At 70.0% G+C, this 55,787-nt stretch carries 55 protein-coding genes (2 of these 55 cut by a window edge); 14 read left to right on the forward strand and 41 right to left on the reverse strand.

From position 1 onward, the window contains the following. The 6 genes from AB0L91_RS23170 to AB0L91_RS23195 all read right to left on the reverse strand — a co-directional run. On the reverse strand, nt 1-928 hold the 5' end (the start) of the coding sequence (locus AB0L91_RS23170) for an RNA helicase (RefSeq protein WP_365013100.1). 1,769 nt of this gene lie to the left of the window's left edge; only the first 928 of its 2,697 coding nucleotides appear in the window; the start codon lies at nt 926-928; its stop codon lies off the left edge, out of view. A 3-nt stretch (nt 929-931) separates the two neighbouring features. Then, on the reverse strand, nt 932-1,885 hold the full coding sequence (gene tatC, locus AB0L91_RS23175; RefSeq protein ID WP_365013102.1) for a twin-arginine translocase subunit TatC: 954 nt from the start codon (nt 1,883-1,885) through the stop codon (nt 932-934). Between the two features lie 95 nt (nt 1,886-1,980). Continuing rightward, complete coding sequence (gene tatA / locus AB0L91_RS23180) at nt 1,981-2,247, reverse strand: Sec-independent protein translocase subunit TatA (protein ID WP_355275478.1); 267 nt, start codon at nt 2,245-2,247, stop codon at nt 1,981-1,983. 92 nt (nt 2,248-2,339) lie between these two features. After that, entirely contained in the window at nt 2,340-3,368 is a 1,029-nt protein-coding gene (locus AB0L91_RS23185; RefSeq protein ID WP_365013106.1) for a 2-dehydropantoate 2-reductase, read from the reverse strand. Continuing rightward, a complete protein-coding gene (locus AB0L91_RS23190) occupies nt 3,365-4,342 on the reverse strand; it encodes a YafY family protein (RefSeq protein ID WP_365013108.1) in 978 nt (325 codons plus the stop codon). Before AB0L91_RS23190 ends, AB0L91_RS23185 begins: the two co-directional genes overlap by 4 nt. Then, the gene (locus AB0L91_RS23195) at nt 4,339-5,334 is read right to left on the reverse strand and encodes a YafY family protein (protein WP_365013111.1); all 996 of its coding nucleotides are present in this window, start codon (nt 5,332-5,334) and stop codon (nt 4,339-4,341) included. The genes AB0L91_RS23190 and AB0L91_RS23195 overlap by 4 nt, the downstream gene beginning before the upstream one ends. A 105-nt stretch (nt 5,335-5,439) precedes the next feature. On the opposite strand from AB0L91_RS23195, the gene AB0L91_RS23200 reads away from it, so the two are divergent. Then, entirely contained in the window at nt 5,440-5,754 is a 315-nt protein-coding gene (locus AB0L91_RS23200; RefSeq protein WP_355275485.1) for a thiamine-binding protein, read from the forward strand. Nucleotides 5,755-5,771: 17 nt separating this feature from the next. Here the strand turns inward: AB0L91_RS23200 and AB0L91_RS23205 are convergent, their stop codons facing one another. From AB0L91_RS23205 to AB0L91_RS23230, 6 genes are all read right to left on the reverse strand, one after another. Continuing rightward, nucleotides 5,772-6,227 carry a MaoC family dehydratase gene (locus AB0L91_RS23205; protein WP_365013114.1) on the reverse strand — a complete coding sequence of 152 codons (456 nt, stop codon included), beginning with the start codon at nt 6,225-6,227 and terminating at the stop codon, nt 5,772-5,774. Beyond that, nucleotides 6,224-7,717, reverse strand: a complete 1,494-nt coding sequence (locus AB0L91_RS23210) for a long-chain fatty acid--CoA ligase (RefSeq protein ID WP_365013115.1) — start codon at nt 7,715-7,717, stop codon at nt 6,224-6,226. The genes AB0L91_RS23205 and AB0L91_RS23210 overlap by 4 nt, the downstream gene beginning before the upstream one ends. A gap of 170 nt (nt 7,718-7,887) precedes the next feature. Continuing rightward, the gene (gene pcaF, locus AB0L91_RS23215; protein WP_365013118.1) at nt 7,888-9,087 is read right to left on the reverse strand and encodes a 3-oxoadipyl-CoA thiolase; all 1,200 of its coding nucleotides are present in this window, start codon (nt 9,085-9,087) and stop codon (nt 7,888-7,890) included. Beyond that, nucleotides 9,084-10,241 (reverse strand): acyl-CoA dehydrogenase family protein, encoded by a 1,158-nt coding sequence (locus tag AB0L91_RS23220; protein WP_355275493.1) that lies wholly within the window; start codon nt 10,239-10,241, stop codon nt 9,084-9,086. The genes pcaF and AB0L91_RS23220 overlap by 4 nt, the downstream gene beginning before the upstream one ends. A gap of 16 nt (nt 10,242-10,257) precedes the next feature. After that, entirely contained in the window at nt 10,258-11,010 is a 753-nt protein-coding gene (gene fabG, locus AB0L91_RS23225) for a 3-oxoacyl-ACP reductase FabG (RefSeq protein WP_365013121.1), read from the reverse strand. A 16-nt stretch (nt 11,011-11,026) separates the two neighbouring features. Then, nucleotides 11,027-12,178 (reverse strand): acyl-CoA dehydrogenase family protein, encoded by a 1,152-nt coding sequence (locus AB0L91_RS23230; protein ID WP_365013124.1) that lies wholly within the window; start codon nt 12,176-12,178, stop codon nt 11,027-11,029. Between the two features lie 138 nt (nt 12,179-12,316). Here AB0L91_RS23230 and AB0L91_RS23235 point away from each other — a divergent pair, with 138 nt between their 5' ends. Then, nucleotides 12,317-12,952 carry a TetR family transcriptional regulator gene (locus tag AB0L91_RS23235; protein ID WP_365013127.1) on the forward strand — a complete coding sequence of 212 codons (636 nt, stop codon included), beginning with the start codon at nt 12,317-12,319 and terminating at the stop codon, nt 12,950-12,952. A gap of 92 nt (nt 12,953-13,044) precedes the next feature. On the opposite strand, the gene pafA is transcribed toward AB0L91_RS23235, so the two are convergent. The 5 genes from pafA to dop form a co-directional block, all read right to left on the reverse strand. Next, nucleotides 13,045-14,403 (reverse strand): Pup--protein ligase, encoded by a 1,359-nt coding sequence (gene pafA / locus AB0L91_RS23240; protein ID WP_355275500.1) that lies wholly within the window; start codon nt 14,401-14,403, stop codon nt 13,045-13,047. A 167-nt stretch (nt 14,404-14,570) separates the two neighbouring features. Further along, nucleotides 14,571-15,338, reverse strand: a complete 768-nt coding sequence (gene prcA / locus AB0L91_RS23245; RefSeq protein ID WP_365013130.1) for a proteasome subunit alpha — start codon at nt 15,336-15,338, stop codon at nt 14,571-14,573. Beyond that, a complete protein-coding gene (gene prcB / locus AB0L91_RS23250; protein ID WP_355275503.1) occupies nt 15,335-16,111 on the reverse strand; it encodes a proteasome subunit beta in 777 nt (258 codons plus the stop codon). The genes prcA and prcB overlap by 4 nt, the downstream gene beginning before the upstream one ends. 65 nt (nt 16,112-16,176) lie before the next feature. Continuing rightward, the gene (locus AB0L91_RS23255; RefSeq protein ID WP_019047503.1) at nt 16,177-16,371 is read right to left on the reverse strand and encodes a ubiquitin-like protein Pup; all 195 of its coding nucleotides are present in this window, start codon (nt 16,369-16,371) and stop codon (nt 16,177-16,179) included. 162 nt (nt 16,372-16,533) lie between these two features. Continuing rightward, nucleotides 16,534-18,033, reverse strand: coding sequence for a depupylase/deamidase Dop (gene dop, locus AB0L91_RS23260; protein WP_355275505.1), 1,500 nt, complete (start codon nt 18,031-18,033; stop codon nt 16,534-16,536). Nucleotides 18,034-18,231: 198 nt separating this feature from the next. Between dop and AB0L91_RS23265 the strand changes: the two genes are divergently transcribed. Further along, a complete protein-coding gene (locus tag AB0L91_RS23265) occupies nt 18,232-19,413 on the forward strand; it encodes a DUF418 domain-containing protein (protein WP_365013134.1) in 1,182 nt (393 codons plus the stop codon). Nucleotide 19,414: 1 nt separating this feature from the next. On the opposite strand, the gene AB0L91_RS23270 is transcribed toward AB0L91_RS23265, so the two are convergent. Next, nucleotides 19,415-20,143: a TetR/AcrR family transcriptional regulator gene (locus AB0L91_RS23270; RefSeq protein ID WP_365013136.1), complete on the reverse strand. Its 729-nt coding sequence runs from the start codon at nt 20,141-20,143 to the stop codon at nt 19,415-19,417. A gap of 82 nt (nt 20,144-20,225) precedes the next feature. Here AB0L91_RS23270 and AB0L91_RS23275 point away from each other — a divergent pair, with 82 nt between their 5' ends. The 3 genes from AB0L91_RS23275 (at nt 20,226) to AB0L91_RS23285 (ending at nt 22,053) form a co-directional block, all read left to right on the forward strand. Next, nucleotides 20,226-20,525 (forward strand): DUF6412 domain-containing protein, encoded by a 300-nt coding sequence (locus tag AB0L91_RS23275; protein WP_365013139.1) that lies wholly within the window; start codon nt 20,226-20,228, stop codon nt 20,523-20,525. Between the two features lie 93 nt (nt 20,526-20,618). Then, on the forward strand, nt 20,619-21,500 hold the full coding sequence (gene yidC / locus AB0L91_RS23280) for a membrane protein insertase YidC (RefSeq protein WP_365013141.1): 882 nt from the start codon (nt 20,619-20,621) through the stop codon (nt 21,498-21,500). A gap of 19 nt (nt 21,501-21,519) precedes the next feature. Next, entirely contained in the window at nt 21,520-22,053 is a 534-nt protein-coding gene (locus tag AB0L91_RS23285) for an NUDIX domain-containing protein (protein WP_365013144.1), read from the forward strand. Here AB0L91_RS23285 and AB0L91_RS23290 read toward each other — a convergent pair. Next, nucleotides 22,047-22,355: a hypothetical protein gene (locus AB0L91_RS23290; RefSeq protein ID WP_355275517.1), complete on the reverse strand. Its 309-nt coding sequence runs from the start codon at nt 22,353-22,355 to the stop codon at nt 22,047-22,049. The two genes, AB0L91_RS23285 and AB0L91_RS23290, sit on opposite strands and share 7 nt — an antisense overlap. A 165-nt stretch (nt 22,356-22,520) precedes the next feature. Beyond that, nucleotides 22,521-22,877 carry an arsenate reductase family protein gene (locus AB0L91_RS23295; protein WP_365013146.1) on the reverse strand — a complete coding sequence of 119 codons (357 nt, stop codon included), beginning with the start codon at nt 22,875-22,877 and terminating at the stop codon, nt 22,521-22,523. A 68-nt stretch (nt 22,878-22,945) separates the two neighbouring features. Here AB0L91_RS23295 and AB0L91_RS23300 point away from each other — a divergent pair, with 68 nt between their 5' ends. Further along, the gene (locus AB0L91_RS23300; protein ID WP_365013149.1) at nt 22,946-23,449 is read left to right on the forward strand and encodes a nitroreductase/quinone reductase family protein; all 504 of its coding nucleotides are present in this window, start codon (nt 22,946-22,948) and stop codon (nt 23,447-23,449) included. 53 nt (nt 23,450-23,502) lie between these two features. Here the strand turns inward: AB0L91_RS23300 and AB0L91_RS23305 are convergent, their stop codons facing one another. The 7 genes from AB0L91_RS23305 to AB0L91_RS23335 are packed head-to-tail and all read right to left on the reverse strand — an operon-like array spanning nt 23,503 to nt 30,535. Further along, complete coding sequence (locus AB0L91_RS23305) at nt 23,503-24,645, reverse strand: ABC transporter substrate-binding protein (RefSeq protein WP_365013151.1); 1,143 nt, start codon at nt 24,643-24,645, stop codon at nt 23,503-23,505. Between the two features lie 13 nt (nt 24,646-24,658). Further along, nucleotides 24,659-25,423 carry an ABC transporter permease subunit gene (locus AB0L91_RS23310; RefSeq protein ID WP_355275525.1) on the reverse strand — a complete coding sequence of 255 codons (765 nt, stop codon included), beginning with the start codon at nt 25,421-25,423 and terminating at the stop codon, nt 24,659-24,661. Further along, entirely contained in the window at nt 25,420-26,244 is an 825-nt protein-coding gene (locus tag AB0L91_RS23315; protein ID WP_355275527.1) for an ABC transporter ATP-binding protein, read from the reverse strand. The genes AB0L91_RS23310 and AB0L91_RS23315 overlap by 4 nt, the downstream gene beginning before the upstream one ends. 31 nt (nt 26,245-26,275) lie before the next feature. Further along, nucleotides 26,276-27,217: an ABC transporter permease subunit gene (locus AB0L91_RS23320; RefSeq protein WP_365013153.1), complete on the reverse strand. Its 942-nt coding sequence runs from the start codon at nt 27,215-27,217 to the stop codon at nt 26,276-26,278. After that, nucleotides 27,214-28,251 (reverse strand): TIGR03842 family LLM class F420-dependent oxidoreductase, encoded by a 1,038-nt coding sequence (locus tag AB0L91_RS23325; protein WP_365013156.1) that lies wholly within the window; start codon nt 28,249-28,251, stop codon nt 27,214-27,216. The genes AB0L91_RS23320 and AB0L91_RS23325 overlap by 4 nt, the downstream gene beginning before the upstream one ends. A gap of 26 nt (nt 28,252-28,277) precedes the next feature. Beyond that, nucleotides 28,278-29,699, reverse strand: coding sequence for a dihydropyrimidinase (gene hydA / locus AB0L91_RS23330; RefSeq protein ID WP_365013159.1), 1,422 nt, complete (start codon nt 29,697-29,699; stop codon nt 28,278-28,280). Continuing rightward, on the reverse strand, nt 29,696-30,535 hold the full coding sequence (locus AB0L91_RS23335; RefSeq protein ID WP_355275535.1) for a nitrilase-related carbon-nitrogen hydrolase: 840 nt from the start codon (nt 30,533-30,535) through the stop codon (nt 29,696-29,698). The genes hydA and AB0L91_RS23335 overlap by 4 nt, the downstream gene beginning before the upstream one ends. Nucleotides 30,536-30,657: 122 nt before the next feature. On the opposite strand from AB0L91_RS23335, the gene AB0L91_RS23340 reads away from it, so the two are divergent. The 3 genes from AB0L91_RS23340 to AB0L91_RS23350 all read left to right on the forward strand — a co-directional run bounded on the left by AB0L91_RS23340 (nt 30,658) and on the right by AB0L91_RS23350 (nt 34,091). Continuing rightward, entirely contained in the window at nt 30,658-32,052 is a 1,395-nt protein-coding gene (locus AB0L91_RS23340) for an aminotransferase class I/II-fold pyridoxal phosphate-dependent enzyme (protein ID WP_365013163.1), read from the forward strand. Nucleotides 32,053-32,111: 59 nt separating this feature from the next. Then, nucleotides 32,112-33,191 carry an amidohydrolase family protein gene (locus tag AB0L91_RS23345; RefSeq protein WP_365013166.1) on the forward strand — a complete coding sequence of 360 codons (1,080 nt, stop codon included), beginning with the start codon at nt 32,112-32,114 and terminating at the stop codon, nt 33,189-33,191. A 204-nt stretch (nt 33,192-33,395) separates the two neighbouring features. After that, on the forward strand, nt 33,396-34,091 hold the full coding sequence (locus tag AB0L91_RS23350) for a peptidylprolyl isomerase (RefSeq protein ID WP_365013169.1): 696 nt from the start codon (nt 33,396-33,398) through the stop codon (nt 34,089-34,091). A 308-nt stretch (nt 34,092-34,399) separates the two neighbouring features. Here the strand turns inward: AB0L91_RS23350 and arc are convergent, their stop codons facing one another. Then, on the reverse strand, nt 34,400-36,160 hold the full coding sequence (gene arc / locus AB0L91_RS23355; protein WP_355275541.1) for a proteasome ATPase: 1,761 nt from the start codon (nt 36,158-36,160) through the stop codon (nt 34,400-34,402). A gap of 201 nt (nt 36,161-36,361) precedes the next feature. Here arc and AB0L91_RS23360 point away from each other — a divergent pair, with 201 nt between their 5' ends. Both AB0L91_RS23360 and AB0L91_RS23365 read left to right on the forward strand, forming a co-directional pair. Then, a complete protein-coding gene (locus AB0L91_RS23360; RefSeq protein ID WP_365013171.1) occupies nt 36,362-36,886 on the forward strand; it encodes a hypothetical protein in 525 nt (174 codons plus the stop codon). 150 nt (nt 36,887-37,036) lie between these two features. Continuing rightward, the gene (locus tag AB0L91_RS23365; RefSeq protein WP_355275544.1) at nt 37,037-38,587 is read left to right on the forward strand and encodes an acyl-CoA carboxylase subunit beta; all 1,551 of its coding nucleotides are present in this window, start codon (nt 37,037-37,039) and stop codon (nt 38,585-38,587) included. 5 nt (nt 38,588-38,592) lie between these two features. Here the strand turns inward: AB0L91_RS23365 and AB0L91_RS23370 are convergent, their stop codons facing one another. The 3 genes from AB0L91_RS23370 to AB0L91_RS23380 form a co-directional block, all read right to left on the reverse strand. Further along, on the reverse strand, nt 38,593-39,102 hold the full coding sequence (locus AB0L91_RS23370) for a DUF4442 domain-containing protein (RefSeq protein ID WP_365013174.1): 510 nt from the start codon (nt 39,100-39,102) through the stop codon (nt 38,593-38,595). Nucleotides 39,103-39,226: 124 nt separating this feature from the next. Then, on the reverse strand, nt 39,227-40,060 hold the full coding sequence (locus tag AB0L91_RS23375) for a tRNA (adenine-N1)-methyltransferase (protein ID WP_355275547.1): 834 nt from the start codon (nt 40,058-40,060) through the stop codon (nt 39,227-39,229). 77 nt (nt 40,061-40,137) lie between these two features. Then, a complete protein-coding gene (locus AB0L91_RS23380; RefSeq protein WP_365013178.1) occupies nt 40,138-41,283 on the reverse strand; it encodes a hypothetical protein in 1,146 nt (381 codons plus the stop codon). A gap of 78 nt (nt 41,284-41,361) precedes the next feature. Between AB0L91_RS23380 and AB0L91_RS23385 the strand changes: the two genes are divergently transcribed. After that, on the forward strand, nt 41,362-42,261 hold the full coding sequence (locus AB0L91_RS23385) for a PD-(D/E)XK nuclease family protein (RefSeq protein WP_365013180.1): 900 nt from the start codon (nt 41,362-41,364) through the stop codon (nt 42,259-42,261). A 33-nt stretch (nt 42,262-42,294) separates the two neighbouring features. On the opposite strand, the gene AB0L91_RS23390 is transcribed toward AB0L91_RS23385, so the two are convergent. The 10 genes from AB0L91_RS23390 to metH form a co-directional block, all read right to left on the reverse strand. Then, on the reverse strand, nt 42,295-43,422 hold the full coding sequence (locus AB0L91_RS23390; protein WP_365013182.1) for a putative sulfate exporter family transporter: 1,128 nt from the start codon (nt 43,420-43,422) through the stop codon (nt 42,295-42,297). Further along, nucleotides 43,422-43,556 (reverse strand): hypothetical protein, encoded by a 135-nt coding sequence (locus AB0L91_RS23395; RefSeq protein WP_357345547.1) that lies wholly within the window; start codon nt 43,554-43,556, stop codon nt 43,422-43,424. Before AB0L91_RS23395 ends, AB0L91_RS23390 begins: the two co-directional genes overlap by 1 nt. Nucleotides 43,557-43,729: 173 nt before the next feature. Further along, nucleotides 43,730-44,581 (reverse strand): ATP phosphoribosyltransferase, encoded by an 852-nt coding sequence (gene hisG, locus AB0L91_RS23400; RefSeq protein ID WP_355275555.1) that lies wholly within the window; start codon nt 44,579-44,581, stop codon nt 43,730-43,732. 57 nt (nt 44,582-44,638) lie between these two features. Further along, on the reverse strand, nt 44,639-44,902 hold the full coding sequence (locus tag AB0L91_RS23405) for a phosphoribosyl-ATP diphosphatase (protein WP_043652956.1): 264 nt from the start codon (nt 44,900-44,902) through the stop codon (nt 44,639-44,641). 80 nt (nt 44,903-44,982) lie between these two features. After that, nucleotides 44,983-46,803 (reverse strand): choline/carnitine O-acyltransferase, encoded by a 1,821-nt coding sequence (locus tag AB0L91_RS23410; RefSeq protein WP_357345543.1) that lies wholly within the window; start codon nt 46,801-46,803, stop codon nt 44,983-44,985. A gap of 9 nt (nt 46,804-46,812) precedes the next feature. Beyond that, nucleotides 46,813-47,628 (reverse strand): class I SAM-dependent methyltransferase, encoded by an 816-nt coding sequence (locus tag AB0L91_RS23415; protein WP_218718345.1) that lies wholly within the window; start codon nt 47,626-47,628, stop codon nt 46,813-46,815. Between the two features lie 12 nt (nt 47,629-47,640). Then, on the reverse strand, nt 47,641-48,504 hold the full coding sequence (locus tag AB0L91_RS23420) for an arpA protein (RefSeq protein ID WP_365013188.1): 864 nt from the start codon (nt 48,502-48,504) through the stop codon (nt 47,641-47,643). Between the two features lie 154 nt (nt 48,505-48,658). Further along, nucleotides 48,659-49,354 (reverse strand): HAD family phosphatase, encoded by a 696-nt coding sequence (locus AB0L91_RS23425; protein ID WP_355275560.1) that lies wholly within the window; start codon nt 49,352-49,354, stop codon nt 48,659-48,661. Nucleotides 49,355-49,431: 77 nt separating this feature from the next. Further along, a complete protein-coding gene (locus AB0L91_RS23430) occupies nt 49,432-51,279 on the reverse strand; it encodes a serine/threonine-protein kinase (protein ID WP_365013192.1) in 1,848 nt (615 codons plus the stop codon). Nucleotides 51,280-51,499: 220 nt separating this feature from the next. Further along, nucleotides 51,500-55,096, reverse strand: a complete 3,597-nt coding sequence (gene metH, locus AB0L91_RS23435) for a methionine synthase (protein ID WP_365013193.1) — start codon at nt 55,094-55,096, stop codon at nt 51,500-51,502. A gap of 138 nt (nt 55,097-55,234) precedes the next feature. Here metH and AB0L91_RS23440 point away from each other — a divergent pair, with 138 nt between their 5' ends. Then, a protein-coding gene (locus AB0L91_RS23440; RefSeq protein ID WP_355275565.1) for a PAC2 family protein crosses the window boundary here: on the forward strand, nt 55,235-55,787 show its 5' portion. It continues 332 nt past the right edge of the window; the window shows 553 of its 885 coding nt (coding positions 1-553); the start codon lies at nt 55,235-55,237; the stop codon falls past the right edge of the window.

Consider the following 55,787-nt stretch of genomic DNA (forward strand, 5'->3'; position numbering starts at 1 on the left):
CGATCCGCGCGGCGTCGTCGGGCCTGCTCAGGTCGAGCCGGGCGCGCAGGCACTGGGCCAGCGCGCCGTCGCAGCCCGCGCGGCTGAAGATGAACGTGATCGCGGGCAGCAGGCCTTCCTCGTCGAGGCGGGCCAGCACCTCCGGGCGCGGCAGCGGCCGGAAGTTGCCGCGACCACCGCGGCCGCGCGGGCCGCCGTAGCCCTGCATCCGGTCGGCGGCCTCACGCTGGCGGATGAACCGCACGAGGTCCTCGTCAACGAGGACCTTCTGGTCGCTGGACTTGGTGTCGAACAGGTCGAACATCCGCCGCCCGACCATCACGTGCTGCCACAGCGGTACCGGCCTGGTCTCGTCGACCACCACGGCGGTGTCGCCGCGCACGGTCTCCATCCAGGCGCCGAATTCCTCGGCATTGGACACCGTCGCCGACAGGCTCACCAGGCGCACGTCCGGCGAGAGGTGCAGGATGACTTCCTCCCACACCGCGCCGCGGAACCGGTCGGCCAGGTAGTGCACCTCGTCCATCACGACATAGGACAGTCCGCGCAGCGAGTCCGAGGACGCGTAGAGCATGTTGCGCAGCACCTCGGTGGTCATCACGACCACCGGTGCGTCGGGGTTGATCGACTGGTCGCCGGTGAGCAGGCCGACACTGTCGCGGCCGTAGCGCGCGGTCAGGTCGGCGAACTTCTGGTTCGACAGCGCCTTGATCGGCGTGGTGTAGAAGCATTTGCCGCCCGAGGCCAGCGCCATGTGGACCGCGAACTCACCGACGATCGTCTTGCCCGCGCCGGTCGGGGCGCAGACGAGCACGCTGTGCCCGTCCTCCAGCGCCGCGCAGGCGGTCCGCTGGAAAGGGTCGAGATCGAAAGGGATTTCGCTGGCGAACTGCGCCAACTCGTTGGCCCGCGCGGGAGAATCGGTCACCCGTCAGAGCGTATCGGAGTAGTCCGACACCGGGCGGGTGGTTTTCTCCGGGTCGTCGACCGGGTCGGCGGGCCGCACCGGGTCCGGTGTGTCCAGCGGGGAAGCCTCCTCGTCGGAGAGCGAACCCCAGCCCTCGTTCGCCGCGCGGCGGGCCCGGCGGGCGTCGTTGAACCGGGCGAACTGCACCGCCAGTTCGAACAGCACGGTCAGCGCGCAGGCCAGCGCCAGCATCGAGAACGGGTCCTGCGGGGTGACGACCGCGGCGAAGACGAACAGGCCGAAGATGATGCCGCGCCGCCACGCCTTGAGCTTCTCGTAGGGCAGTACGCCGACCAGGTTCAGCCCGATGATGACCAGTGGCGTCTCGAAGCTCACGCCGAAGATGATCAGCAACTGGATGATGAACCCGAAGTACTGGGTACCGCTGAGCGCGGTGATCTGGACGTTGTCACCGATGGTCAACAGGAACGACAACGCGTGCGCGACGACGACGTAGGCCAGCACGGCGCCGGTCACGAACAGCACGCTGCCCGACACCACGAACCCGACCGCGTAGCGGCGTTCCTTGGCGTAGAGGCCGGGGGTGATGAACGCCCACAGCTGGTACAGCCAGAACGGCGCCGCGAGCACGACACCGGCGGTGAAGCCGACCTTCAGGCGCAGCATGAACTGTTCGAAGGGCGCGGTCGCCAGCAGCCGGCAGGAGCCGTCGGCGCTCAGGCTCGCCCGCGCCGACTCCGGCAGCGAACAGTACGGTCCGCGCAGGATCTCGCCCAAGCTCTCGATACCGAAGAACGGGTGGGCGTACCAGAAGAAGCCGATGAGCGTGGTGACCGCGATCGCGGCCAGCGCCAGCAACAGCCGGGTGCGCAGTTCCTGCAGGTGCTCGACCAACGACATGGTGCCGTCGGGATTCGTCCTGCGCTTGCTGCGCCGTGGATCGAACGGAATGCGCATGGTGGGTGGTGGCCTCTAACCCTCGGTCCGGCGGATGCTCGACAACAGCACTCAGCCCCGGAGCGGTGGACGCGCTCCGGGGGTGAACACCGAGGTCAGGCCGACTTCTGGCCCTGCTGCGGTTCGACGATCGGGGTCTGCGCCTGCGGGGCCGACGCGGGCAGCTGCTGCTGCGGCGCCGGGGCGGCCTGCGGTGTGGTGGCCTGCGTGGCCGACTCCGACTGCATCTGCCCGACCTCGCTCTTGAAGATCCGCAGCGACCGGCCGAGACCGCGCGCCGCGTCCGGCAGCCGCTTCGCGCCGAAGAGCAGGACGAACAGCAACGCGATGATCAGCAGGTGCGTCCAGCTGAACGTGCCCATTATCAGATACCTCCAAAGACTGTGGTGATTACCGATGCTACCTGCACTCGGAGCGTCATGACCGGCCACCCGCAGCGGTGTTCGCCACGCGTTCAACCCTGGACGGCGGACGCCGCCCCGGTCAGCTCGGCGAACAACCGGCTTCCGGTGAACCGGCGGGTGTCCCCGGATTCGGCCTTCCGGATCAGCTCGGTGAGCCTGCGGTTGACCGGTGTCGGCTGCCCCACCATTTCACCGAGACGCACGATTTCGCCGCACAACCACGCGATTTCCGTCCGCCTGCCCAGGGCGAGATCGTCGGCCATCGAGGAGCGGGCCAGCGGGTCGATGGCCAGCACCTTGCCGAACACCCGGCGGAAGACGACATCGGGAACGCGCAGCAGATGCACCATGAGTTCCGGCGGGATCGCCGTCAGCTGGGCGGGCCGAATTCGCGCAGTGTTCATCACCGCGAGGGCTTCGGCCTGGGCGAGCGCGAGGCAGCGGCGGTAGTCGCGCTCGGCGAGTTCCTCGCGCAGTGGCCGCCCGGACAGCGCGTTGATCGGGTTGTTGAGGTTGAGCAGCAGCTTGGCCCACTGCACCGGGCGCAGGTCGCGATAGCGGCGCAGCGGCAGGCCCGCGGCCCGGAACTGGTCGGCGAACCGGTCGACCACCGGGTCGTCCTGGATCGCCACGACGCCGTCGCTGCCCCGGTGGAACCGGCCGTTGCCACGGTGCACCACGTTGAACGGGACCATGCCGGGCAGCACGACGCTGGTGGGCAGGACCTCCCGGATCAGGCTGTCGTTGCCGATGCCGTTCTGCAGGCTCACCACCGGGGTGCCGGGGCGCAGCCTGCCCGCGACGGTCCGCACGACGGACGCGGTGGCGGCCGATTTCACGGTGACCAGGACGAGGTCGGCCAGTTCCGGTTCGTCCGGCTCCAGGGCCAGCCCGAAGCGGTCCGGTGATACGTCGATCGAGCCGCCGTCGAGATCGGTGAGGTGCAGACCGTGCTCGGCGATGTCGTCGAGCACGCGCTGGCGGCCGACGAAGATCACGTCCATGCCCGCCGCGGCCAGATGACCGCCGATGAAGACCCCGATGCTGCCCGCCCCGAGGACCAGTACTCGCTGGTTCACGCGGATTCGGTCTCCCCGGGCAGTCCGGCGGCCGCGTAGGCGGCCAGGGCGGCGTCGGCGCGGTCGCGCACCGCCGTGACCAGTTCCGACGGGCCGAGCACGGTGACACCGGTGCCGAACCCGAGCAGCAGGCGCGCCATCCAGTCGGCGGAGGCGAAGCGCATGCCCGCCTCGATGCTGCCGTCGGGACGGGACTCGATGCGGTGCATCGGGTACTGGTCGAGCACCCAGGCGTAGTCGGCGCGCAGGCGCAGCCGGGCCAGCGGCACGTCGGGGTCGTCCTGGAACAGGTCGAGGGCGGCCGCGTCGGCGGCGGCGTGGCTGGGCGGGCGGGCGGGTTCGTCGAGTTCGGTGGCGTCCTCGATCCGGTCGAACCGGAACAGGCGCACGCCCTCGGCCTGTCTGCACCACGCCTGCAGGTAGCTGTTGTTGTCGACCAGCACCACCCGGATGGGGTCGACGAGGCGTTCGGAGACCTCGTCGCGGCTGGCCGAGTAGTACACCAGGCGCAGTGCGCGGGCGTCGGCGAGCGCGGCGCGCACGGTGGCGACGACCGGCTGTTCGACGGGCACGGCGGCCGGGGTGACGACGGCGTCGGTGCTGGCGATGGCCGATTCGATCTTGGCGATCGCGGCGTGCGCGGCGGTCGGGTCGACCATGCCGGGCATCTCCACGATCGAGCGCAGCGCGACCAGCAGCGCCGTCGCCTCGGTGGAGGTCAGTCGCAGCGGCCGGTCGATGCCCGCGGAGAAGGTGACCTCGATGCTCTCCTCGGAGAACGACAGGTCGATCAGATCACCGGGCCCGTACCCGGGCAGCCCGCACATCCACAGCTGGTTGAGATCGCTCATCAGCTGTTTGGTGGTCACCCCCAGCTCGGCGGCGGCCTCGGCGGCGCTGATGCCGGGGTGCGCGAGCAGGTACGGCACCATGTTCAGCAGGCGCGAAAGGCGTAGGGACAGGCGCGAACTCACGACGCCACCTCCGTGTGGTCGAGTACCGACCGTAGCCGGTTCATCACGTCGGCGCGCAGTTCCGGCGGATCCAGCACCAGCACATCCGGACCGAGGCCGGTGATCAGCCGGGCCACCCAGTCGCGCGAGCGGACCGGCACCTCGACGACCGAGCCGTCGCGGCCACCGAGTTCCCTGGCGCCGAGCTCGGTGCCGATGCGGCGCAGTTCGCGACCGCGCCCCTTGGCGACCCAGACGGTGGCCGACCCGGTGACGGGCGCGTCGCCGGTGACCCGGTCGACGATGGCGCGCAGATCGGCGTCGGCCGGCTTGCGGACCGCGTTGTGCGGACCGTACGGCGTGACCTCGCCACCGATCCGGGACAGCCGGAACGTGCGCACGGCGTCGCGCTCGCGGTCGTGCCCGACCAGGTACCAACGACCGTGCCGGGTGACCACGCCCCAGGGCTCCACATCGCGGGTGACGAAGGGATCGGTGACGGCGCTGTGGTGCCCGAACCGCACCGCCTGCCCGGCGTCGATCGCCGCGAGCAGCTCGCGCAGCACCGGCTCCGAGCCACGGGTGCGAGCCGGCACGGCGGGCACCGACACCCCGACGTTCTCCGTCTCGACGGTGACGCCGGCCGCGCGCAGCTTCAGCAGCGCGCCCTCGGCGGCGCTCGCCAGCTCGGGCGAGGCCCACATCTGCACGGCGACGGCGACCGCGGCCGCCTCCTCGCTGGACAGGTCGATGTCGGGCAGCTCGTAGGCGTCGCGGTTGATCCGGTAGCCCTCGAGCGTCGAGAACCGCCCCACCGGGCCCACTTCCAGCGGAATGCCCAGGTCGCGCAGTTCGTTCTTGTCGCGCTCGAACATCCGGCTGAACGCCTCGTCGGTCGCGGAGTCCTCGTAACCGGCCACACTGGCGCGAATGCGCTCCGCGCTCAGGAACTGCCGGGTCGACAGCAGCGCGATGACCAGATTCATCAGCCGCTCGACCTTGGATATCGCCACCCGATAGAGGGTAATGGTCGGGTGACCGCGGCGGCGCGTCGGCGCACGGTTGCCCGCGGTCCGCGGCGGCACAATGGTGCGGATACCCGCAGCGAAAGGACCACCATGCTTGTTGCGTTCTCCGTGGCGCCCAGTGGCGCCGCCCATGCCGACGGGTCGGTCGGCGAGGCCGTGGCGGCCGCCGTGCGCGTGGTGCGGGCCTCGGGACTGCCGCATCGGACCGACGCGATGTTCACGACGATCGAGGGCGACTGGGACGAGGTGATGGCGGTGGTGAAGTCGGCGTGCGACGCGATCCTCGCGGTCGCGCCGCGCTGCAGCCTGGTGCTCAAGGCCGATCTGCGGCCCGGTGTCACCGACGCGCTCACCACCAAGGTCGCGACGATCGAGCGCTACCTGGCCGAGGGCGACGGCTACTAGCCGCCGCCCCGGATGGTTCAGCGCAGGTAGCGGGCGATGGCGTCGGCCACGCAGGCGGGACGCTGCGCGCCCGCCAGTTCCACGGTGACGCGCCGGTGCGCCTGCACGCCGCCGGGCACCTCGGTGACCTCGGTGAGCGTCACCCGGCCCCGGATCCGGCTGCCCACCGGCACCGGGGTGAGGAACCGGACCCGGTCAAGGCCGTAGTTGATCGCCGCGCTCGCGGCGCTGACCGTCATCACCTGCTGGGTGATCGGCACGATCAGCGACAAGGTGAGGAAGCCGTGCGCGATGGTCGTGCCGTACGGGCCCGCGGCGGCCCGCACCGGATCGACGTGGATCCACTGGTGATCGCCGGTGGCGTCGGCGAACCGGTCGATCCGCTCCTGGTCGATGGTGATCCAGTCGCTGGGACCGAGTTCGGTGCCCGCCGCCGCGCGCAGGGTGTCTAAATCGGCGAAATCCGTGGTCATGCCACACCTCCGAAACGTCGGCGCAGTTCGCGCTTGAGCACCTTGTGGGTGGGACCGAGCGGCAGCTCGGTGACGAATTCCACGCGGCGCGGGTACTTGTACCTGGCCACCTGTTGCCTGCCGAACTCGATCACGTCCTGGGCGGTCAGCTCACCGTCGGCCACGACGACGGCCACGATCTCCTCACCGTAGTGCTCGTCGGGCACGCCGATCACCGCGACCTGCGCGATGCGCGGATGCCGCACCAGCGCGGCCTCGACCTCTGTCGGATACACGTTGAATCCGCCGCGCAGGATCATCTCCTTGATCCGGTCGACGATGCGGATCCGGCCGGTGGCGTCCCTGGTGCCCAGATCGCCGGTGCGGAACCAGCCGTCGACGACGGCCGCCGCGGTCGCCTCGGGCCTGCCGGTGTAGCCGTTGAACACGTTGTGTCCGCGCACCACCACCTCGCCGGTCTCGCCGACCGGCAGCAGCACGATCCGGTCGGTGATCGCGGGATCGGCGATCTCCACGTCGACGCCCCACACCGGGTGCCCGACGCTGCCCGCCTCGGCGCCGTAGATCGGCTGGTTGACCGCCGCGGTCGGCGAGGTCTCCGACAGCCCGTAGCCCTCGAGCACCGGCGCGCGGAAGAGTCGCTCGAAGTCCTCCAGCACCGACACCGGTAGCGCCGCACCGCCGCTCACGCACAGCTTCAGCGCGGGCAGCTCCGATGCCCGCGAGGCCGCCTCGATGAGCGCGAGGTACATCGTCGGCACCCCGTGGAAGAGGTTGACCCGCTCCGCCGCCATCAGCGCGATCGCCTGGGCCGCGTCGAATCGGGGCAGCAGCACCAGCGTCCCGCCGACCCGCCAGTGCGAGTTCATCGAGACCGTCTGCCCGAACACGTGGAACAGCGGCAGCGCGCCGAGCGCGATGTCGTCGCGGTGGATCTCGTTGGCGTCGAAGGTGTTCACCGTCGCGCACATCACCATGTTGAGGTGGTTCAGCTCGGCGCCCTTGGGCGTGCCGGTGGTGCCGCTGGTGTAGAAGACGACGGCGGTGTCGAGCGGACCGCGCGAGACGAACGCCGGAATCGCCTCGCCCGCCAGGTCTTGCGGGGCGACGACATCGATGCCCGCCGCGCTCGCCGCCGCGGCACCGGTCTCGGCCACCATCGGATGACAGATCAGCAGCGATGCCGCGCTGTCGCGCAGCACGTATTCCATCTCGGGCGCGGTGAGCAGCAGATGCACCGGCACCACCACCGCGCCCGCGGCGAGGATCGCGAAGTACGCGCGCGGGAAGTCGGCGGTGTTCGGGCACAGCAGCGCCACCCGGTCACCGGGCCGGACCCCGCGCGCGATCAGGGCGCCGGCCTGTTCCCTGGCCTGCCGCCACAGGTCGGCGAAGGTGATGCGGTGCTCGCCCTCGATCAGCGCGAGGTGATCCGGGCGGCGGCGGGCGGGTTCGGCGAGGATGCTCGCCAGGGAGAGAGTGGCATTCATCAGGATTCCTGGAGTCGACGGCTTCGGCGAGGGAGCGCGCACCCGCGGTGTCGCGCGGTGGGTGACCGGATCGGTCGGAGTTCGGGGACCGTCGGCCCGCACCTCGAAGGGAGGGCCCGAACGGTCGATCGGCGTCGGCCGCATCGGATGCCCGATGCGGGCGACGTGGGTCAGCGACGGAGATGGACCGCGAGGCCCTGCCCGACACCGACACACAGCGTGACCACCGCGTGGCGCGCGTCGCGATCGGCGAGTTCGAGTGCGGCGGTGAGCGCCAGGCGCGCACCGCTGGCACCGAGCGGGTGACCGAGCGCGATGGCGCCGCCGTTCGGGTTCACGTGTTCGGCGTCGTCGGGCAGTCCGAGTCCGCGCAGGACGGCCAGGGCCTGGGCGGCGAAGGCTTCGTTGAGTTCGACGACGTCGATGTCGGCGATCGCCAGACCTGTTCGCGCGAGCAGCTTCTCGACCGCGGGGACGGGTCCGATGCCCATGACGCGCGGCGGCACCCCGGCCGCCGTCACGGCACCGACCTCGGCCAGCGGGGTCAGGCCGTAGCGCCGCACCGCGGCCTCGGAAGCGATCAGCACCGCGGCGGCACCGTCGTTGATCCCCGAGGAGTTGCCCGCCGTGATCGACCCGCCCGACACCACCGGGCGCAGCCGGGCGAGTGCCTCGACGCTCGTCTCGCGCGGATGCTCGTCGCGGTCGACGACGACGGGTTCCCCGCGCCGCTGCGGGACCGGCACCGGGGTGATCTCGCGAGCGAGCCTGCCGCGCGCGATCGCCGCCGCCGCCCGCTGTTGCGAGCGCAGTGCGAAGGCGTCCTGCTCGGCGCGGGCGATGTCGTGCTCGTCGGCGACGTGCTGGGCGGTCTCGGGCATCGAGTCGATGCCGTACTCCGCCCGCAGCCGCGGATTCACCAGCCGCCAGCCGAGCGTGGTGTCGGCCAGCTGCGCCGAACGGTCCCACGGCGCACCGGTTTTCGGCAGCACGTACGGTGCCCGCGTCATCGACTCGACCCCGCCCGCGATCACCAGGTCGGCGTCACCGGCCTTGATCGCCCTGGCCGCGTAGCCGATCGCGTCCAGGCCCGACGCGCACAGCCGGTTGACCGTCACGCCGGGAACGTCCACCGGCAGCCCGGCCAGCAGCGCCGCCATCCGGGCGACATTGCGGTTGTCCTCACCCGCCTGGTTCGCGCAGCCGAGCACGACATCGTCGACCCGCGCCCAGTCCACGGCGGGGAGTCGTTCCCTGAGCGCGGCGAGCACCTGCGCGGCCAGGTCGTCGGGGCGCACCTCGGCCAGCGCGCCGCCGTAGCGGCCGAACGGCGTACGGACGCCGTCGACCAGGAACGCGCGGCCCGTCACAGGCCCATGTCCTTGGCGATGATCATCTTCATCACTTCGCTGGTGCCGCCGTAGATCCGGTTCACCCGGTTGTCGGCGTAGAGGCGGGCCACGGGATATTCGGTGATGTAGCCGTACCCGCCGTGCAACTGCAGGCAGCGGTCGATCACCCGCGAGGCGACCTCGGTGCAGAACAGCTTGGCCGACGCGGCGTCGGCCGGGGTGAGTTCGCCCCGGTCCAGGGCGTCGAGCGCCCGGTCGACCACGGCCTCGGCGGCGTCCACCTCGGCCCGGCAGGCGGCCAGCTCGAACTTGGTGTTCTGGAACTGCGCCACCGGCTGGCCGAATACCGTCCGGCCCCTGGTGTATTCGAGCGCGAACCGGATCGCCGACTTGGCCTGCGCGTAGGCGCCGACCGCGATGGACAGCCGCTCCTGCGGCAGGTTCTGCCCGAGGTAGCCGAATCCCTGATGCGGCGCGCCGAGCAGGTCGGCCACCGGGACCCGCACGTCGGTGAAGGACAGTTCGGCGGTGTCGGACACCTTGAGGCCGAGCTTGTCGAGCTTGCGGCCGACCGCGTACCCCGGCGAACTCGTGTCGACCACGAACAGCGAAATACCGTGGCGCCGATCGGTCTCCGCGGGCGGGGCGGTCCGCGCGCAGACGATCACCCGGTCGGCGTGCACCCCGCCGGTGATGAAGGTCTTCGCCCCGTTGAGCACGTAGTGGGTGCCGTCCTCGGACAGCTGCGCGGTGGTCCGCATCCCCGCCAGATCCGACCCGGTGCCCGGCTCGGTCATCGCGATGGCGAACATGATCTCCCCCGAGACGAACCCCGGCAGCCACCGCCGCTTCTGCTCGTCGGTCGCGAGGTTCTTCAGGTACGGCAGACACAGGCCGACGTGCACGCCCGACCCTCCGAACGACACACCGGCCCTGGCGGTTTCCTCCATCAGGATCGCCTGGAACTTGAACGAGTCGATCCCCGCGCCCCCGTATTCCTCGGGCACCTCGATTCCGAACACGCCGAGATCGGCCAGCGAGCGATAGAACTCGCGCGGCACGATGCCCGCCTCGTACCACTGGTCGTAGACCGGCACGACCTGCGACTCGATGAACGCGCGCGCCGTCTTGCGGAACGCCTCGTGCTCATCGGTGAAAACTGTGCGCTGCATGAATGACTCCCGAAACCTAGAGACGGCGTCCGCCGTCGACGTACAGCGTCTGACCGGTGACGAACCCGGCGTCGTCGGAGGCGAGGAACGCGACAACGCCCGCGATGTCGTCGGGCGTGCCGACCCGGCGCAGCGGCGTGATCCCGGCGGTCTTGGCCTGCAACTCCTCGGCGCTCACGCCCATCCGGGCGGCGGTGGCCGCGGTCATCTCGGTGGCGATGAAGCCGGGCGCGACCGCGTTGACCCGGATCCCGAACGGGCCGAGTTCCATGGCCAGCGTGCGGGTCAGGCCCTGGATGCCCGCTTTGGCCGCGGCGTAGTTGGCCTGCCCGCGATTACCCAGCGCCGACACGCTCGAGGTGTTGACGATCGCGCCGCCACCGCGCTCCACCATGTGCTTCTGCGCGGCCCTGCTGCACAGGAACGCCCCGCGCAGGTGCACCGACATGACGGTGTCCCAGTCGTCCACCGACATCTTGAACAGCAGGTTGTCGCGCAGCACGCCGGCGTTGTTCACCAGCACGTCGAGCGAGCCGAGGTCGGCGACGGTGCGCGCCACGGTGGCGGCCACCGAATCCTCGTCGGTGACATCGCAACCGAGCCCGATCGCGGTGCCGCCCGCGGCGTTGATCTTCCCGGCGGTCAGCACGGCCGCGTCGGCGTCGAGATCGACGACGGCCACGGCGCAGCCGGCGGCCGCCAGGCGGGCCGCGGTGGCCGCGCCGATGCCGCGCGCCGCTCCGGTGACGAAGGCGGTTCTGTGGGTCATGGTTCGTACTCCTCTGTCAGACAATGGCGTTCACGCCGGTGAGGGCGCGGCCGATGAGCAGTTTCTGGATCTGGGTGGTGCCCTCGTAGAGGGTCAGCACACGCGCGTCGCGCAGGTACTTGGCGACCGGGTACTCGTCGATGTAGCCGTAGCCACCGAAGACCTGGATCGCGTTGTTGGCGGCCTTGACCGCGGCCTCGGAGGCGAACAGCTTCGCCATCGAGGCGGCCGTGCCGAACGGCTCGCCCCGGTCGACGAGATCGGCGGCACGCCAGGCCAGCAACCGCGCGGCCTCGGTCTCCACGGCGATATCGGCGAGCAGTTCCTGCACCAGCTGATAGCCCGCGATCGGCTTGCCGAACTGCTCGCGCTCCCCGGCGTAGCGCACCGCGGCCTCGAGGCAGGCGCGCGCCAGGCCGACACAGCCCGCGGCCACCCCCATCCGGCCCTTGTCCAGCGCCGCCATCGCGATCCGGAAGCCCTGGCCTTCCGCGCCGAGGCGCAGCGCGTCGGGCACCCTGACCCGGTCCAGGACCAGTTCGGCCGTGGCCTGGCCGCGCAGCCCGAGCTTGCCCTTGATCTCGGTCCGGCCGAAGCCGGGCGAATCGGTCGGGACAAGGAAGGCGGTCACGCCCTTCGGCCCCGGTCCCCCGGTGCGCGCGAACACCAGTGCCACGTCGGCCCAGGTGCCGTTGGTGATGAAGATCTTGGTGCCGTCGATGACCCAGTCCGCCCCGTCCCGGGTGGCACGGGTGATCAGGCTGGCCGCGTCGGACCCGGTCCCCGGCTCGGTCAGCGCGAAGCACCCGAGCTGCTCGCCCGCGCACAGCGGCGGCAGGAAACGGCGCTTCTGCTCCTCGGTGCCATAGGCGGCGATCGACTTGCCGACCAGCCCCAGCGACACCGACACGATGCCGCGCACCGCGCTGTCGCCGCGGCCCAGCTCCTCCAGCAGCACGCAGTAGGCCAGGGCGTCCCCGCCGGAGCCGCCGTACTCCTCGTCGATCCCGATGCCGAGGAACCCCAGCGCGCCGAGCTTGCCGACGACGGCCGGGTCGACCGATTCCGCCCGATCCCACTGCGCGGCGTGCGGGACGACTTCCTTGTCCACCCATGTGCGGGCGAGCTCGCGCAGGTCGCTGTGCGCTTGCGTGAGTGCGAGATCCATCGGACCACTCCTGAACCAAACGGTGTTAGGTTTACTCGGGCACCGTATCCTAACGCTGTTCGGTTAATCAAGGGCCGGAATACCCATCGGTGATAGCGTTCGAATCCCCACCGACCCCGAGCAGACGAGGAGTGGCGCATGGCGAGGCCGCGCGTACCGCTGTTGAGCCGCGAACGCATTCGCGACACCGCGCTGGCCATGATCGACCGGGACGGCCTCGCCGAGGTCTCCATGCGCAAGCTGGCCGCCGAACTCGGCGTGCAGGCCGCCTCGCTGTACGGCCACTACCCGAACAAGGACGACCTGTTCGACGACATCGCGACGGGCGTCATGAGCCACGTCGACACCTCGGGCTTCGACACCCTGCCCTGGGACGACGGACTGGCGGCCTGGGCCCGTAGCTACCGGACGGCGCTGGTCACGCACCCGAACTTCGTGCCCTACCTGGCCGCGGGCCCCGGCAGGCGCGCGGAGAACCTGCGCGCGGCCGACGCCGTGCACGGCGGCCTGGTGGGCGCGGGCTGGCCGCCGCGCTACGCGACCATGATCGGCGCGGCCACCCGCTACCTGGTGATGGGGTCGACGGTGGGGTCGTTCGCGGGCGGTTTCGCCGACGACGTGCAGGTCTACCGGGACCGCTACCCGCACCTGAACCAGGCGCACCTGCTGCGCGCGGTCGCCGAGGAGATCGACGACGACAGCTTCGAGCTGGCCCTGACCTCGTTCATCGCGGGCCTGCGCGGCACCTACGCGAGCGTCGTCAGCCCCGACTGAACCCACAGACGACGACGGGACCGGTGGCGTCTACGCAATCGCTCCCTCGCGCCATCGGTCCCGTCGCCGGGTCCCCCGTCTCGGGGGTTCGCCTACATCGAGGCGATCAGCCGATCGACCCGCTCGTCGACCGACCGGAACGGATCCTTGCACAACACGGTGCGCTGCGCTTGATCGTTCAACTTCAAATGCACCCAATCGACCGTGAAATCGCGGCCCGCCTCCTGCGCGGCGGTGATGAAGTCACCACGCAGCTTGGCGCGGGTGGTCTGCGGCGGGGTCTCCACCGCCGCGTCGACAGCCTCGTCCTCGGTGATCCGCTTGGCCAGACCCTTGCGCTGCAGCAGGTCGAAGACGCCGCGACCGCGCTTGATGTCGTGGTAGGCCAGGTCGAGCTGGGCGATCTTCGGATCGGACAGCTCCATGTTGTAGCGGTCCTGGTAGCGCTGGAACAGCTTGCGCTTGATCACCCAGTCGATCTCGGTGTCGACCTTGGCGAAGTCCTGCGCCTCGACGGCGTCGAGGGTGCGGCCCCACAGGTCGACCACCGCGTCGACCTGCGGATCGCGGTCGCGGTTGCGGAGGTGCTCGACGGCGCGGGCGTAGTACTCGCGCTGGATCTCGAGCGCGCTGGCCTGCCTGCCACCGGCCAGCCGCACCGGACGGCGACCGGTCAGATCGTGGCTCACCTCGCGGATCGCCCGGATCGGGTTGTCGAGGGCGAAATCGCGGAACGAGACGCCCGCCTCGATCATCTCCAGCACCAGCGACGCCGTGCCCACCTTGAGCATCGTCGTCGGCTCGGCCATGTTGGAGTCGCCCACGATCACGTGCAGGCGCCGGTACTTCTCGGCGTCGGCGTGCGGCTCGTCGCGGGTGTTGATGATGGGCCGCGAGCGGGTGGTCGCCGAGGAGACGCCCTCCCAGATGTGCTCGGCGCGCTGCGAGAGGCAGAACGTGGCCGCCTTGGGCGTCTGCAGCACCTTGCCCGCACCGCAGATGAGCTGGCGGGTGACCAGGAACGGCAGCAACACGTCGGAGATCCGGGAGAACTCGCCCGCGCGCACCACGAGGAAGTTCTCGTGGCAGCCGTAGGAGTTGCCCGCGGAGTCGGTGTTGTTCTTGAACAGGTAGATGTCGCCGCCGATGCCTTCCTCGGCGAGCCGCTGTTCGGCATCTATCAGCAGGTCTTCCAGCACCCGCTCGCCCGCCCGGTCGTGGGTGACCAGCTGCACCAGGCTGTCGCATTCTGCCGTGGCGTACTCGGGATGCGATCCGACGTCGAGGTACAACCTGGCACCGTTTCGAAGGAAGACATTAGAGCTACGGCCCCAGGACACCACCCGGCGGAACAGGTACCGGGCCACCTCGTCGGGGGACAGCCGACGGTGACCGTGGAAGGTGCATGTCACACCGAACTCGGTCTCGATCCCCATGATTCGTCGCTGCACACTATCGACACTACAGCCATGACCAGGGCCCGCGCGGCGCTCCGGACATCCCATTCGCATACGTGTTCACAACGATTCGGACAGCGAACGACCTCCGCGAGCACGACGAGAACGGGCCCCCGGACCGGATCGGTCCGGGGGCCCGTTCATGATCGTGACGGCGGGGTCTACTCCCCCGCGCCGTCCTCGGGCTCGGGCAGCTTCGCTTCCTCCACGGCCTTCGCCTTCGGCGTACCGAGCGCCTTCTCCAGGGCCGCACCCTGCAGCCGGCGGAACGCCCGGCGGGGCCGGGACTGCTCGAGCGTGGCCACCTCGAGGGAGGACTCACCGAGCACGCGCTTGTCCTTGTCGGCCTCGGGCTGACCGGCCTGCAGCGCCCCGATGGCCACCTTCAGCGCCTCGTCCAGGGTCAGACCCGGCTTGTAGGCGGCCTTGAGCGCGGTCACGATGGGCTCGGTGGTGCCGCCCATGACGACGTACTCGCGTTCGTCGACGATCGACCCGTCGAAGGTGATCCGGTACAGCACCGAGGTCGGCGACTGTTCCGGATACCCGACCTCGGCGACGCACAGCTCCACCTCGTAGGGCTTGAGCTGATCGGTGAAGATCGAGCCGAGGCTCTGCGCGTAGAGGTTGGCCAGGCCACGGCCGGTGACATCGCGCCGGTCGTACTGATAGCCCTTGAGGTCGGCCTGCAGGATGCCGCCGCGGCGCAGGGCCTCGAACTCGTTGTACTTGCCGACCGCGGCGAAACCGACGCGGTCGTAGAGTTCGCTGACCTTGTGCAACGTCGCCGAGGGGTTCTCGGCGACGAACAGCACGCCCTTGTCGTAGACCAGCACCACCACACTGCGACCGCGACCGATGCCCTTGCGGGCGAGCTCGGTCTTGTCGCGCATGATCTGCTCGGCCGAGGCGTAATACGGCAGCGTCATAGGACGGCGCCCCCTTCTTCCGCGGCTTCCCGGTCGGCGATCACGCCGCGAGCGATCTCGGCCAGGCGGTCCTCGCCCACCTCGGTCGCGCCCTCGGCGTCGATCACCACCGCTGTCGGGTAGATGCCGCGCAGCATGTCCGGACCACCGGTGGCGGTGTCGTCGTCGGCGGCGTCGAACAGCGACTCCACCGCGATCCGCAACGCCCGGTCCTGATCGAGGCCGCGCTGGTAGAGCTTCTTCAGCGAGGACTTCGCGAACATCGAACCGGAGCCGACCGCGGTGTAGCCGAACCGCTCCTCGCTGCGCCCGCCGACCACGTCGTAGGACACGATGCGGCCGGATTTGTCGAGGTCGGCGATCTGGTCGTCGTAGCCGACGAGGATCGGCACGACGGCCAGGCCCTGCAGGGCGGCCGGCAGGTTGTCGCGGACCATCTTCGACAACTTGTTGGCTTTACCGTCGAAGGTCAGCGGCACGCCTTCGATCTTCTCGTAGTACTCGAGCTCCACCGCGAACAGCCGGATCATCTCGATCGCGATGCCCGCGGTACCCGCGATGCCCGCCGCCGAGAAGGTGTCGGTGATGTACACCTTCTCGGTGTCGCGACTGGCCAGCAGGTTGCCCATAGTGGCCCTGCGGTCGCCCGCGATGAGCACGCCACCCCGATAGGTGACCGCGACGATGGTGGTGCCGTGCGGCGCCAGATCCTTCGCCGCGGTCAGATCCGAGGCGCCGAACCTGTTGCCGGGCAACAGGTCCGGAGCGTGCATGCGGAGATGTTCGGTGAACGAGGAGAGAGCCTGCCCCGCGTGGAGGCGCAACGGGTCACCTGAGGTCACTGGCCGCCCTTCTGCACATATGCCCGCACGAAGTCCTCGGCGTTCTCCTCGAGCACGTCATCGATCTCGTCGAGCAGGTCGTCGGTTTCCTCCGCGAGCTTCTCGCGGCGTTCCTGACCCGCCGCGTCGACGCCCTCGGGACCCTCGTCCTCGTCGCCACCCCCGGCGCGCTTGGTCTGCTCTTGTGCCATGGCAGCCGACCTCCTCTTTCCTCATCATGACCGCGACCTTTCGGATGAGCACGGTCGGCGATCATGAGCGATGTTCGTGCTCGTCCCACAACCCTACCGAGCCGATCCGACAAGGTGGTCTATTAGCGATCGGATTGTCGCCCTGTCGTGCCGGAAAACGCCTCAGTGCGTGAGCTGGTCGACCAGGTCAGCCGCCGACTGCGCGGCATCGAGCAGCTTCCCGACGTGCGCTTTCGTGCCGCGGCGCGGCTCCAGGGTGGGAATTCGCACCAGCGAATCGCCGCCGAGGTCGAAGATCACCGAATCCCAACTGGCGGCGGCGATATCGGCGCCGAACCGGCGCAGGCACTCACCGCGGAAGTACGCGCGGGTGTCGGTCGGCGGCTTGGTCATCGCGTCGAGCACCTGCTGCTCGCTGACGAGCCGCTTCATCGAGCCGCGCGCCACCAGGCGGTTGTAGAGGCCCTTGTCCAGGCGCACATCGGAGTACTGCAGGTCCATCAGGTGCAGCTTGGGCGCGGCCCAGCCCAGGCCCTCGCGGCTGCGCATGCCCTCGAGCAGGCGTAGCTTGGCCGGCCAGTCGAGCAGGTTGGCGCACTCCATCGGGTCGCGCTCGAGCAGGTCGAGGACCATGGCCCAGTTGTCGACGATGTCGCGCACGCGCGGGTCGTCGTTGCCCTCGCGGTCGATGAACTTGGCGACGCGCTCGTGGTAGAGCCGTTGCAGCGCAAGGCCGGTCAGCTCGCGGCCGTCGGCCAGCGCCACGGTGGCACGCAGCGACGGGTCGTGGCTGATCTGGTGCACGGCGGTGACCGGGCGGGCCAGCTGGAACTCCGAGAGGTCCTCGCCCGCCTCGATCAGATCGAGCACCAGCGCGGTGGTGCCGACCTTCAGATAGGTCGACATCTCGGCCAGGTTGGCGTCGCCGATGATCACGTGCAGGCGCCGGTACTTGTCGGCGTCGGCGTGCGGCTCGTCGCGGGTGTTGATGATGCCGCGCTTGAGCGTGGTCTCCAGGCCGACCTCGACCTCGATGTAGTCGGCGCGCTGGGACAGCTGGAAGCCCGCGTGGTCGCCGGACTGGCCGATACCGACCCGGCCGGACCCGCAGATCACCTGGCGGGAGACGAAGAACGGCGTGAGCCCCGCGATGATGTGACTGAACGGGGTGTCGCGGTTCATCAGGTAGTTCTCGTGGGTGCCGTAGGAGGCACCCTTGCCGTCGACGTTGTTCTTGTACAGCTGCAGGCGCGGGGCGCCGGGGACACTGGAGGCGTGCCGGGCGGCGGCCTCCATCACCCGCTCGCCCGCCTTGTCCCAGATGACCGCGTCGAGCGGGTCGACCACCTCGGGCGCGGAGTACTCCGGATGGGCGTGGTCGACGTAGAGCCGGGCGCCGTTGGTGAGGATCATGTTCGCCGCGCCGACCTCGTCGGCGTCGATCACGGGAGCGGGTCCGCTCATCCGGCTCAGGTCGAAACCACGCGCGTCACGCAGCGGGGATTCCACCTCGTAGTCCCAGCGCGTCCGCTTGGCCCGCGGTACGCCCTCGGCGGCGGCGTAGGCGAGAACGGCCTGGGTGGAGGTGAGGATCGGGTTGGCCGTCGGCTCCGTGGGGGTCGAGATGCCGTACTCGACCTCGATTCCGATGATGCGCTGCATGCTGTCGAGCCTAGGCGACGGGCCCGACGCGCACCGGCATCTCGGCCCAGCGGCCTCCGGTGCCCCGGGCTCACCCGCGCGGACGCAGACCGGTGAGCTGCTGTCGGCGATCGGGACCCCGGGTCCCCCGCTCGGCGGACCAGGGGTGGTCCTCGCGGGCGATCCGGCGGGCGGGGCCCGGCCGAGATACTCGAAGCCATGAGCGAATCCGTGCAACAGCTCACCGGTGAGGTGACCGAACGGCCGACCAGGCTGCTCGCGCTCGATGTCCTGCGTGGCATCGCGATCCTGGGCACCCTCGGTACCAATATCTGGATCTTCACCGATCCGGCCGGGTTGACCGGCTACATCGATGGGCTGGGCGCCGCCGCGACCGACGGCTGGCTGTGGACCGAGCGGGTGCTCCAGCAACTGGCCCAGGGCAAGTTCCTCGGCCTGCTGACGGTGATGTTCGGGATCGGGCTGGCCATCCAGCAGGATTCGGCTCGGCGCGGCGGACGCCGCTGGCCGGGCCGCTATCCCGTGCGAGCGGGCCTGCTGTTCCTGGACGGCCTGGTGAACTTCCTGCTCGTCGCCGAGTTCGACGTCCTGATGGGGTACGCGGTCACCGGCCTGGTCGTCGCCTACCTGCTGGCGACGAGCGACCGGGCGCAACGCCGGTGGCTGATCGTCGCGGCGTCGATCCACGTGACGATGCTGACCCTGATCGCGGCCGCCCTGACCTTCGCGCCCGCCGCAGAGCCGTCCGCTGCCGAACCCCTCGACCCGAATCCCTACGCGGACGGCTCCTTCTGGGATCTGGTGCTGTTCCGGATCGAGCACGCCGGGGCCTTCCGGGTGGAGGCGATCTTCGTCTTCCCGATGTCGGTGGCGCTGTTCCTGCTCGGCGCGCGGCTGTATCGCGCCGGAGTGTTCCAGCCCGCGGGGGCGCGCATCCGCCGCTGGCTGCTGGTGATCGGCTTCGGTATCGCGGCGCCGCTGGACTTCACGGTCGGTGTCTTCGGTGGCGGCGACCTGGTGCTGCTCACCCGCTACGGCACGGCGCCGTTCGTCGCGCTGGGCATTCTCGCGGCGGTCGCGGAGTTCTACCTGCGCAGGTCGCGGGTCGGCTATGCGGGGGCGCGGCTGAGCGAGGTCGGCCGGACGGCACTGAGCTGCTACATCCTGCAGAACCTGATCGCCGGAATGCTCTGCTACGGCTGGGGTTTCGGGCTCGCCGCGAGCGTCTCACCGTCCGCGCGGGTGCCGTTCACGATCGGGATCTACCTGCTGGTGGTCGTCCTGATCACGATGTTCGCCCACTTCTGGTTGCGCCGCTTCGAGCGCGGCCCGGTCGAATGGCTGTGGCAGCGCACCTATCAGCTGCTCACGCCGAGGTGAGTCAGCGCAGCCGCTCCGCCGGCGGCGGGGCAGCATCGGGCGCGACCAGCAGGTCGGCCACCAGCGAATCCCGTTGCAGCGGAACACCGAGGCTGCGGGCGTTGCCCTCGAACAGCGACAGCACCGATTCGGTCAGGATGCCCTGTATCTGTTCGGCCGACAGCACCGGTTCCGGATCGGCGCGCCAGCTGGCGACCACGCCGTCGACGAGGCCGACCATGCCGAAGGCCATCGGCCGGGCACGAGCGGGATCGATCCCGAAGCGGGCCAGCGTGGCGGCGAACATGTCGGCCAGCTGCCCACCGACCTGGCGCCCCGCGCCGCCCAGGGTGGCGGCGCCGCCGTCGGGCGCGGCGTCACCGAGGAAGCGGTGCAGATTGGGGTGGCGTTCGATCCAGCCGAGGTAGGTGCCGATGGCGCCCCGCACCGCGTCCTTGAGCGTCCCGTCCGGCTCCAGCGCGGGCAGCAACTCCGCGAGCAGCAGCTCCAGGATGCGCCGGCGGGCGAGGGCGTCGAGTTCGGCCCGGCCGCCGACGTGCCGGTACACCACCGGCCGGGGCAGGCCCAGGTGCTCGGCGATCAGCTGCACCGAGATCTCGAGCCCGTGTTCGTCGATCACCTCGATGGCGGCATCGATCATCTCCGCCCGGCGGCGGGCCTTGTGGCCGTGCCAGCGGGTGGCGCGCCCGTCACCGACGGGCTGCGCGTCCTGGGCGGAAGGTGCAGTCACAGTGCCAACGATACCCGGACCGGAGGTGACCGTGACACAGCGTTCCACCAACCACCCGCCGCCGATCGGTATGCTCGGCGGCATGCGGTCCCGGGCAGTGCTGATGGCGTACGCGGTGCTCGCGTGCGTGCTGCCCGCGTTCGTGCTGCTGACGACGCCCGGCGGCGACACCGCCCGCATGCTCGCCTTCGGCGCGGTCGCCGCGGCCATGGTGTGCGCGCTGGTCGCGATCACCACGCACCGGCAGCTGCCGATCCGGGTCGCCACCGCCGGTCCACCCCGCTCGGCCGAGCGCCGCCTGCGGGGTTCCTTTCTGCGCCAGAGCAATCCGGACGCCGCGGGCCGTCCACGTCCGCGTGCACCGGGGATCGATCACCACTGACGGGTAGCGCCGTGCGCGCCACCGGTCGGCTGCCGTGATCCCACTCCCCTCTCGTGCGCGCTCGCGCACGCTGTCCGGACAGGTCGTTCCGTCATGCTCGATTTCGTGTACTTCCCGGTGTCCGCCGTGCTCTGGTGCTGGCACCGGCTCCTCGCCGTCCCCCTCGGTCCCGCCGACGGCCTCGCCTGGCTGCTGGCCGTGGTCGCCCTCGTCGTCACCGTCCGCGCCCTGCTCGTCGTCCCGGCACTGCGGCAGGCCCGCTCCCAGGCCGTGCTGCGGTCGCTGCGACCACAGCTCGACAAGATCCGTGCCCAGCACCCCGGTGACCAGCGCGCGCAGGCCGAGAAGACCCGGGCGCTGCACCGCGACCACGGGGTGCGCCTGTTCGGCGGGTTCGTCCCGATGATCGCCCAGGCCCTGGTGCTCCTCGGCCTGTTCCACGTCCTGCGCTCGTTCGACCGCACCGGCGCCTACGCGGTCGGCCCGTTCGCCTCGACCGATGCCCCGCTGCCGCCCGCGGTGAACAGCGCGACGCCGAACTATCTGCTCGGGGTCCGCGAGGTGAACGCCTTCCTAGACGCCAGGGTCTTCGGCGCTCCGCTGTCGGCGACCCTGACCGGGGCGGGCGAGGTGTTCGTCTCGGTCGCCGCGCTCGCGATTCCACTGGTGCTGATCACCGCGCTCGCCACCCACCTCACCGCCCGGCTGACCCCGCCCGCGACCGACGCCACGTCCGCGATCCTGCGCCGGTTGTCGCTGTGGGTGTTCCCCGTGGGCGCGCTGGTCAGCGGCGCGATCCTGCCCGTCGCCGTGCTCACCTACTTCGCCACGAACGCGGTGTGGACGTGTGGGCAGCAGTACCTGATCCGCCGCAAGCTCGACGCCGAGGCCGCCGCCGCGGCGGCGCTGTCGGCCGCGCGCGCGAAGGCGGCCGCACCGCGACCGGGGGTGAAGCCGACACGGCGGCGCCGCTGAGACGCGTTACCCTCGGGCGGTGTCTGCGCATCCGGAGTCGGAACTGCTCGCCGTGTACGACGCCGCCGGTGCGGTGATCGACGCGGCCGAGCGGGGCACGGTCTATCGCGAGGGACTCTGGCACGCCAGCGCGGGCGTGCTGGTGCGCTCCACCGACGGCCACCGGATCTACGTCCACCGGCGCACCGACAGCAAACTCGTCTTCGCCGGCCTGCACGACTGCCTGGCCGGGGGCGTCGTCGACGCGGGCGAGGATCCGGCCGACACCGCCCGGCGCGAACTCCGCGAGGAACTCGGCATCACCCCGGACGCGGACACGCCGATCACCTTGCGCACCACCGCGTCCTGGGACGGCAGCTGGGCGGGCAGGCCGCTGCGCTGCCATCTGTTCGGCTACGAGATCCGCTCCGACGGCCCGGTCCACCACCAGCCGTCCGAGATCGCGGACGGCTGGTGGTGGACCGACGCCGAACTCCGTGCCCACCTGGCCGATCCGGCCTGGCCGTTCGTCCCCGACACCCGGATCCTGCTCGGCGAGCTGCTGGCTCAGTAGACGATCACCTGCCAGGTCTGCATGCTGAACGGCAGGTCACAGGCGGTTTCCGAGTGGAAGCCGCCGAACGCGGGCTGCCCGTAGCGCTCGTAGCTGCTGAACCAGCTCCACCAGGCCCAGCAGGTGACGCGAACCTGGTGCCAGACCGGGTCGCCACACTGGGAGAAGGCGCCGGTGCCGGCGATGGGGTTCACCGAGCAGTGGCCCGGTGGTTGCGCCTGGACGGGTCCGGCGAGCAGCGTCGAGGCGCCGATGAGACCGGCGGCCGTGGCTCCCACAGCGATCTTGCGTAGAGATTTCATGACAACCTCCCACCGCGTGGAGTTCCCGCTGTCGAACCCGCCGGCATCCACGTTCGGTTCGATATCCGCCTCGGGACACCGCGTCCCGATGATGTGATCTACATCACTCGAACCACGGTCGCCGTTACGCCCTCGTCCGAATAGTTATCGCCGGGCAAGCCACGATCAGTCGAGCGACCGCAGCGATTCCTCGTCGCGAGCCACCACCGCGCCACCATCGGCGGTGAGCACGATCGGACGCTGGATCAGCTTGGGGTGCACGGCGAGTGCGGCCAGCCACCGGTCGACATCGGCGTCGGTCCGACCCCAGCCCGCCATGCCGAGATCCTTGGCGATCTGCTCGCCGGTGCGGGTGATGTCCCACGGCCGGGCGCCGAGCCGGGCCAGCACCGCGCGCAATTCCTCGACCGTCGGCGGATCGTCGAGGTAGCGCCGCACCGTGTACTCGACTCCGGCGGCGTCCAGGTGCGCGGTGGCGTTGCGACTCTTCGTGCAGCGGGGGTTGTGCCAGATCTCGGTCATACCCGCAGCGTAGTGGGCGGGCACGGACGCGAACTGCGGGCGCGGGCGCACCGGCCGATACTGGAGGGATGAGCGACACCGCGCCCTCCGAAAACCCGTACGGCACCCCGACAACCACCGGTCCCGAACCGATCCGCCCCTCCCAGGGCCGGGTCAACGCCCTCGTCCGCGGCCTGCTGAAGGTGCCGGTGCTGTCCGGCATCGTCGGCAAGCGGCTGGCGACCCTGCACGTCACCGGCCGCAAGTCCGGCGCGGTCTACGCCGTCCCGGTCGCCTACACCGTCCACGACGGCGCGCTGCTGATCGGCACCTCCCTGCGCCCGTGGGTCAAGAACCTCCGCGGCGGCGCCGAGGTGCGCCTCTCGCGCGGCCGATCCCCCGAATCCTTCACCGCCACCGTGCATTCCGACGAGCAGGCGGTGCTCGACCTGTACACCGTGATCGCCCGCGACAACAAGCAGAACGCCAAGTTCAACGGTATCGGCTTCACCGCCGACGGCGAGCCGTCCAAGGCCGACATCTACCAGACCTGGCAGCAGGGCGGCGTGGTCGTCGAGCTGACCCCGCGCTGACCGCACGACGACGGCCCGGCGGACCCACCCGCCGGGCCGTCGTCGGGTCCGGCCTACTTGCCGCCTTCGGTGGGCGTGACCTGGGCGGGCTGGAATCCGGCTCCGGTCACGTCGACGCCGGCGGCCCGCAGCTGATCGAGGGCCTTGGTGACGTACTCGGTGGTGTAGGCGTCGGGGCCGGGGTCCTTGGTCAGCACCGTCGCGCCCTCGGCGTTCCTGGTCTCTTTGGCGATGGTCACCGTGCGGTCCCAGGCCGCCTTGTCGACGGTGCCGATCCCGGCCGGTGAGGGCCAGATCAGCTTGTTCACCTCGTTGATCTGCCACTGCTGGTGCCCGGCGCCCAGCGTCGCACCCGCGGCGACGGTGATGTCGCGGCACTTGTCGAGGTTGTCCCGGCAGAACGCCCAGCCTTTCAGCGAGGCGACCAGGAACTTCACCGTCTGCTCCTGGTACTTCGGATCCTTCAGCTTCTCGGTGTTGGCCCACAGCGCGTCCTGCAGCATCGCCACACCTTCGGCGTTCCAGTCGATGGTGGTGAAATCCTCGGCGGTGTAGAGCTTTCCGGTGGCCGGGTTCTTCGTCTCGAGCAGCTGGGCGTACTCGTTGTAGGACATGGCCTGGGCGGCGGCGATGTCCTTGGCGAGGAAGGCGTTCATGTCGAACTGCTGCTGGACCAGTTTCACGTCCTTGGCCGGGTCGATGCCCGCCTTGGTCATCCCGGCGAAGAGCTCGAATTCGTTGCCGTAGCCCCAGTTCCCGACGGTCTTGCCACGCAGGGCGGCCGGTCCGGTGATGTTGTCGGCCTTGAACGAGACCTGCTTGGTGCCCGAGCGCTGGAACACCTGCGCGATCTCGGTGATGCCGGCGCCCGCCTCCCGCGAGGCCAGCGCCTTGGGCACCCAGGCCACCGCGTAGTCGGCCTGGCCCTGGGCGAGCACGGTCTGCGGGACGATGTCGGTGCCACCGTCGAGGATCTCCACCGACAGCCCCTGCTCCCGGTAGAACCCCTGGTCGACGGCGGCCAGGTACCCGGCGAACTGGCCCTGTTTGAACCACTGCAACTGCAATTTCACCTTGGTGAGACCGTCGGCGGTGGTCTCCGAGGCGGTGTCGGTGGTGCTGCAGCCGGTCAGCGCGGCGGCGGCGAGCGCGGCCAGCGCCAGACAACTACGCAGCCGGAGTGCGGTCTTGCTCATGGATGGATCTCCCTCATCGGATCGTGGACAGCAGTGGGGTGCGGGGACGGCGGGTGAGCTGTTCGAGGAGCAGGACGGCGGCGAGGAAGACCAGGCCGACGGCCATCGCGCCGACCACGTACGCCCAGGCCCGCGGATAGGCGGTATTGGCGGCGGCGGAGGTGATCCGGCTGCCGAGCCCGTTCTGCAGGCCGCCGAAGTATTCGGCGATGACGGCCGCGATGACCGCGCCGGGCGCGGCGATCCGCAGCCCGGTGAACAGGTGCGGCAGCGCGGCGGGCAGCCGCACGGTGCGGGTGATCTGCCAGTCGGTGGCGGCGTAGGAGGTCATCAGGTCGGCCTGCACCTTGGGCACCTGCCGCAGGCCGCGCGCGGTACTGACGAACACCGGGAAGAACACGACGATGGTGACGACGATCCGGCGGGGTGTCTCCGTGGTGGTCGAGTACATCGTGTTCAGCAGCGGCGCGAGCGCCACGATGGGCACGGCGGCCGCGGCGGCGGCCAGCGGGGTGAGCAGCCCGTCGACGATCCGGAACCGCACCGCGAGCACGGCGGCGGCGATCCCGAGCACCGTCCCGACCACGAACCCGACCAGCGCGTTGGCCCCGGTGGCCAGCGCGGCGTCCAGGATCCGGCCCGCGTTGTCGACGAACTGCTCGGCGATCGCGCTCGGCGCGGGCAGCAGGAACGACGGCACCCCCGCCGCGACGGTGAGCACCTGCCACAGCGCCAGCACGACGACACCCACCACGATCGGCGGCAGCCAGGTCCTCACGGCAGGTCCCGTCCGGCCACGGCCTGCTCCGTGTGCTCCCCGCGCAGCGCGGCACGCACGGCGGCCACCGCGGCGAAGAACTCCGCCGAGGACCGCACGTCGGCGTCGGTGTCGCGCCCCCACCCGCCGGTGGGCACGATGTCGCTGATCCGGCCGGGTCGCGCCGAGAGCACCACCACCCGGTCCGACAGGTACACCGCTTCGGGGATCGAGTGCGTCACGAACACCACCGCGGCGCCGGTCTCCCCCGCGATCCGCAGCAGCTCGCCCTGCATCCGCTCCCTGGTCATCTCGTCGAGCGCGCCGAACGGCTCGTCCATCAGCAGCAGCGCCGGGGTCCGGGCCAGTGCCCGCGCGATCGCGACGCGCTGCTGCATCCCGCCGGAAAGTTCGGCCGGATAGCGGTCCGCGAACTCGGTGAGCCCCGCCATGGCGAGCAGTTCGGCGCTGCGGGCCCGGCGCTGCGCCTTGGGGACCCGGTGCAGTTCCAGCGGCAGTTCGACATTGGCGGCGACGGTGCGCCAGTCCAGCAGGCCCGCCTGCTGGAAGGCGATGCCGTAGTCCTGGTCGATCCTGGCCTGCCGGGCGGTCTTGCCGTGCACGGTCACGGTGCCGCCGGTCGGCGTCTCCAGATCGGCGATGATCCGCAGCAGGGTGGACTTGCCGCAGCCGGAAGGCCCGATGAGGGAGACGAATTCGCCCGGGGCGACGGTGAGGGAGACATCGGCGAGCGCGGTCACGGCACCGGCGGCGAAGGTCTTGCCGAGGTGGGTGAGTTCGACCGCCGGTGGCGGCGGGGCGCCGACTGCTGACGAGGTCATGCGATGCGTACTTCTTCCTGGACAACGAGAACTACGAGGAGGGATCGCCGGTGCCCGGCGGATGGTTGTAGCGGCGCACGGCCAGCTCGACGAGGCCGACCAGCCCCGTCAGCACCACCCCGAGCAGCGCCGCGGCGATGACCGCCGCGTAGAGCCGGGCGGCATCACCGGTGGCCTGCTGGGAGAACACGATGATCTGGCGGCCGATCCCGCCCGCGGTGCCGGTGGAGATCTCGGCGACCACCGCGCCGATCACGGCCGCGGCGGCGGCCAGCCGCAACGCGGGCATCAGCGACGGCACCGCGGCGGGAAAACGCAAGCGGGTCAGGGTCGCCCACCAGCCCGCCGAACAACTGCGCATCAGCTCCACCGAGGCCGGCGACGGCGCGTGCAGGCCGCGCAGCATGCCGATCGCGACCGGGAAGAACGCCAGGTAGGCGGCGATCACCACGATGCTCATCCACGGCCGCCACGGCTGCCCGCCGATGGCGAGCTTGCCGCCCCACGCGGCCACCAGCGGGGCCAGCGCGATCAGCGGAACGGTCTGCGAGAGCACGACATACGGCAGGATGCCGCGCTCGAGCGGGCCGAACCGCTGCATCGCCACCGCGAGCGCGATGCCGATCACCGTGCCGAGCAGCAGCGCGAGCAGGGCGAGCGTCAGGGTGAATCCGGCGGTGCGCAGCAGCGTCGTGCCGACGGTGCCGGTGCCGTCGGCCTCGCCGAGCACGGTCACCACCGACCACACGTGCGGCAGCGCGGCGTCGCCGGTGCGCGGCAGCACCCGCACCCCGCCGATGCTCACGCAGTCGGCCGGGACGAGCAGTTTCACCAGTTCCCAGATCACCGCGACCGACACGAACGCGGCGACCGCGTAGCCGATGCGCGCCGCGCGGGCCCGGTGCGCCGAGCGGGGCCGCAGCGGCGCGGGCGCGAGCACCGTCACCGGCGATTCCGGCGCCACCGCGGTCATCCGGCGTCCCTGGTGGCCGTGACCGGCAGGTGCAGCCGGGGCAGCACCTGCTCGCCGTAGGCCTCGAGGGTGGCCGTCTTGGCGTCGTGCTGCAGGTAGACGGCGAACTGGTCGACGCCGAGCCGCTCCAGCTCCCACAGCCGTTCCAGCTGGTCGTCGGGCGTGCCGAGCAGGCAGAACCGGTCGACGATCTCGTCGGGCACGAACTCCGCGTGCGTATTGCCCGCCCGTCCGTGCTCGTTGTAGTCGTAGCCCTTCCTGCCCGCGATGTAGTCGGTGAGCGCGGCCGGGATATCGCCGCCCGCACCGTATCTCGCGACGATGTCGGCGACGTGGTTGCCGACCATCCCGCCGAACCAGCGACACTGCTCCCTGGCGTGGTCGAGCCCGGCCGGGGTCCCGTCGGTGACGTAGGCGGGTGCGGCGACGCAGATCGTGACCGAGCGGGGATCGCGGCCGGCGGCCTCGGCGGCGCCGCGCACCTTGGCGATGGTCCACGCGGTGATGTCGGGGTCGGCGAGCTGGAGGATGAAGCCGTCGGCCACCTGACCGGTCAATTCGAGGGCCTTGGGCCCGTACCCGGCGACCCACACCTCCAGCCGGGAGTCCGCGGCCCACGGGAACCGCACCTCGGTGTCGCCGACCCGGGCGGTGCGCCCGTTGGCGAGTTCGCGGATCACCTCCACCGAGTTCCGCAGCGTCGCCAGCGTGGTCGGCTTGCCGCCGAGGGTGCGCACCGCCGAATCACCGCGTCCGATACCGCAGATGGTGCGGTTGCCGAACATCTCGTTGAGCGTGGCGAAGGTCGACGCGGTGACCGTCTGGTCCCTGGTCGCCGGGTTGGTGACCATGGGACCGACGATCACCTTGCGGGTGGCGGCCAGGATCTGGCTGTAGATCACGTACGGCTCCTGCCACAGCAGGTGCGAGTCGAACGTCCAGACATGCGAGAACCCGTGTGTCTCGGCCACTCTGGCCAGCTCGATCACCCGCGACGCGGGTGGGGTGCACTGCAGGACGACACCGATGTCCATGGCACTCTCCGTTCGGATAGGGGTTCTTACAGGAGGTTCTGCGACAGCCCGCGCCGCACGAAACGGCCGTGCCCGGCGCGGCCGTGATAGGTGCCGCCGTCGACGATCACCCGGCCACGGGACAGGACGGTGTCGACGTGGCCGTCGATCTCGAAGCCCTCCCAGGCCGAGTGGTCCATGTTCATGTGGTGGGTCTTGCCGAGGCCGATGCTGGTGTGCCCGTTCGGGTCGTAGATCACCACGTCGGCGTCGGCGCCCGGACTGATGACACCCTTGCGCGGATACATCCCGAACATCCGGGCCGGCGCGGTGCAGCAGACCTCCACCCAGCGTTCCAGCGAGATCCGCCCGTCCTTGACGCCCTGGAACAGCAGGTCCATCCGATGTTCGACGCCGCCGATCCCGTTGGGGATCTTGCTGAAATCGCCGAGGCCGAGTTCCTTCTGATCCTTCATGCAGAACGGGCAGTGGTCGGTGCTGACCGCGGTGACGTCACCGGTGCGGATGTAGCGCCACAGTTCGTCCTGGTGGCCCTCGGCCCGCGACCGCAGCGGGGTCGAGCAGACCCACTTGGCGCCCTCGAAACCCGGTGCGCCCAGCTGTTCTTCGAGCGAGAGGTACAGGTACTGCGGACAGGTCTCGGCGAAGACGTTGCGGCCCGCGTCGCGCGCGGTGACGATCTGTTCCATCGCCTGCTTGGCCGAGACGTGCACCACGTACAGCGGCGCGCCGGTCAGCTGCGCCAGCATGATCGCCCGGTGGGTCGCCTCCTCCTCCATTTCCCACGGCCTGCTGGTCCCGTGGAAGTACGGCGCGGTGTCGCCGCGGGCCAGCGCCTGCTCCACCAGCACGTCGATGGCGATGCCGTTCTCGGCGTGCATCATCAGCAGCGCGCCGAGGTCACCCGCGGTCTGCATGGCCCGCAGGATCTGCCCGTCGGTGGAGTAGAAGACGCCCGGATAGGCCATGAACAGCTTGAAGCTGGTGATGCCCTCCGCGACGAGTTCGCTCATCCCCTTCAGCGATTCGTCGTTGACGTCACCGATGATCTGGTGGAAGCCGTAGTCCACGGCGCAGTTGCCCGCCGCCTTCTCGTGCCATTCGGCCAGGGTGTCCTGCACCCGCTGCCCCGGCTTCTGCACCGCGAAATCGACGATGGTGGTGGTGCCGCCCCAGGCCGCGGCCCTGGTGCCGGTCTCGAAGGTGTCGCTGGCCTCGGTGCCGCCGAACGGCAGCTGCATATGGGTGTGGCCGTCGACGCCGCCGGGGATCACGTACTTGCCGGTCGCGTCGATGACGGTGTCGGCGGTGGCGGCCAGGTCGGACCCGAGCGCGGTCGAGCCCGGGTGCAGCACCGCGACGATGGTCTCGTCCTCGATCAGCACGTCGAGCAGCTGGGACCCGGTGGCGCTCACCACCGTCCCGCCGTGGATGAAGGTGCGCATCACGGCTCCACCAGCGATCCGTAGGCGTCGGGTCTGCGGTCGCGGTAGAAGGCCCACCGATCGCGCACCACCTTGATCAGGTCCATGTCGAGATCACGGACGACCAATTCCGGCGCGGTGTCGGAGGCGACCTCGCCGACGAATTTCCCCTCCGGGTCGACGAAATAGCTCGTGCCGTAGAAATCGTCGTCGCCGTATTCGGCTTCGATCCCGACCCGGTTGATCGCGCCGATGTAATACTCGTTGGCCACCGCGGAGGCCGGCTGTTCCAGCTTCCACAGATAACTCGACAGTCCACGCGAGGTCGCCGACGGGTTGAACACGATTTCCGCGCCCGCGAGTCCGAGTGCCCGCCACCCCTCCGGGAAATGGCGGTCGTAACAGATGTAGACCCCCACCTTGCCGACCGCGGTGTCGAACACCGGCCAGCCCAGATTGCCCGGCCGGAAGTAGAACTTCTCCCAGAATCCGCGCACCTGCGGAATGTGGTGTTTGCGGTATTTGCCCAGGTAACTACCGTCGGCGTCGATCACCGCCGCGGTGTTGTACAGCACGCCCGGCTGCTCCTGCTCGTACACCGGCAACACCATCACCAGATTCAGTTCGGCGGCCAGGGCGGCGAACCGCTCGGTCGTCGGGCCGGGCACCGATTCGGCGTAGTCGTAGAACTTCGGGTCCTGCTGCTGGCAGAAATACGGTCCGTAGAACAACTCCTGGAAGCAGATCACCTGCGCGCCCTGCGCCGCCGCCTGCCGGGCGTAGTCCTCGTGGGCCTTGATCATGGATTCTTTGTCGCCGGTCCAGGTGGTCTGGACCAGGGCCGCTCTGACGATTCCCATGCTTTGTTATATTGCCCCCTCCGACGATCGCATTGTGTTACATCTGCGCGGAAACAGTTTCGTTGTCGTAAAACCTGGCGGTGTACCGGGGATAGGGTTTGTTACGGCCGCAGAATGGGGCCATGACCGACGTCTCGCCGACCGTGCTGCCCGCGGACTTCGCCGGGGACCTCGACGAGCGCAGCGCCGCCGGGATCGCCGCCGCCGTCGGCCGCCGGATCCGTTCCGGCGCACTGGCTCCCGGAACCCGGCTGCCGACCGTGCGCGAGGTCGCGCGGGAGCTGCGGGTCTCCCCCGCCACCGTCAATCAGGCGTGGCGAGCGCTGGCGGCCACCGGCGCGATCGTCGCCAGGGGGCGGGCGGGCACCTTCGTCGGTGAGCTGCCGCCGGAGCCCGCCGGGCGCTACCAGCGGCTGCATTCGCCCTCCGACAACGCCTTTCGCGTCGATCTGTCCCGCGGCACCCCCGATCCGGCGCTGCTGCCCGATCTGGCCGCCGCCCTGCACGCCCTGTCCCGCGACACCGCGCCGGGCGATCTGTCGGCGCACTATCTCGGCGAGGCGGTGCTGCCCGCCCTCGCCGCGACGCTGCGGGCCGACTGGCCGTGGCCGTGCGAGCGGCTGGCCGTGCTCGACGGCGCGCTCGACGCGGTCGACCGGCTGCTCGCCGCGCATGTCCGCTTCGGCGACCCGGTCATCGTGGAAGACCCCTGCTTTCCGCCGTTCCTCGATCTGCTGACCCGCCTCGGCGCCCGGCCGATCGCCGTGCGCCTCGACGAATCCGGTTTCCGCCCCGAGGAATTCGCGCGCGCCTTCGACGGCCCCGCACCCCGGGCGGTGATCCTGCAACCGCGCGCGCACAACCCCACCGGCGCCTCGCTCGACGCCGCCCGGGTCCGCGCGCTCGCGGCGCTACTGGCCCCGCACCCCGCCCTGATCATCGAGGACGACCACTCCGCCGGCATCGCGACCAGTCCGCTGCGCTCGCTCGCCGCCCGCTTCCCCGACCGCGGCGTCTACATCCGCTCGTACTCCAAATCCCATGGCGCCGATCTGCGCCTGGCCGTGGCGGGCGGCCCCGCGGCGCTGCTGGATCCGGTGGTCGAGCGCCGTATGCTCGGCCCCGGCTGGTCCAGCCGCCTGCTCCAGCGCGTGCTGCTCACCATGCTGGACGACGCGGACGCCCGCGCCACCGTCACCCGCGCCCGCCGCGAGTACCGCCGCCGCGCCACCGCCCTGCGCCGCGCCCTGGCCGCCCACGGCGTCACCGTCACCCCCGGCGACGGCATCAACCTCTGGCTCCCCGTCCACGACGAGAACGCCGCCATGATCAGCCTCGCCGCCGCGGGCATCAAAGCCGCGCCCGGCGGCCCCTTCGCCGTAGCCACCCACCCGGCGACCGACCACCTGCGCCTCACTCTCGGTGCCCTGCCCCCCACCGACCTCCCCTGGGTGGCCACCGAACTGGCCACCGCTACCACGGCCACCCCCACCTACCGCCGCATCCGCCGGAGCTGAGGACCACTGCTGTCCGCCGTGGCCACCCGGCAGCTACTGACACGTGTTCTACTTCAGGCATGGGGACAGCTCACAGAAATGTGACCACGCTGAAGAACATTCGCGTCTTCGACGGTCGAAAGATCGGTGATCCGACCTCGCTCGTCATCGACGGTGCGGTCATCGGCTCGGGTACCGGGACCGGCGAAGTCGTCGATGGCGCGGGCGGGGTGCTGCTGCCCGGCTTCATCGACTGCCACGTCCATCTGGACGGCCCGGAGGTGATGGACCGGTTCGTGACACATGGCGTGACCACCGCGCTGGACATGGCGACGGTGCTGCCGGATCTGATCGGGTCGCTCCGGGACGGCCCCCTCGGGGCCGGCGTGCGCAGTGCCGGCCTGCCGATCATCGGCCCGGCCGGAGCGCACGCCAGGATTCCCGGGATGGCCGCCGCGGCTGTCATCACCGGTCCGGAGCAGGCCGAAGCGATGGTGGCGCAGCGCGCGGCGGCGGGCGCGGACTACATCAAGCTGATCCTGGAAGAGCCGGGAGAGGGCGGACCCGACACCGCTGCGGCGAAGGCCGTCGTAGTCGCCGCGCACGCGCGGGGCCTGAAAGTCGTCGCCCATACCTCGAGGTCCGGTTCCTACGCGATGGCAGTGGACGCCGGTGTCGACGTGTTCACCCATGTTCCACTGGGCGAGGGGTTGCCCGCCGTCGAACTCGGACGGATGGCCGCCGGTGGGCACATCGTCGTTCCGACGCTCACCATGATGGAGGGCGTCGCCGAAAAGTACGGTGTCGGTGCCGCATTCGCGAGTTCGCTGGCCACGGTCGCAGCCTTGCACGAGGCGGGTGTACCGGTCCTGGCCGGTACGGATGCCAATGCGACACCCGGTGTCCCGTTCCATCCGGAGCACGGCGTGAGCCTGCACCACGAACTGGAGCTCCTGGTCCAGGCCGGGCTCTCGACCGTGGACGTCCTGCGGGCGGCGACTGTGCTGCCCGCGGCGCACTTCGGGCTCGCCGATCGTGGCGCGATCCGACCCGGCCTGCGCGCCGACCTGGTCCTGCTCGACGGCGACCCGGTCGCGGATATCCGCGCGACCAGGGCCGTCCGCAAGGTGTGGAGCGGCGGTGCCGAGTACCGAAGGTAGGTCTCGATGCCGCCCCGGCCGATGATCTGGCGGCGCGCAACGACCGCGAGCGGGCCGGGTCGTCGCCTTCCCGGAACTGCTCGGGGTACCGGCCCGGCCAGCCGGGCAACCGATTCGGCGGTCCCTCTCCACAGCACGGCCGCGACTGGCAGGATGCGCGGTACATCGTCCGGCAGCACCCCATTCCGAGGAGACACCGTCCAGGTGAGCAGTCATTCGCAGGACCGTTCCGTCGTCGGCACCACCCGGCGAGCCGCCTTCGGCCTCGGCGCCGTCGTGGCAGCAGTGGTGGCGATCGCCCCCGTCGCCCAGGCCGTGCCCGCCCATCAGGGTTTCGTCCCCGGCTGCGCCCTCCTGGCCGCGCCCGGCGCGCCGAACGGCAAGCAGTGGACCACCGAACCCGCCCTCACGATCGACCCGGCGGCCGCCTACACCGCGACGCTCGACACCACCTGCGGCACCATCTCGATCGCACTCGACGCCGCCGCGGCGCCGCGCACGGTGAACTCGTTCGCGTTCCTGGCGAACGAGGGCTACTTCGACCACACCCGCTGTCACCGGCTGACCACCCAGGGCATCTACGTCCTGCAGTGCGGCGATCCCACCGCGACCGGCATGGGCGGCCCCGGCTACAAGTTCGGCGACGAGAACCTCACCGGCGCGGTCTACCCGGCGGGCACCGTGGCGATGGCCAACGCGGGCCCTGGCACCAACGGCAGCCAGTTCTTCCTGGTCTACCGCGACACCCAGCTGCCGCCGAACTACACCCCGTTCGGCCGGATCACCGCGGGGATGGACGCGCTGAACACCATCGCGAACGCCGGCGTCGCCGGTGGCGGGGCCGACGGCACCCCGGTGGCCGATGTGGTGTTCAACGCGGTGACCACCGCACAGGGCTGATCAACGACCGAGGGCCGCGTCTCCGGGAGTGGGAGACGCGGCCCTCGTCGGACGGCTGTGATCAGCCGGCGCTGATCGAGCTGAACAGGTTCTGAATGGTCTGCAGGATGATCTCGGTCAGCAGATCAGCGGCGGAACCGGCCATGACAACACTCCTCGTTTACGGGTCCTCATCAGGTGTAACGAACATCTGAAGCGTGCCCTATCCACTCTGTGTCGCGTGGCGTTTTCGGGAAAAAAATTCACACTGTCCCGGTACGCGGGAAGGCCGCGCTCCCCGAGGGAACGCGGCCTTCCGCCGATCGGCCCTACAGGTACTGACCGGTGTTCGACTCGGTGTCGATCGCGCGGCTGGCCGAGGCGTTCTTGCCCGTGACCAGGGTACGGATGTAGACGATCCGCTCGCCCTTCTTGCCCGAGATCCGAGCCCAGTCGTCCGGGTTGGTCGTGTTGGGCAGGTCCTCGTTCTCGGCGAACTCGTCGACGATCGAGTCGAAGAGGTGCTGAATCCGCAGACCCGGGTTGCCGGTGTCGAGCACGGCCTTGATCGCGTACTTCTTCGCCCGGTCGACGATGTTCTGGATCATCGCGCCGGAGTTGAAGTCCTTGAAGTACAGGACCTCCTTGTCACCGTTGGCGTAGGTGACCTCCAGGAACCGGTTGTCGTCGCTCTCGGCGTACATCCGCTCGACGACCTTCTCGATCATCGCCTCCACGCACGCGGCCTTGTCGCCGTCGAACTCGCGCAGATCGCTCTCGTGCAGCGGCAGCGTCTCGGTGAGGTACTTGGAGAAGATGTCCTGCGCCGACTCCGCGTCCGGCCGCTCGATCTTGATCTTCACGTCCAGGCGGCCCGGCCGCAGGATCGCGGGGTCGATCATGTCCTCGCGGTTGGACGCGCCGATCACGATGACGTTCTCGAGACCCTCGACACCGTCGATCTCCGAGAGCAGCTGTGGCACCACGGTGGTCTCCACATCGGAGGAGACACCCGAACCACGGGTCCGGAAGATCGAGTCCATCTCGTCGAAGAACACGATCACCGGGGTGCCCTCGGAGGCCTTCTCCCGCGCCCGCTGGAAGATGATCCGGATGTGGCGCTCGGTCTCACCGACGAACTTGTTGAGCAGCTCGGGGCCCTTGATGTTGAGGAAGAAGGACTTGGCCTCCTTGGCGTCCTCACCACGGGCTTCGGCGATCTTCTTGGCCAGCGAGTTGGCAACGGCCTTGGCGATCAACGTCTTACCGCACCCGGGCGGACCGTAGAGCAGCACACCCTTGGGCGGGCGCAGCGCGTACTCGCGGAACAGATCCTTGTGCAGGAAGGGCAGTTCCACCGCGTCGCGGATCTGCTCGATCTGCCTGCCGAGGCCACCGATGTCGGTGTAGTCGACGTCGGGAACCTCTTCCAGCACAAGGTCTTCGACCTCGGCCTTGGGCACCCGCTCGAAGGCGAAGCCGGCCTTGGTGTCGACCAGCAGCGAATCGCCGGGGCGCAGTTTGCGAATCGGGGAATCCGGGTCGTCGACGTCGTCGTACTCGGCGATCTTGGACAGCGGGCCGGACAGCCAGACCACGCGCTCCTCGTCGGCGTGGCCGACCACCAGGGCCCGCCTGCCGTCGTCGAGAATCTCGCGTAGCGTGCCGATTTCGCCGATGGCGTCGAAGTTCCCGGCCTCCACGACCGTGAGCGCTTCGTTGAGGCGCACGGTCTGGCCGTATTCGAGCGTCGCGACGTCGATATTGGGCGAGCAGGTGAGGCGCATCTTGCGACCGGAGGTGAAGACGTCGACCGTCTGATCCTCGTAGGTGTGGATGACGATGCCGTAGCCGCTGGGCGGCTGACCGAGGCGATCGACTTCCTCACGCAGGGCGATCAGTTGCTGGCGCGCTTCCTTGAGCGTGTCCATCAACTTGCCGTTGCGGATGGTCAGCGAATCGATCCGTGCTTCCAATTCGCGTGCGCGATCCGGCGAGTCGGCGAGTTGTCTGCGAAGAGCAGCCGCCTCGGCGCGTACCGCCTCGAGCTCTCGCCAGGCCGCCGAATCCGAATTCTCGTTGGGGCTCATGATGCTGCTCCTCCCAGTCCCGGTCTTTCAACGCTACCGGGCGCGGTCCGTTCTCGCTTTCCGACATGGTTTCGTCGTGATCACATCTTGTACGGCAGGTACGACATCGGCCGCCGAATTCTGCGTGTTAGGCTCCCCTAACACTCCGATCCCGGGCAGCAGGCGAGTGCCCTCGCCCATCGAGCCGAAAGGTTGCCGAGCATGCTCCTTCCTACCCGCACGATCCGTGTCACCGTCGCTACCGCCGCTGCGGCGCTCGCCGTCACCGTCGGACTGACCGGTTGCGGCGGCTCCGACGATTCCTCGACGAAGGCCACCAGCAGCAGTACCAGTATCGCGGCCGCTCCGTCCAGCATTTCGGCAACTCCGTCCGGTGACAACGCCGCCGCCCCCACCGCCGATTCCCTGAAGGCGACGTTGATCAAGTTCTCGGATCCGGCGCTGTCCACCGACGAGAAGGCGAAGCTGATCGTCAACGGCGACGCGCGCAAGTCCAACATCGACCAGATGAACGGCATGCTCGCCGGCTACACCCTCACCTTCGCCGTCGACAACGTCGTGACCAGCGGAAACACCGCGACCGCCGAGGTGACCATCACCTCGCCGCACGGCACGGCGCCCGCCTTCCCGGTCACCTGGGAGCAGGTCGACGGCACCTGGAAGATCTCCGATGCCAGCGGCTGCCTGCTGCTCGGCTTCGCCCAGGCCCCCTGCACGCCCGCCTGACGCCCGTCACGGCCCCGCGCTGTCCGGGTATCCAGCCGGGGCCGTTCGCTCGCTGTGAACTGCACAGAGAACCCGCGGTAGCCGGTTCCCGGTGACCTCCGTCCCTAGCGTGTCGCGAGACATGACCGTGTGGGCGAAGGGCTGGATGCGATGCCGGGTACGCGAGAGAAGCTGGAACGACTGCGGGAGTCGCTGGCGCAGGCCGCCGAACCCGCGGGCGCGGGCGGGGTCGCCAAGCGCGCCGCCAAGGGCATCCCGAGCGTCCGCGAACGGGTGCGTTCGCTACTGGACCCCGGCAGCTTCCTCGAGATCGGCGCGCTGGCCCGCCAGCCGGGCAACCCGAACGCCCTCTACGGCGACGGGGTGGTCACCGGGCGCGGACTGATCGACGGCAGGCCGGTGGTGGTCGTCGCCCACGATCAGACCGTGTACGGCGGCACGGCGGGCGAGGTGTTCGGCCGCAAGGTCGAGAACGCGCTGCGGTTCGCCTTCGACAAGGCCTGCCCGGTGGTCGCGATCAACGACTCCGGCGGCGCGCGGATCCAGGACGCGGTCGCCTCGCTGGCCTGGTTCGCCAAGATGAGCAGGCGCCAGGAGCGGCTGTCCGGGTTCGTGCCGCAGGTGTCGATCATGCTCGGCAAGTGCGCGGCGGGCGCGGTCTACGGGCCGGTCAACACCGATGTGCTCGTCGCCACCGAGAACTCCTACATGTTCGTCACCGGGCCCGAGGTGATCAAGGCGGTCACCGGCGAGGACGTCAGCATGGAGGAGCTCGGCGGCGCGCACAACCAGGTCCGCAACGGCACGATCCACCACGTCAGCGCCACCGAGCAGGAGGCCTTCGCCTGGGCCAGAGCGTATTTGAGCTTCCTGCCGTCGAGCTGCCTGGAGCAGCCGCCGATCGTCAATCCCGGGCTGGAGCCCGAGACCACCGTCAGCGACCGGGAACTCGACGCGATCATCCCCGATTCGGATCGCGAAGGCTACGACATGCACGAGATCCTGCTGCGGATCTTCGACGACGGCGACTTCCACGAGATCCGTTCGGGCACGGCCCAGAACCTGATCACCGGCTTCGCCAGGGTCGACGGCAGGCCGATCGGGGTCGTCGCCAATCAGCCGCTCGTCCTCGGCGGGGCGATCGACGCCCGATGCTCCGACAAGGCGACCCATTTCATCCGCCTGTGCAACGCGTTCGGGCTACCGTTGGTCTTCGTCGCCGACACGCCCGGCGTGCTGCCCGGCGTCGAGGAGGAACGCAACGGGGTGATCGTGCGCGGCGGGCGGGTCTTCCGCGCCATCATCGAGGCGACGGTGCCGATCGTCAACCTCGTCGTGCGCAAATCCTATGGCGGCGCCTACGGATTCATGGCCTGCAAGCAGATCGGCGCCGACGTCAGCTTCGCCTGGCCGACCGCGCGCATCGCGGTGATCGGCGCCGAGAGCGCGGTCGACCTGATCGGCCGCAAGCAACTCCAGCAGGTCCCCGAGGAGCAGCGCGCGACCGTGCGCGACGCCATGATCGACCACTACAACGCCACCGTCGCCACCCCCTGGGTGGCCGCCGAGCGCGGCTACATCGACGCGGTCATCGAGCCGTCGCAGACCCGCCTCGAGATCCGGCACGCGCTGCGCCTGCTGCGGGAGAAGGAGCAGTCAGCGGAACCGAATCCGCGCAAGCACAGCCTGTTCCCGGTCTGAACCGCTCAGTCCGGCAGCCGCCGGACGTAGAGCTGCTGCGCGGCGCGGGCGACGAGGGTGCCGTTCGCGTCGACGATCTCGGCACTGTGCTCGGTGATCGATTTCGCGCCCGCCGCGGTCGCCTCGCGGATCTCGGCGACCTGGTCGCGCGAGAGCCCCATGGTGGCGGTGACGGTGCCGCGGCCGGGACGGAGGAATTCGATGGACCCGGTGATGTTCCAGATCCGGTAGCCGCGGCCGAGCTGGCCGTAGGCCATGATCGCGAAGAACGGGTCGGTCATCGAGTACAGGGTGCCGCCGAACGCGGCCCGGTTCGGGCTGTTGCGGTTCCACGGCCGGACCCGATAGTCGACGCGGACCGACGTCCAGTCGGCGGCAATGTGCTTCACCCGGACCCCGCCGAACAGGTAGGGCGGGAAGACGTTGAACACCGCGCGATACAGGCGCGGGGAATCGCCGGGATACAGCATCCCGGCGGACGGGTCCTTCGTCGCGGACGGTTCGGTACTCGGCATGGGTTCCCTCCCTGACCCGGCCGCCGGGCCGGGTTCCGTGCCGCTCCCCGGGGAGCGGCTCACGATGTGGGCACGCGCGCGCCCACCTCGAAAGCTGCCCCGGATCCGGGGAGCCGAAACCTCGTCAGCCCTTCGACGGCCGCCGCTGCGGCTTGGGGGTGACCGTACCCTCGGCGAGGCGGCGGGCGCTCACCAGGAAGGCAGTGTGCCCCTGCATGCGGTGCTCGGGCCGCACGGCCAGGCCGACGACGTGCCAGCCGCGCACCATCGACTCCCACGAGCGCGGTTCGGTCCAGCACTCCTGCTCGCGCAGCGCCTCGACGACCTTCGACAGCTGGGTCACCGTGGCGACGTAGACGACCAGCACACCGCCGGGGACCAGCGCCTTGGACACCGCGGGCAGCGCGTCCCAGGGGGCGAGCATGTCCAGGACCACCCGGTCGACCTGCTCACCCTCGTACTGGGCGACGTCGGCGACGGTCAGCGACCAGTTCGCCGGGCGCTCGCCGAAGAAGGTCTCGACATTGCGGATGGCGTGCTCGGCGTGGTCGTCGCGGATCTCGTAGGAGATCACCTCGCCCTCGGGGCCGACCGCGCGCAGCAGCGAGCAGGTCAGCGCGCCGGAGCCGGCCCCCGCCTCGAGCACCCGCGCGCCGGGGAACACATCGCCCTCGTGGACGATCTGCGCCGCGTCCTTCGGGTAGATGACGGCCGCGCCGCGCGGCATCGACAGTACGTAGTCGACGAGCAGGGGGCGCAACGCCAGGTAGGGGGTGCCGTTGGTGGACTTCACGACGGTGCCCTCGTCGGTGCCGATGAGGTCGTCGTGCTTGATGCCGCCGCGGTGGGTGTGGAACTCCTTCCCCTCCTCCAGCACCACCGTGTAGAGGCGCCCCTTGGCATCGGTCAGCTGCACCCGGTCCCCGATGGTGAATGGACCGGTCCGTCTGGCCGTCATGTATCTCCGTTCTTCGAGTGAAGCCTCCAGCCTGCCAGGTCGGCGCGATCACCCACCGAACGGGGTGACACCGGGCGCTACTTCGCGGCCGCCAGCACCCGCTGCTGGTCACGGGCACCGGTGTGCGCGGCGTCCTGGGTCTTCGCCCAGACCTCGGCGACGTGGCGTCCGCTGGTCACCAGGCAGACCCAGGCATTGGCGTGCTCCCCGCCGTCGGTCAGACAGGACACGCCGGGCACGTCGGCGGGCGCCGGCGCGGTCGCCATACCCCGTGCGGCGGCGATCGCGGCGGTGGTGGCAGTCGCGAGCTCGGTCGCCCCCGCCGGGTCCGCCGCGCGGTAGACGGTGCTGCCCTTGGTGGCCAGCGCGCTGACGCCCACCGTGCGGTACAGCGTCACCGCGGCCTGCTGGTCCTCGGCGAACAGCAGCGCGGCGTGCTGCCGGTAGGCCCCGCGGCCGCTGCCGCTGTCACCGATCGACAACGCGAAGATCCCGTCCGGGTCGTACGGCAGCCGGGCGAGCTCGGCTTCGGGTGTCGCGGTGAACGAATCCAGCAGCGGCCGTTGCCGTTCCAGCGCCCGCGTGATGGTCGCCGCGTGCTCGGGCTGCGCACCGCCCATCACCCTGGTGAACACCACGTAGTCGCGATACGGCGTGAAGGCCATGCCCTCGGCCCTGCCCTGATTCGTCAGCTGGACGAATCGGGTGCCGGGCGCGCCGGGTAGGTCAGCGGCGGTCCAGTCCGCCGTCTGGAGGAGACCGCGTTCGGCGGTCGCGGCCACCGCGAACTCGGCAGCGGCCGTGGTCGCGGTGGCGGCGTCGGGGAAGCGCAGGACGCCGTGGACGAGCCACTCACTGTCGGTCAGCGTCTTGCCACCGTTGGATCGCTCGCTGACGAAGCCCGCCAGCAACCCGTTGTCGTCGGCGACCTCGGCGATCGCGTTGTGGTGCCCGGCGGAGATCTTCAACCGCGCCGAGGTGAGGACGTCGGAGCTACCGTGGCGCAGGTAGCGCGGGTCGATGTCGGTGGGCAGCGCCAGGACCTCCGCGATCCGCATACCCTCCGCCAGTTTGCCCGTCCGCAGCGCCTGTGCCGGGCTCGTCGTCGTGGTCGCCGCCGCCGAGGTGGGGGCGGGCACCCGCACCGTCTTGCCCGGTTCCTCACACGCGCCAAGCACGATCATCGCGGCCACGGCCGCCCCCACCCGAATCATTCGATGCATGCGGTGATCTTGGCAGAGCGCGCCGCCCGGTCCGAATCGTCGCGTTCGGTGTCGGTGGGTGCCGATACCCTGCGAAGTATGTCAGTGCCCGTGTCCGCGTCCCTTGCCGACGACACCGCCGACGGTCCGGCCCAGCGGTCGCGACCGGCGCTGTCGCCTTCGCGGGCAAGCGATTTCAAGCAGTGCCCGCTCAAGTACCGGTTGCGGGCGATCGATCGGGTCCCGGAGCCGCCGACCCGGGCCGCGGTGCGGGGCACGGTGGTGCACGCGGTGCTCGAGGATCTGTTCGGGCTGCCCGCCGCCGAGCGGCACCCCGAGCGCGCGGCCGAGCTGGTGCCCGGCGCCTGGGATCGGGTGCGGGCCGATCGGGCGGGGATCGACGAGCTCGTCGCCGAGGGCGGCCCGGAGGCACTGTTCGCGGAGGTGCGGCGGCTGGTCGAGAGCTATTACGAGCTCGAGGATCCGACCCGGTTCGAGCCGGACTCGCGGGAGGAGCGGGTGGAGGTCGAGCTGGCCGGTGACATTCCACTGCGCGGGTTCGTCGACCGCATCGATATCGCGCCCAACGGCCTGCTGCGGGTCGTCGACTACAAGACCGGGCGCGCCCCCGGCCCACTGCACGAGGCCAGGGCGCTGTTCCAGCTCAAGTTCTACGCGCTGATGATCCTGCGCACCCGCGATATCGTGCCCGCCCAGCTGCGGCTGATCTACCTGGCCGACAAGGTGCTGCTCACCTACTCCCCCGACCGCGACGAGCTGGACCGCTTCGAACGGATCCTGATCGCGCTGTGGCAGGCGATCCTGGAGGCGGGCCGCACCGGCGATTTCCCGCCCAGCCGCTCCGCGATGTGCCGGTTCTGCGACTTCCAGCACCTGTGCCCGGAGTTCGGTGGCACCCCGCCGCCGTATCCGGGCTGGCCGCGGCAGGCGCCGGTCGAGCTGGGACTGCCCGACGCGCGCCCCGCCGAGGACGTCTGAGCCGTCGCCGGTCCGGCGACGGCCGGCTCACTCTCACACCGCGAAGTCGCGGAACAGCAGCACCGACAGGCCGAGCCCGACCGCCAGGTTCACCACGACCGCCGAGCCGAAGACCGCGATCGGCCGCCAGCCCGCCTCGCGCAGTCCGCGCAGCGAGAACTCCAGGCCGATGGAGACGAAGGCGAGGATCAGGAACCAGGTGCGCAGGTCGTTGATGATCGCGATGTGCGCCGCACCGGTCTTCTTGTCGACCGACTGCAGGTACAGGGTGCCGATGACCGAGGCCGCGAGGAAGCCGAGCACGAACTTCGGGAACCTGGACCAGAATTCGCCGATACTCGGCCGGGCCGCGCCCGGCGTGCGGTCGACCCGGAACGCGAACCAGGCGGTCAGCGCGATGGCGACGAGACCGATCAGCGCGTTCTGCGTGGTCTTGACGATCGTGGCGATCTTCAGCGCGTCCTCCCCGGCGAGCGCGCCCGCCGCGGCCACCGCGGCGGTGGTGTCGATATTGCCGCCGATCCAGGCGCCCGCCACCGCGTCCGAGAGGCCGAAGGCGTCGGCCAGCCAGGGCAGCAGGAAGATCGAGGGTAGCGCGAAGATGATCACCAGCGAGGCCGCGTAGGCGATCTGCTCGCGCCGCGCCTGGACCGCGCCCGCCGCCGCGATCGCGGCGCTCACCCCGCAGATCGACACCGCCGAGGACAGCAGGGCTCGCAGCTTGTCGTCGAGGCCGAGCTTGCCGCCGAACCACCAGGTGAAGCCGAACACGATGGTGATCAGCGCCAGCGCCTGGACGATCGACGGCGCGGCCGCCGTCACCAGGATCTTCAGATTGATCGACGCGCCGAGCAGCACCACACCGGTCTTGATGAAGAACTCGGTCCGGAACCCGGCCGAAAGCCGTTCCCGCAGGCCGAGTTTGCTCAGCACCACATTGCCGAGCAAGCCGATCGCGATCGCGTACACCGGATATTCGACCGACTTGGCGATCCGCGTGAACGGCGTATCGCCCGCCCACTGCGGCACCTGGGTGTCGAAGAACCGGGTCAGCGCGCCGAGCGCGAGCACCAGCAGGATCCCGGCCGCGATGTCGGTGCTCGTGGGACGCGGGTTGGCCTGCAGCGCGGCGGTTTCCGTCGTGGTCTTCGGTTCGCTCATCACGGCACCAGCCACGCGGGGATCGCCCCGACCAGGACGAGACCGATCAGAGCGAGACCGACGACCGTGGCCAGCCAGTCCTCGTTCCACGTGAATGCGCTACCCGGCCGCGGCTCGGGTTGTGTCTGGGACACGGTGACTCCTTGTGTTCCTCATCGAGAAACCGCAAGGTAGCAACGCGCTCCCCCGGCACACACCGATTGCGCTCACCCTGAACCGATCTCGCGCCGCGCCGCACGCACGGCCGGAGATGCGAAACGGCCCGGCGAGCCGATCACGCTCGCCGGGCCGTGCGGGACGAATCGGGTCAGAACGCGCGGCAGGACCGGATGTCGGTGGCGAGGATGGCCTTGGCACCGAGATCGGCGAGGCGATCCATCAGGTCGTTGCCCTGCTTGCGCGGGACCAGGGCGCGCACCGCGACCCAGTCGGGGTCGGTGAGCGGGGAGACCGTCGGCGACTCCAGGCCCGGGGTGATGGCGACGGCCTCGTCGAGCAGCGACTTGGGGCAGTCGTAGTCCAGCATCAGGTACTGCTGGGCGAACACCACACCCTGGATGCGCGCGATGAGCTGGTTGCGAGCCCGGTCGTCCTGGTCGGAGCCGGTGCGCTCGATCAGCACGCCCTCGGAATCGCAGAGCGAGTCGCCGAAGGCGACCAGGTTGTGCTGACGCAGCGTGCGGCCGGAGCCGACGACATCGGCGATCGCGTCGGCCACGCCCAGCTGGATCGAGATCTCGACGGCGCCGTCGAGGCGGATGACCTCGGCCTCGATGCCGAAGCGGGCCAGGTCGGCGCGGACCAGGTTCGGGTACGAGGTGGCGATGCGCTTGCCCGCCAGATCCTCGACCTTCCAGTCCTCACCGGCCGGCGCGGCGTAGCGGAAGGAAGAACGGCCGAAGCCGAGCGAGAGGCGCTCGCTGACCGGCGACCCGGAATCCAGGGCCAGGTCGCGGCCGGTGATGCCGAGGTCGAGCTCTCCGGAGCCGACGTAGATGGCGATGTCCTTGGGCCGCAGGAAGAAGAATTCGACCTGGTTGGCGGGGTCGAGGACGGTCAGCTCACGGGAATCGGTGCGTTTGCGGTAACCGGCCTCACTCAGGATCGAGACGGCGGATTCCGACAGCGAGCCCTTGTTGGGAACTGCGACGCGCAACATGGGAAGGGGTCCTTTCGGGGAGCGGAAGTGGCGGTGTCGACCGGGACGGATCAGCCGTCACAGATGTCGGTACACGTCCTCGAGCTTCAGCCCGCGACCCACCATCATCACCTGGACCCAGTACAGCAGCTGGGAGATCTCCTCGGCGAGCGCTTCGTCGCTCTCGTGCTCGGCGGCCAGCCAGATCTCACCGGCTTCCTCGAGCACCTTCTTACCCTGGAAATGAACGCCTGCGTCCAGCGCGGCCACGGTGCCCGACCCCTCGGGACGGGTCTGGGCACGATCCTGCAGCTCGGCGAACAGGGATTCGAAGTTCTTCACGATGAGTGATTGTTTCACACCGTGTACACCGGTTTTCCCGCGCACCGTGGCCACCGGCGGCCACGGTGCGCGGGTCACCGTCAGGACGGGTCGGCCAGCAGTTCGCGCAGGTCGGCGACCGCGGTGCGCAGGTGGTCGGCGAAGGCGTACATCTGGTCGGCCACCGACTTGGGGGTGGCCAGGTAGATGTTCCAGCGGTCCGGCAGCAGCACGTAGGCGATGCCGATGCAGGTGGGGCTGGTGGAGCCGAAACCGAAGTAGCGGATGTGCACCGACGGCGCCGAGCTGGTGCTCAGGTAGTCGTCGCGCATGATCGTCCAGCCGGGGCTGTCGAACAGCGCGATCCGCTCGTCGGCGACGCCCAGCTCCGCGCCGCGGCGGCGCTGGATCCACTGCAGCTCCCACAGATGCTGCTCGGGCGCCTGACCGGCCTGGCACTCCTTGGCCCGGCCGACGTGCGCGGACGCCGCCGTGCGGGCCGCGGCCAGCTTGCCATCGCGCTCGACGGAATCGTCGACCATCGCGTCGACGAAGGCCACCATCTCCGGGGTCACCACGCGCATGGCCTCGGTGCGGCCGTTGCGGAACTGCCGGGTCGCGATGGACTCGTAGGTGGCGCCGGTCAGGCCCTTGCTGCGCCGGTGGGCGAGCTGGTAGGCCAACTGGGCGAACGCGTCGGGCGAGATGCCGAGCTGCTTGGCCGCGCCGGTGCCGAAGTCGTCGAACGAGACCAGCGCGGTCGCGGTGTCGGCGGCGAAGCGGGCGAAGTCGGCGCCCGCGGCCGCGATGTCGGCGCGGGCGGCCGAGTCGAGGACGAACTCGATCGGCTCGACCTGCGGCAGCCCCTGGGCCCGCGCGCCGCTGGTGGCGGCATGGTCCTGCGCGGTCCGCTCGAGCAGGGTGTCCACGAACGACAGCACGGTGGTGCCATCGAGACCGCAGTGCTCGATGTTGATGCCTGCCTGGCCGTCGGCGAAGACGATGAACGACACCGACTTGTCGAAGTACCGGTTGGCGCTGTCACCGTGCAGCAGCTGATCGCAGGCGTGCAGTTCGTCACGGGGCGTGAAGTCTTCCAGGCAGACCGCGAACAGCGCCGTCTCGACCTCGTCGAACGCCGCGACATTGGCCGCCTCGGCGCGCAGGGTGGCCCGGCTGCGGGCCCACTCCGCCCTGGCCTTGGTGGTCAGGTGCCCGATCGAGGTGTCGGTGGCCGCGGGCTTGGTGCCGCCCTTGATGACCGCCCGCAGCCCGTCGACCACGTCCTCGAACGCGTACGGCGCGCCGTCCGGGCCGATCACGTCCATCCGGAAGATGTTGCCGCGGTAGAAGACCACGATGTGGCGCGCGTCCGAGGGACCCGGCCATTCCGGGCTGTAGGGCTTGCGCACGGTGTCCTGCTCTTCGCCCGGGATCCGGGTCTCGGAGAACAGGTACTCGTTCTGCCACATCGACAGCTGCTGCCCGCGCTGGGTGACCGGCGGGATCCGCTCGGCGTCCAGCGCCAGCTTGTAGTCCACGGCGGCGCCGATGATCGCGGCGGCCCGCTCGGCCTGGCCCGCCACGGTGGAGGCGGCCAGCGGGGTGTCGTCGCGGAACAGGAAGACGAAGTTGGCGTTCAGCGCGATCCGGTCGCGGCGGCCCAGGTACCGCGAGGGCCAGAACTCGTCGAGCCAGCTGCCGACCCCCGGTGTGGCGTCGTATTCGGCGAGCGCGGCGTGCAGGGTCCGGCCTGCCCCACCGGGCCGCAGCAGTTCGGCGACTGCGGCCTCGGTGGTGGCGAGTTCCTCGGCGCCGAGCAGCGGCTGACACCACTGCAGGAACCGCGCGCAACTGTCGTCCAGTGTCGGCAGCGGTACCCGGGGCAGGCTGTCTTCGGCGGCGAACGTCGGTTGGTTCAATCCAGATCCTCAGGTCTCGATGGGATGCGGGCGGGACACGAACAGGTTGGCGTAGAGCCAGCCTTCGGCTTCGTGGTCGGTGGTGTCGATTCCCTTGGCCGCCAACGCTTCCAGCACCTGTGCACGTTCCTGGGCCGAAGCGAAGCGCCGCTGCTGGAACATACCGGGACGCTGCTCGCTGCGATAGCCGAGCGCGGCGAGTTCCGCGGCGATGGGGCCGAAATCGAACATCCGCAACACGAAATGCGCCATCCACGGCCGCTTGCGGGGATCCGCCTGGGCGACCCTGGAGAGGGTTTTCTCGGTGATGTAGCCGACGCATCCGGTGGAGATCACCAGATCGGCGGAGGCGAGCACACGCCGCTGGGCCTCGGTCGGCTCGGTGGCCTCGAGGTCGGCGTGCACGTAGTCGTGCAGGAATCCGGCGGCGTGGGCGTAGGTCAGCGCCGGGCGTGCGGCGTCCATCCCGACGAAGCGTACGTCGGGCATCAGGTCGGCGCGTAACCGCTCCCGGTCCGCCGCGATCAGCCCGACCTTGTCGGTCTCGGCGTGGTCGCGATAGTGCCCGGCCAGCTCCTCGACCGTCGTGCCGGTCCGCAGCAGCGCCGCGTTCACCCCGTAGGAGCAGCCCAGGTCGAGCACCGTCGGGATCCGGTCCGGCCGCGCCGCCCGCAGCTGGCGCAACTGCTCCTGGAAATGCGGCTTGGCCAGCTCCGGGATCCGGTAGTCCAGCTCGTTCATCCGCGCGAAGTAGGCACGCGGATCGGGACTTTCGTAGATGTCGTCGAAGGATGCTTTGCCGGTGGTGTGCAACGGAACGGACATGGGCGGTTCCTCTCAGTCGAGCAGTCGGTCACCTCGGACGGCGTCGGCCGCGGCGGCCACATGGTCGGGCAGGACACGGCCGAACAGCTGCCTGGTGCGTTCGACAGTGCCGATCACCCCGGGCCGGTCCGTGTAGGCGAAGATCGCCGAATGTCGTTGTCCCGCACCGGCCACCTCGGTGACCCGGTGGAGCGAGAAGCGGCCCTTGAACAGCTGCAGATCGCCGGGGCGCAGTTCCAGGGCGCGGATGAACCGGTCGCCCTCGCCGGTGAGCACGGCGCGCACGTCGTCGAGATGCTCGGCGTGCGGATCGCGGATATTGGGGCAGTACTCGAAGACACCGCCGGCTTCGGGGCGGCGGGTCAGCATGCTGACGGTGAACTCGTTGGTGTCGAAATGCCAGGGGTGCGACATGCCCGGCTCGACCACGTTCAGGCACAGACCGGCCAGCGGGTCGGCGAATTCGTGCAGTTCGTCGAGTTCGAAACAGTCGGCGACGAAACGCTGGAAGATCGGGTCGGTGTAGAGGCGCTGGATCAGCGCGTCGGCGGGAATGCGGTCGCGGGCGACGAAGGCGTTGCCGCGGTCGAGCACGATCCGGGCCGGGTGGTCGGCGGGCAGATCGGTGTCGAGCGGGATGTTGTAGGCGTTGACCCGCTCCACCTTGTAGTGGGCGTGTGGGGCGATCCGCTCCCCCTCCGCGCGCAGCGTGTCCCACAGCTCCGGGCGGAGGAACTCGCGCAGGACGGTACAGCCGTCCTGTGCCAGTTCCGCGCGGGCGGCCTCGACCGCGGCGCGCCGGCCCGGACCACCGAGATCGGTGAGCGGATACCGTGCGATGTCGACGATTTCGTCAAGCCCCCGCGTCCCTGTCATGGCTTCAGTTTGCGGTAACTTTCGCCGACACGCCCAGGGTTTCGGCAAATCCGGCCTATCCCGGGCAGATCACAGCGTCATGAAATCAACTGTGCGACAACAGTTTTCGAACAATCTCTGTCGATACCGGAATTATCACGGTAGGCTATTCGCCCTATCTCGCTGCGCTGCCGAAATGTTCGTCGCGCACCGCGAGCGCGGCCCCCAGATCGGCGGCCGACAAACCCACCAGTGACTCCCGGAATACCCGCCCCGGCGCCTCGGGAACCGCGATTTCGCACGGAATCACGATCAGGCCGCACCCGGCGCCCTGTGCCGCGAGTGCGCCGGTGGGCGAATCCTCGATCGCCACGCAGTCGGCCGGGTCGAGTCCGAGCAGGTCGGCGGCCTTGCGATAGATGGCCGGATCGGGTTTGCCGTGCGCCACTTCGTCACCGCAGACGGAGGTGTCGAAGAAATCGCGGCCCAGCGTGTCGAGACCGTATTCGGTGAGCGAGCGCTTGGTGTTGGTCACCAGCGCGCAGCGCAGTCCCGCCGCGCGCACCATGGCGAGCGCGTCCTTGGCACCGGGCCGCCACGGGATCGGCCCGAGCATCAGCTCGGTGACCCGCCGTTCGAGGAACTCCCCCGCCTCGGCGAGGACCCGCGGCGTCGCCTCGACGCCGATGCCGTCGAACAGCATGCGCAGCGCGTTCGGGCCGGAGGCGCCGATCAGCGCGTGGCGGATCTCGTCGGTGAGCTCACGGCCGTGTTCGCGAGCCAGTTCGCGCACCGCGATGTCCCACAGCTTCTCCGAGTCGAGCAGCGTGCCGTCCATGTCCCACAGCACCGCGGCCGGTCGCGCGCTCACCTGTTTCTCGCCTCGTTCTCTTCCGCGTCGGATCGGACCGGCGGACACCGGGCCGCGTTCAGGGTAGCCGGTGCGGATCAGACACCGGATCCGGCGATCTGCAGGCTGTTGCCGGTACCGCTCACCTGGATCCAGCGATTCTCCGAGGTCACGGTGCCGTTGGTGAGGTGGTAGGTGAGCGAGACGACCGCCCGGTTCTCCCCGTTCGGCGTGATCGAGCCGACAGTCACCGACCGCACCGTCGACCAGAACGAGGAGTACTGGCCGTACCCGCCGGTCTGCGCCTGATAGCCGGGGGCCAGCTGCGCCCAGGCGCCGCCGATATTGCCGGGCAGCATGCCGTAGTACCCGGCGATGAACTGGCCGATGCGGTCCGGGCTCGGCGGGCCGAACGGGGTGGTGGTGATCGTGGTGCTGGTCGGGCTCGGCGTGACGGTCGGCTTGCCCGAGGTGCTCGTGCCCGACGGAGCGGACGTGGCGCCGGGGGTCGTCGGCCCCGTCTGGGCCGGGCCCGGCGGCGCGGACACGGTGACCGTCTCCTGCTCGGGGACGATGACGACGGTGCTGACCTTGCCGTCGACCACCGTGGTGACGGTGACCGGGTCCAGCGCCTGCTGCGTGGGGTCCGCGCCCCGGTCCCGCGTCACGACCAGCACGACCAGCATCACCGTGAACGCGGCGACGGCGGCGGCGAGCAGCAGGATGGCCCGGCTGTTGTTCGGCCCGTCGGTGCGCGCGGGCGGGGTCGGGCCGACCGGCGGCGGTCCGGACGGGGTCCCGGCCCGTTCGGCGCCGGTGCCCGGCGTGGCGTCCTGTGGCCGGTCCTGTCGCGCGCCTGCCCAGCCCGCGTCGGCGCCCGCCGCCGCTGCCCCGCTATCCGGTCCCGACCGCGCCGCGGGCGAAACGCCCGCCGCTCCCCCCGTTCCCGTGGCGGGCGATCCACCGGTGATCGCGGACTTCGCCGCCTTCGCCAGCGCCAGTCCGCCGCCGAGCAGACCCGCGGCGCCGGACTTCGCCGTCGTCGGTGCGGTGGGCTGGGGCAGCAGCGTGGTGGCCGCCTCACTCAGCGGCAGCACCTTGGTCGCCGTGGCGGGCAGTGCCGGAACCCGGCCCGCCGCGACATCTTCGAGCGCCTTGCGCGCCTGCGCCATGGTCGGCCGGTCCTCGGCCGACGCGGTCAGCAGCCACATCAGCACCGGCCCGAGCGATCCCGCCCGCTGCGGTTCCGGCACCACGCCCCTGGCGACGGCGTGCAGCACCGCGAGCGGGTTGTCGCCCTCACCGAACGGCGGGGCGCCCTCCACGGCGGCGTACAGGGTCGACCCCAGCGCGAACACGTCGGCGGCGGGCTTCGGGTCGTCGCCGCGGGCGATCTCGGGCGCCAGGTAGGCGGGCGTGCCCGCCAGGAAGCCGGTGGCGGTGACGGTGACATCGCCGGTGGCGTGCGAGATCCCGAAGTCGGTGAGCTTGACGGTGCCGTCGTCGCCGACGAGCAGGTTGGCCGGCTTCACGTCGCGGTGCATGATCCCGGCGTCGTGCGCCGCCGACAGCGCGGCCGCAGCCTGGGCGCCGATCCCGGCCACCTCGAGCGGCGGCAGCGTCGCCCCGCCCGCCAGCTTCACCGCGAGGCTGGGCGCGTTCATGTACTCCATGACCAGCCAGGGCTGGCCGTCTTCCTCGGCGACGTCGAAGACGGTGATGGCGTTCGGGTGGTGCAGGCGGGCGGCGATGCGGCCCTCGCGCATGGCGCGCAGCTTCGCTTCCAGCGCTTGCGATCCGGTGAGTCCCGGTGCGAGCAGCAACTGCTTCACCGCGACGGTGCGGCGCAGCCGGACGTCGGTGGCACGCCACACGACCCCCATCGCGCCGGTGCCGATCGGGTCGGTGAGTCGATAGCGTCCCGCGATCAACCGATCCGATGTCATAACGTGTGCCCCTCCTGCAATACCGCCGAGTCGTCCAGCCCTCCGCGCCACAGCGGGATGAAACTTCCGAAAATCCTACGTGCTGAACTGCTTTGCCCTCGTCCCCGACGGCCCCGGTCCATGGACTCCCGGCCGCTTCGTGACCAGACTCACAACCGGCACAACGGCATCGGACCGGCCCCGCGGGGACCGGTCCGATCTGCCGTCGCCTGTCAGTGTCTCAGGCGTTGAAGTATTTCGCCTCCGGATGCAGCAGGACGAACGCGTCGGTCGACTGTTCCGGGTGCAGCTGCAGTTCCTCCGACAGCGTCACCCCGACCCGGCCCGCGTCGAGCAGGTCGACCAGCTTGGCCCGGTCCTCGAGCTCCGGGCAGGCGCCGTAGCCGAAGGAGTACCGCGCGCCGCGGTAGCCGAGCTTGAAGTAGTCGAGGATGTCGGCGGGATCGTCGTCGGCGACCGACTGGCCCTCCAGCGTCAGTTCCTCGCGCACCCGGCGGTGCCAGTACTCGGCCAGTGCCTCGGTGAGCTGCACGCCGATGCCGTGCACCTCGAGGTAGTCGCGGTAGTTGTCGGCCGCGAACAGCGCGTTGGCGAAGTCGGCGATCGGCTGGCCCATGGTGACCAGCTGGAACGGCAGCACGTCGACCTGGCCGGTCTCGCGCGCCCGCTCGCGGGAGCGGATGAAGTCGGCGATGCACAGGAAGCGGTCGCGCTGCTGGCGCGGGAAGGTGAACCGGTACCGCTCGGGCGCGTCGGCGTCGGGCTCGGTGAGCACGATGACGTCGTCGCCCTCCGACACCGCCGGGAAGTACCCGTACACCACCGCGGCGTGCTGCAGCACGCCCTCGGTCGCCAGCCGGTCGAGCCAGGCCCGCAGCCGCGGGCGGCCCTCGGTCTCCACCAGCTCCTCGTAGGACGGCCCGTCGCCGCTGCGCTGACCGCGCAGGCCCCACTGGCCCAGGAACAGCGCCCGCTCGTCGAGCAGGCCCGAATACTCCTGCAGCGGCAGGCCCTTCACCACGCGGGTGCCCCAGAACGGCGGGGTCGGCACAGGCAGGTCGGCGGCGACGTCGGACCGCTCCGGGACCTCGATCGGCACCTCGGCGGCCTTGCGCTCGGCGGCGATCCGCTTGGAGCGCTCGTGGCGGGCCTTGCGCTCGGCGGCCTTCTCCTTGGCCGCGATCGCCTCGGGGCTGTCGGGATCGAGGCCACCGCCGCGCTTGACGGTCATGATCTCGTCCATCAGCCGCAGGCCCTCGAACGCGTCGCGGGCGTAGTGCACGTCGCCCTCGTAGACGGCGGTGAGGTCGTTCTCCACGTAGGCGCGGGTCAGCGCGGCGCCGCCGAGCAGCACCGGGAACTGTTCGGCGACGCCCTTGGCGTTGAGCTCCTCGAGGTTCTCCTTCATCACCACGGTCGACTTCACCAGCAGCCCGGACATGCCGATCACGTCGGCCTTCTTGTCCTGCGCGGCGTCGAGGATGGTGGCGATCGGCTGCTTGATGCCGAGGTTGACCACCTCGTAGCCGTTGTTGGACAGGATGATGTCGACCAGGTTCTTGCCGATGTCGTGCACGTCGCCCTTGACGGTGGCGAGCACGATCCGGCCCTTGCCGGAGTCGTCGGTGGCCTCCATGTGCGGTTCCAGGTGCGCCACCGCGGTTTTCATCACCTCGGCCGACTGCAGCACGAACGGCAGCTGCATCTGGCCGGAACCGAACAGCTCACCGACGGTCTTCATGCCCGAGAGCAGGGTCTCGTTGATGATCTGCAGCGGCGGCACCGTCTGCATCGCCTCGTCCAGGTCGACGTCGAGGCCGTTGCGCTCGCCGTCGACGATGCGCCGCTCGAGCCGGTCGAACAGCGGCAGCGCGGCCAGCTCCTCGGCCCGCGAGGCCTTCGACGACGCGGTCGAGACGCCCTCGAACAGCGCCATCAGCTTCTGCAGCGGGTCGTAGTCCTCGGTGCGGCGGTCGTAGATCAGATCCAGCGCGGTCTGGCGCTGCTCGTCGGGGATCCGGCTCATCGGCAGGATCTTCGACGCGTGCACGATCGCCGAATCCAGTCCGGCTTCGACACATTCGTGCATGAACACCGAGTTCAGCACCTGCCGGGCGGCCGGGTTCAGGCCGAAGGAGATGTTGGACAGACCGAGGGTGGTCTGCACCTCCGGGTGCTTGCGCTTGAGCTCACGGATGGCCTTGATGGTCTCCTCGCCGTCCTTGCGCGACTCCTCCTGGCCAGTGCCGAGGGTGAAGGTCAGGGTGTCGACGATGATGTCGGACTCCAGCAGACCCCAGTTGGTCGTGATGTCGTCGATCAGCCGCTCGGCGATCGCGACCTTCGTCTCGGCGGTGCGGGCCTGGCCCTCCTCGTCGATGGTCAGCGCGACCACCGCGGCGCCGTGCTCGGACACCAGCCGCATGATCTGCTGGAAGCGCGAATCCGGGCCTGCGCCGTCCTCGTAGTTCACCGAGTTCACCGCGCAGCGGCCGCCCAGGTGCTGCAGACCGGCCTGCAGCACCGGCGGCTCGGTGGAGTCGAGCATGATCGGCAGGGTCGAGGACGTGGCCAGGCGCGAGGCCAGCTCGTTCATGTCCTTGGTGCCGTCGCGGCCGACGTAGTCGACGCACAGGTCGAGCATATGGGCGCCGTCGCGGGTCTGGTCCTTGGCGATCTCGAGGCAGCGCTGCCAGTCCTCGGCCAGCATCGCGTCGCGGAATGCCTTGGAGCCGTTGGCGTTCGTGCGCTCGCCGATCATCAGGATCGAGGCGTCCTGCTCGAACGGGACCGCGGTGTACATGCTCGACACGGCGGGCTCGTGCGCGGGCGTGCGGCGCGCCTCGATCGGCGGCAGCGTGGTCTCGACCGCGCGCACGGCCTCGGCGACCTGGCGGATGTGCTCGGGGGTGGTGCCACAGCAGCCACCCACCAGCGACAGGCCGAATTCGGAGACGAAGCCGCTCATCGCGACGGCCAGCTCCTCCGGGGTCAGCGGGTACTCCGCGCCGTTCGCGCCGAGCACCGGCAGGCCCGCGTTCGGCATCACCGAGACGGGGATCTGCGCGTGCCGCGACAGGTGCCGCAGGTGCTCGCTCATCTCGTCGGGGCCGGTCGCGCAGTTCAGGCCGATCATGTCGATGCCGAGCGGCTCCAGCGCGGTCAGCGCCGCGCCGATCTCGCTGCCGACCAGCATGGTGCCGGTGGTCTCCACGGTGACGTGGGTGATGATCGGGATCCGGCGGCCCGCGGCGAGCATGGCCCGCTTGCTGCCGGTGATCGCCGCCTTGACCTGCAGCAGGTCCTGGCAGGTCTCGATCAGGATGGCGTCGGCGCCGCCGTCGAGCATGCCGAGGGCGGCCTCGGTGTAGGCGTCGCGCAGGGACACGAACGGCGCGTGGCCCAGCGTCGGCAGCTTGGTGCCGGGACCCATCGAGCCGAGCACGTAGCGCGGGGTGCCGTCGGCGGACGGGCCCATCTCGTCGGCGACCTCACGCGCGATCCGGGTACCGCGCTCGGACAGATCACGAATCCGGTCCTGGATGTCGTAGTCGGCCAGGTTGGGCAGGTTGCAGCCGAAAGTGTTGGTCTCCACCGCATCCGCGCCCGCCGCGAAGTAGGCGCGGTGGATGTCGGCGAGGACATCGGGACGGGTGTCGTTGAGGATCTCGTTGCATCCCTCGAGGCCGCGGAAATCGTCGAGCGTCAGATCCGCGGCCTGCAACATCGTGCCCATCGCACCGTCGCCGATGACGACACGCCGTCGGAGCGTGTCGAGGAGCGTGGTATCGAACCCGGTGGGCAAGGACGCAGACATGATTCAAGACTAATGGGCGGCCCCGACGCGCAAGACCACTGCGGGTGATTCGAGTGGCGCCGGACACAGCCCGCACGGGAAACACGCAACAGCGCCGGTCACCGCAAAACAATTCGCCGAAGACACTAGGCTGACCGGGTGGATGCCAGTGAAACCCCCGAGACGGAACTGCCGACGTTGCGCAATCCCGTGCTGGTCGCGGCCTTCGAGGGCTGGAACGACGCCGGTGACGCCGCCAGTGGCGCGGTCGAACATCTGGAGTTGATCTGGGACGCCGAGCCGCTCGCCGAACTCGATTCCGAGGACTACTACGACTACCAGGTGAACCGCCCGACGGTGCGCCAGGTCGACGGGGTGACCAGGGAGATCCAGTGGCCCTCGACCATGCTGTCGGTGTGCTCGCCCCCCGGCAGCGACCGCGACGTCGTCCTGCTGCGCGGGATCGAGCCCAATATGCGCTGGCGCAGCTTCTGCAACGACCTGCTGGAGTTCATCGAGCAGCTCGGGGTGGAGACGGTGGTCATCCTCGGCGCGTTGCTGGCCGACACGCCGCACACGCGCCCGGTGCCGGTGACCGGTTCGGCCTACAGCCCCGAGGCCGCCGAGCGGTTCAGCCTGGAGCAGACCCGCTACGAGGGCCCGACCGGGATCACCGGGGTGCTGCAGGACCAGTGCGTCAAGGCCGGGGTGC

It is taken from the genome of Nocardia sp. NPDC051833 (genome assembly GCF_040681225.1).
In the GTDB taxonomy this organism is placed as follows: domain Bacteria; phylum Actinomycetota; class Actinomycetes; order Mycobacteriales; family Mycobacteriaceae; genus Nocardia.

Excerpts from the sequence above, each read along its gene's own strand:
- AB0L91_RS23305 (WP_365013151.1), bottom strand. The coding sequence starts at position 24,645 with ATGAGCAAGACCGCACTCCGGCTGCGTAGTTGTCTGGCGCTGGCCGCG.
- AB0L91_RS23370 (WP_365013174.1), bottom strand. The coding sequence starts at position 39,102 with ATGCCGAGTACCGAACCGTCCGCGACGAAGGACCCGTCCGCCGGGATG.
- AB0L91_RS23235 (WP_365013127.1), top strand. The coding sequence starts at position 12,317 with ATGGCGAGGCCGCGCGTACCGCTGTTGAGCCGCGAACGCATTCGCGAC.
- yidC (WP_365013141.1), top strand. The coding sequence starts at position 20,619 with ATGCTCGATTTCGTGTACTTCCCGGTGTCCGCCGTGCTCTGGTGCTGG.
- AB0L91_RS23300 (WP_365013149.1), top strand. The coding sequence starts at position 22,946 with ATGAGCGACACCGCGCCCTCCGAAAACCCGTACGGCACCCCGACAACC.
- AB0L91_RS23200 (WP_355275485.1), top strand. The coding sequence starts at position 5,440 with ATGCTTGTTGCGTTCTCCGTGGCGCCCAGTGGCGCCGCCCATGCCGAC.
- AB0L91_RS23415 (WP_218718345.1), bottom strand. The coding sequence starts at position 47,628 with ATGTCCGTTCCGTTGCACACCACCGGCAAAGCATCCTTCGACGACATC.
- AB0L91_RS23375 (WP_355275547.1), bottom strand. The coding sequence starts at position 40,060 with ATGACGGCCAGACGGACCGGTCCATTCACCATCGGGGACCGGGTGCAG.
- tatA (WP_355275478.1), bottom strand. The coding sequence starts at position 2,247 with ATGGGCACGTTCAGCTGGACGCACCTGCTGATCATCGCGTTGCTGTTC.
- AB0L91_RS23345 (WP_365013166.1), top strand. The coding sequence starts at position 32,112 with ATGGGGACAGCTCACAGAAATGTGACCACGCTGAAGAACATTCGCGTC.
- AB0L91_RS23315 (WP_355275527.1), bottom strand. The coding sequence starts at position 26,244 with ATGACCTCGTCAGCAGTCGGCGCCCCGCCGCCACCGGCGGTCGAACTC.
- AB0L91_RS23340 (WP_365013163.1), top strand. The coding sequence starts at position 30,658 with ATGACCGACGTCTCGCCGACCGTGCTGCCCGCGGACTTCGCCGGGGAC.
- AB0L91_RS23385 (WP_365013180.1), top strand. The coding sequence starts at position 41,362 with ATGTCAGTGCCCGTGTCCGCGTCCCTTGCCGACGACACCGCCGACGGT.
- AB0L91_RS23380 (WP_365013178.1), bottom strand. The coding sequence starts at position 41,283 with ATGCATCGAATGATTCGGGTGGGGGCGGCCGTGGCCGCGATGATCGTG.
- AB0L91_RS23220 (WP_355275493.1), bottom strand. The coding sequence starts at position 10,241 with ATGCAGCGCACAGTTTTCACCGATGAGCACGAGGCGTTCCGCAAGACG.
- hisG (WP_355275555.1), bottom strand. The coding sequence starts at position 44,581 with ATGTTGCGCGTCGCAGTTCCCAACAAGGGCTCGCTGTCGGAATCCGCC.
- arc (WP_355275541.1), bottom strand. The coding sequence starts at position 36,160 with ATGAGCCCCAACGAGAATTCGGATTCGGCGGCCTGGCGAGAGCTCGAG.
- metH (WP_365013193.1), bottom strand. The coding sequence starts at position 55,096 with ATGTCTGCGTCCTTGCCCACCGGGTTCGATACCACGCTCCTCGACACG.
- fabG (WP_365013121.1), bottom strand. The coding sequence starts at position 11,010 with ATGACCCACAGAACCGCCTTCGTCACCGGAGCGGCGCGCGGCATCGGC.
- AB0L91_RS23275 (WP_365013139.1), top strand. The coding sequence starts at position 20,226 with ATGCGGTCCCGGGCAGTGCTGATGGCGTACGCGGTGCTCGCGTGCGTG.
- AB0L91_RS23295 (WP_365013146.1), bottom strand. The coding sequence starts at position 22,877 with ATGACCGAGATCTGGCACAACCCCCGCTGCACGAAGAGTCGCAACGCC.
- AB0L91_RS23420 (WP_365013188.1), bottom strand. The coding sequence starts at position 48,504 with ATGACAGGGACGCGGGGGCTTGACGAAATCGTCGACATCGCACGGTAT.
- AB0L91_RS23390 (WP_365013182.1), bottom strand. The coding sequence starts at position 43,422 with ATGAGCGAACCGAAGACCACGACGGAAACCGCCGCGCTGCAGGCCAAC.
- AB0L91_RS23265 (WP_365013134.1), top strand. The coding sequence starts at position 18,232 with ATGAGCGAATCCGTGCAACAGCTCACCGGTGAGGTGACCGAACGGCCG.
- dop (WP_355275505.1), bottom strand. The coding sequence starts at position 18,033 with ATGCAGCGCATCATCGGAATCGAGGTCGAGTACGGCATCTCGACCCCC.
- AB0L91_RS23325 (WP_365013156.1), bottom strand. The coding sequence starts at position 28,251 with ATGGACATCGGTGTCGTCCTGCAGTGCACCCCACCCGCGTCGCGGGTG.
- AB0L91_RS23210 (WP_365013115.1), bottom strand. The coding sequence starts at position 7,717 with ATGAATGCCACTCTCTCCCTGGCGAGCATCCTCGCCGAACCCGCCCGC.
- prcB (WP_355275503.1), bottom strand. The coding sequence starts at position 16,111 with ATGCACGCTCCGGACCTGTTGCCCGGCAACAGGTTCGGCGCCTCGGAT.
- AB0L91_RS23320 (WP_365013153.1), bottom strand. The coding sequence starts at position 27,217 with ATGACCGCGGTGGCGCCGGAATCGCCGGTGACGGTGCTCGCGCCCGCG.
- AB0L91_RS23360 (WP_365013171.1), top strand. The coding sequence starts at position 36,362 with ATGCTCCTTCCTACCCGCACGATCCGTGTCACCGTCGCTACCGCCGCT.
- AB0L91_RS23230 (WP_365013124.1), bottom strand. The coding sequence starts at position 12,178 with ATGGATCTCGCACTCACGCAAGCGCACAGCGACCTGCGCGAGCTCGCC.
- tatC (WP_365013102.1), bottom strand. The coding sequence starts at position 1,885 with ATGCGCATTCCGTTCGATCCACGGCGCAGCAAGCGCAGGACGAATCCC.
- AB0L91_RS23365 (WP_355275544.1), top strand. The coding sequence starts at position 37,037 with ATGCCGGGTACGCGAGAGAAGCTGGAACGACTGCGGGAGTCGCTGGCG.
- AB0L91_RS23335 (WP_355275535.1), bottom strand. The coding sequence starts at position 30,535 with ATGGGAATCGTCAGAGCGGCCCTGGTCCAGACCACCTGGACCGGCGAC.
- AB0L91_RS23430 (WP_365013192.1), bottom strand. The coding sequence starts at position 51,279 with ATGACATCGGATCGGTTGATCGCGGGACGCTATCGACTCACCGACCCG.
- AB0L91_RS23205 (WP_365013114.1), bottom strand. The coding sequence starts at position 6,227 with ATGACCACGGATTTCGCCGATTTAGACACCCTGCGCGCGGCGGCGGGC.
- AB0L91_RS23255 (WP_019047503.1), bottom strand. The coding sequence starts at position 16,371 with ATGGCACAAGAGCAGACCAAGCGCGCCGGGGGTGGCGACGAGGACGAG.
- AB0L91_RS23290 (WP_355275517.1), bottom strand. The coding sequence starts at position 22,355 with ATGAAATCTCTACGCAAGATCGCTGTGGGAGCCACGGCCGCCGGTCTC.
- prcA (WP_365013130.1), bottom strand. The coding sequence starts at position 15,338 with ATGACGCTGCCGTATTACGCCTCGGCCGAGCAGATCATGCGCGACAAG.